The organism is Clostridium puniceum (genome assembly GCF_002006345.1).
In the GTDB taxonomy this organism is placed as follows: Bacteria; Bacillota; Clostridia; order Clostridiales; family Clostridiaceae; genus Clostridium; species Clostridium puniceum.
The window spans coordinates 1-57,671 of sequence record NZ_LZZM01000163.1 but is presented as its reverse complement, the minus strand read 5'-3'; the positions used below and the strand labels follow the sequence as shown (position 1 = coordinate 57,671).

Annotated in this window: 49 protein-coding genes, 1 tRNA gene, 4 pseudogenes and 1 riboswitch (1 of these 55 running past the window's edge); of the genes and pseudogenes, 46 read left to right on the top strand and 8 right to left on the bottom strand. The window is 28.3% G+C overall.

The genetic code is table 11. The annotated features are described in order from the left end of the window. From moaC to mmsB, 11 genes are all read left to right on the top strand, one after another. Positions 1-409, top strand: partial view of a cyclic pyranopterin monophosphate synthase MoaC gene (gene moaC / locus CLPUN_RS12945; RefSeq protein ID WP_077847688.1) — the 3' portion only. 71 nt of this gene lie to the left of the window's left edge; the window shows 409 of its 480 coding nt (coding positions 72-480); the start codon falls outside the window, past its left edge; it ends in the stop codon at positions 407-409. Next, on the top strand, positions 409-840 hold the full coding sequence (locus tag CLPUN_RS12940; protein WP_077847687.1) for an MOSC domain-containing protein: 432 nt from the start codon (positions 409-411) through the stop codon (positions 838-840). The genes moaC and CLPUN_RS12940 overlap by 1 nt, the downstream gene beginning before the upstream one ends. A 123-nt stretch (positions 841-963) precedes the next feature. Then, on the top strand, positions 964-1,353 hold the full coding sequence (locus tag CLPUN_RS12935; protein ID WP_077847686.1) for a bacteriohemerythrin: 390 nt from the start codon (positions 964-966) through the stop codon (positions 1,351-1,353). Positions 1,354-1,708: 355 nt separating this feature from the next. Next, positions 1,709-3,490, top strand: a complete 1,782-nt coding sequence (locus tag CLPUN_RS12930; RefSeq protein WP_077847685.1) for a methyl-accepting chemotaxis protein — start codon at positions 1,709-1,711, stop codon at positions 3,488-3,490. Positions 3,491-3,716: 226 nt separating this feature from the next. Further along, on the top strand, positions 3,717-3,863 hold the full coding sequence (locus CLPUN_RS28065) for a hypothetical protein (RefSeq protein ID WP_198944329.1): 147 nt from the start codon (positions 3,717-3,719) through the stop codon (positions 3,861-3,863). 388 nt (positions 3,864-4,251) lie between these two features. Continuing rightward, positions 4,252-5,499, top strand: a complete 1,248-nt coding sequence (locus tag CLPUN_RS12925; protein WP_077847684.1) for an MFS transporter — start codon at positions 4,252-4,254, stop codon at positions 5,497-5,499. Continuing rightward, complete coding sequence (gene abc-f, locus CLPUN_RS12920) at positions 5,477-7,372, top strand: ribosomal protection-like ABC-F family protein (protein ID WP_077847683.1); 1,896 nt, start codon at positions 5,477-5,479, stop codon at positions 7,370-7,372. Before CLPUN_RS12925 ends, abc-f begins: the two co-directional genes overlap by 23 nt. A 92-nt stretch (positions 7,373-7,464) precedes the next feature. Then, a riboswitch (FMN riboswitch) is annotated at positions 7,465-7,581 on the top strand. Between the two features lie 159 nt (positions 7,582-7,740). Then, a complete protein-coding gene (locus CLPUN_RS12915) occupies positions 7,741-8,325 on the top strand; it encodes an ECF transporter S component (protein ID WP_077847682.1) in 585 nt (194 codons plus the stop codon). A gap of 411 nt (positions 8,326-8,736) precedes the next feature. Then, positions 8,737-9,816 carry a multiple monosaccharide ABC transporter substrate-binding protein gene (chvE, locus tag CLPUN_RS12910; RefSeq protein WP_077847681.1) on the top strand — a complete coding sequence of 360 codons (1,080 nt, stop codon included), beginning with the start codon at positions 8,737-8,739 and terminating at the stop codon, positions 9,814-9,816. A 41-nt stretch (positions 9,817-9,857) separates the two neighbouring features. Then, entirely contained in the window at positions 9,858-11,399 is a 1,542-nt protein-coding gene (gene mmsA / locus CLPUN_RS12905; RefSeq protein WP_077847680.1) for a multiple monosaccharide ABC transporter ATP-binding protein, read from the top strand. Then, positions 11,399-12,568 carry a multiple monosaccharide ABC transporter permease gene (mmsB, locus tag CLPUN_RS12900; RefSeq protein WP_077847679.1) on the top strand — a complete coding sequence of 390 codons (1,170 nt, stop codon included), beginning with the start codon at positions 11,399-11,401 and terminating at the stop codon, positions 12,566-12,568. The genes mmsA and mmsB overlap by 1 nt, the downstream gene beginning before the upstream one ends. A 253-nt stretch (positions 12,569-12,821) precedes the next feature. On the opposite strand, the gene CLPUN_RS12895 is transcribed toward mmsB, so the two are convergent. Continuing rightward, positions 12,822-14,315, bottom strand: a complete 1,494-nt coding sequence (locus CLPUN_RS12895; RefSeq protein WP_077847678.1) for a sugar ABC transporter ATP-binding protein — start codon at positions 14,313-14,315, stop codon at positions 12,822-12,824. A gap of 27 nt (positions 14,316-14,342) precedes the next feature. Further along, positions 14,343-15,137, bottom strand: a complete 795-nt coding sequence (locus CLPUN_RS12890) for a DeoR/GlpR family DNA-binding transcription regulator (RefSeq protein ID WP_077847677.1) — start codon at positions 15,135-15,137, stop codon at positions 14,343-14,345. Positions 15,138-15,477: 340 nt separating this feature from the next. On the opposite strand from CLPUN_RS12890, the gene CLPUN_RS12885 reads away from it, so the two are divergent. Together CLPUN_RS12885 and rd are read left to right on the top strand one after the other, a co-directional pair. Then, positions 15,478-16,665 carry an anaerobic nitric oxide reductase flavorubredoxin gene (locus tag CLPUN_RS12885; RefSeq protein ID WP_077847676.1) on the top strand — a complete coding sequence of 396 codons (1,188 nt, stop codon included), beginning with the start codon at positions 15,478-15,480 and terminating at the stop codon, positions 16,663-16,665. A 93-nt stretch (positions 16,666-16,758) separates the two neighbouring features. Beyond that, positions 16,759-16,917, top strand: a complete 159-nt coding sequence (rd, locus tag CLPUN_RS12880) for a rubredoxin (protein WP_077847675.1) — start codon at positions 16,759-16,761, stop codon at positions 16,915-16,917. Positions 16,918-17,002: 85 nt separating this feature from the next. Here rd and rimI read toward each other — a convergent pair whose 3' ends face one another. From rimI to tsaE, 3 genes are read right to left on the bottom strand one after another with little or no spacing between them, the layout of a single operon-like run. Beyond that, complete coding sequence (gene rimI, locus CLPUN_RS12875) at positions 17,003-17,443, bottom strand: ribosomal protein S18-alanine N-acetyltransferase (RefSeq protein WP_077847674.1); 441 nt, start codon at positions 17,441-17,443, stop codon at positions 17,003-17,005. 1 nt (position 17,444) lies between these two features. Beyond that, complete coding sequence (gene tsaB, locus CLPUN_RS12870) at positions 17,445-18,197, bottom strand: tRNA (adenosine(37)-N6)-threonylcarbamoyltransferase complex dimerization subunit type 1 TsaB (RefSeq protein WP_077847673.1); 753 nt, start codon at positions 18,195-18,197, stop codon at positions 17,445-17,447. Positions 18,198-18,199: 2 nt separating this feature from the next. Further along, positions 18,200-18,655 (bottom strand): tRNA (adenosine(37)-N6)-threonylcarbamoyltransferase complex ATPase subunit type 1 TsaE, encoded by a 456-nt coding sequence (gene tsaE / locus CLPUN_RS12865; protein ID WP_077847672.1) that lies wholly within the window; start codon positions 18,653-18,655, stop codon positions 18,200-18,202. 512 nt (positions 18,656-19,167) lie between these two features. Here tsaE and CLPUN_RS12860 point away from each other — a divergent pair. The 25 genes and pseudogenes from CLPUN_RS12860 to CLPUN_RS12750 all read left to right on the top strand — a co-directional run bounded on the left by CLPUN_RS12860 (position 19,168) and on the right by CLPUN_RS12750 (position 48,897). Continuing rightward, the gene (locus CLPUN_RS12860; RefSeq protein ID WP_077847671.1) at positions 19,168-20,097 is read left to right on the top strand and encodes a metal ABC transporter substrate-binding protein; all 930 of its coding nucleotides are present in this window, start codon (positions 19,168-19,170) and stop codon (positions 20,095-20,097) included. Positions 20,098-20,369: 272 nt separating this feature from the next. Beyond that, a tRNA-Trp gene (locus CLPUN_RS12855) sits at positions 20,370-20,444 on the top strand. A 195-nt stretch (positions 20,445-20,639) separates the two neighbouring features. Beyond that, a complete protein-coding gene (locus CLPUN_RS12850; RefSeq protein ID WP_077847670.1) occupies positions 20,640-21,263 on the top strand; it encodes a flavodoxin family protein in 624 nt (207 codons plus the stop codon). A 169-nt stretch (positions 21,264-21,432) separates the two neighbouring features. Then, positions 21,433-22,689: a UV DNA damage repair endonuclease UvsE gene (gene uvsE / locus CLPUN_RS12845; protein WP_077847669.1), complete on the top strand. Its 1,257-nt coding sequence runs from the start codon at positions 21,433-21,435 to the stop codon at positions 22,687-22,689. Between the two features lie 90 nt (positions 22,690-22,779). Next, positions 22,780-25,308, top strand: coding sequence for an FAD-dependent oxidoreductase (locus CLPUN_RS12840; protein ID WP_077847668.1), 2,529 nt, complete (start codon positions 22,780-22,782; stop codon positions 25,306-25,308). 391 nt (positions 25,309-25,699) lie between these two features. After that, positions 25,700-26,047: a hypothetical protein gene (locus tag CLPUN_RS12835; protein WP_077847667.1), complete on the top strand. Its 348-nt coding sequence runs from the start codon at positions 25,700-25,702 to the stop codon at positions 26,045-26,047. Beyond that, positions 26,028-26,912: a sensor domain-containing diguanylate cyclase gene (locus tag CLPUN_RS12830; protein WP_341425190.1), complete on the top strand. Its 885-nt coding sequence runs from the start codon at positions 26,028-26,030 to the stop codon at positions 26,910-26,912. The genes CLPUN_RS12835 and CLPUN_RS12830 overlap by 20 nt, the downstream gene beginning before the upstream one ends. Positions 26,913-26,915: 3 nt before the next feature. Next, positions 26,916-27,326, top strand: a complete 411-nt coding sequence (locus tag CLPUN_RS12825; RefSeq protein WP_077847665.1) for a hemerythrin domain-containing protein — start codon at positions 26,916-26,918, stop codon at positions 27,324-27,326. Between the two features lie 27 nt (positions 27,327-27,353). Further along, positions 27,354-29,486 (top strand): glycogen debranching protein, encoded by a 2,133-nt coding sequence (locus tag CLPUN_RS12820; RefSeq protein ID WP_077847664.1) that lies wholly within the window; start codon positions 27,354-27,356, stop codon positions 29,484-29,486. A gap of 656 nt (positions 29,487-30,142) precedes the next feature. Next, positions 30,143-31,054, top strand: coding sequence for a sugar phosphate isomerase/epimerase family protein (locus CLPUN_RS12815; RefSeq protein ID WP_077847663.1), 912 nt, complete (start codon positions 30,143-30,145; stop codon positions 31,052-31,054). Between the two features lie 303 nt (positions 31,055-31,357). Continuing rightward, positions 31,358-31,579, top strand: coding sequence for a sugar diacid recognition domain-containing protein (locus CLPUN_RS12810; RefSeq protein WP_077847662.1), 222 nt, complete (start codon positions 31,358-31,360; stop codon positions 31,577-31,579). Then, positions 31,548-31,721 (top strand): UxaA family hydrolase, encoded by a 174-nt coding sequence (locus CLPUN_RS29205; RefSeq protein ID WP_278281650.1) that lies wholly within the window; start codon positions 31,548-31,550, stop codon positions 31,719-31,721. Before CLPUN_RS12810 ends, CLPUN_RS29205 begins: the two co-directional genes overlap by 32 nt. A 181-nt stretch (positions 31,722-31,902) precedes the next feature. Next, a pseudogene (locus tag CLPUN_RS28730) lies at positions 31,903-32,250 on the top strand (hypothetical protein). Between the two features lie 146 nt (positions 32,251-32,396). Further along, positions 32,397-33,359, top strand: coding sequence for an AEC family transporter (locus CLPUN_RS12800; protein WP_077847661.1), 963 nt, complete (start codon positions 32,397-32,399; stop codon positions 33,357-33,359). A 256-nt stretch (positions 33,360-33,615) separates the two neighbouring features. Next, complete coding sequence (locus CLPUN_RS12795; protein WP_077847660.1) at positions 33,616-34,458, top strand: sugar phosphate isomerase/epimerase family protein; 843 nt, start codon at positions 33,616-33,618, stop codon at positions 34,456-34,458. Between the two features lie 1,128 nt (positions 34,459-35,586). Continuing rightward, complete coding sequence (locus CLPUN_RS12790) at positions 35,587-36,732, top strand: glycerate kinase (RefSeq protein WP_077847659.1); 1,146 nt, start codon at positions 35,587-35,589, stop codon at positions 36,730-36,732. A 116-nt stretch (positions 36,733-36,848) separates the two neighbouring features. Beyond that, complete coding sequence (locus CLPUN_RS29390) at positions 36,849-37,295, top strand: dihydrodipicolinate synthase family protein (protein ID WP_341425165.1); 447 nt, start codon at positions 36,849-36,851, stop codon at positions 37,293-37,295. A 27-nt stretch (positions 37,296-37,322) separates the two neighbouring features. Further along, positions 37,323-38,111, top strand: a pseudogene (locus CLPUN_RS12785) (enolase C-terminal domain-like protein). 221 nt (positions 38,112-38,332) lie between these two features. After that, entirely contained in the window at positions 38,333-39,304 is a 972-nt protein-coding gene (locus tag CLPUN_RS12780) for a D-2-hydroxyacid dehydrogenase (RefSeq protein ID WP_077847658.1), read from the top strand. A gap of 121 nt (positions 39,305-39,425) precedes the next feature. Next, entirely contained in the window at positions 39,426-40,316 is an 891-nt protein-coding gene (locus tag CLPUN_RS12775) for an aldo/keto reductase (protein WP_077847657.1), read from the top strand. A gap of 48 nt (positions 40,317-40,364) precedes the next feature. Then, positions 40,365-41,579: pseudogene (locus CLPUN_RS12770) on the top strand (NAD(P)-dependent oxidoreductase). A 207-nt stretch (positions 41,580-41,786) separates the two neighbouring features. Beyond that, complete coding sequence (gene recQ, locus CLPUN_RS12765; protein WP_077847656.1) at positions 41,787-43,571, top strand: DNA helicase RecQ; 1,785 nt, start codon at positions 41,787-41,789, stop codon at positions 43,569-43,571. Positions 43,572-43,941: 370 nt separating this feature from the next. Continuing rightward, complete coding sequence (locus tag CLPUN_RS12760) at positions 43,942-44,931, top strand: glycoside hydrolase family 43 protein (protein WP_077847655.1); 990 nt, start codon at positions 43,942-43,944, stop codon at positions 44,929-44,931. Positions 44,932-45,350: 419 nt separating this feature from the next. Next, positions 45,351-48,125: a calcium-translocating P-type ATPase, PMCA-type gene (locus CLPUN_RS12755; RefSeq protein WP_077847654.1), complete on the top strand. Its 2,775-nt coding sequence runs from the start codon at positions 45,351-45,353 to the stop codon at positions 48,123-48,125. A 175-nt stretch (positions 48,126-48,300) separates the two neighbouring features. Further along, complete coding sequence (locus CLPUN_RS12750) at positions 48,301-48,897, top strand: HD-GYP domain-containing protein (protein WP_077847653.1); 597 nt, start codon at positions 48,301-48,303, stop codon at positions 48,895-48,897. 219 nt (positions 48,898-49,116) lie between these two features. On the opposite strand, the gene CLPUN_RS12745 is transcribed toward CLPUN_RS12750, so the two are convergent. Then, complete coding sequence (locus CLPUN_RS12745; protein WP_077847652.1) at positions 49,117-49,809, bottom strand: PHP domain-containing protein; 693 nt, start codon at positions 49,807-49,809, stop codon at positions 49,117-49,119. 209 nt (positions 49,810-50,018) lie between these two features. Between CLPUN_RS12745 and CLPUN_RS12740 the strand changes: the two genes are divergently transcribed. After that, a complete protein-coding gene (locus CLPUN_RS12740; protein ID WP_077847651.1) occupies positions 50,019-50,885 on the top strand; it encodes a Cof-type HAD-IIB family hydrolase in 867 nt (288 codons plus the stop codon). A 331-nt stretch (positions 50,886-51,216) separates the two neighbouring features. Here CLPUN_RS12740 and CLPUN_RS12735 read toward each other — a convergent pair whose 3' ends face one another. Next, positions 51,217-52,272, bottom strand: coding sequence for an aldose epimerase family protein (locus tag CLPUN_RS12735; RefSeq protein WP_077847650.1), 1,056 nt, complete (start codon positions 52,270-52,272; stop codon positions 51,217-51,219). Positions 52,273-52,484: 212 nt separating this feature from the next. Between CLPUN_RS12735 and CLPUN_RS27670 the strand changes: the two genes are divergently transcribed. The 4 genes from CLPUN_RS27670 (at position 52,485) to CLPUN_RS29195 (ending at position 53,356) form a co-directional block, all read left to right on the top strand. Then, the gene (locus tag CLPUN_RS27670) at positions 52,485-52,631 is read left to right on the top strand and encodes a hypothetical protein (protein ID WP_158078765.1); all 147 of its coding nucleotides are present in this window, start codon (positions 52,485-52,487) and stop codon (positions 52,629-52,631) included. A gap of 7 nt (positions 52,632-52,638) precedes the next feature. Further along, positions 52,639-52,821, top strand: coding sequence for a glycoside hydrolase family protein (locus CLPUN_RS12730; protein WP_077847649.1), 183 nt, complete (start codon positions 52,639-52,641; stop codon positions 52,819-52,821). A 123-nt stretch (positions 52,822-52,944) separates the two neighbouring features. Continuing rightward, a complete protein-coding gene (locus CLPUN_RS12725; RefSeq protein WP_077847648.1) occupies positions 52,945-53,232 on the top strand; it encodes a glycoside hydrolase family protein in 288 nt (95 codons plus the stop codon). Then, positions 53,225-53,356, top strand: coding sequence for a hypothetical protein (locus CLPUN_RS29195; RefSeq protein ID WP_278281648.1), 132 nt, complete (start codon positions 53,225-53,227; stop codon positions 53,354-53,356). Before CLPUN_RS12725 ends, CLPUN_RS29195 begins: the two co-directional genes overlap by 8 nt. A 208-nt stretch (positions 53,357-53,564) precedes the next feature. Here CLPUN_RS29195 and araA read toward each other — a convergent pair whose 3' ends face one another. Then, positions 53,565-55,031, bottom strand: a complete 1,467-nt coding sequence (gene araA / locus CLPUN_RS12720) for an L-arabinose isomerase (protein ID WP_077847647.1) — start codon at positions 55,029-55,031, stop codon at positions 53,565-53,567. 283 nt (positions 55,032-55,314) lie between these two features. On the opposite strand from araA, the gene CLPUN_RS12715 reads away from it, so the two are divergent. From CLPUN_RS12715 to CLPUN_RS27105, 3 genes and pseudogenes are all read left to right on the top strand, one after another. Beyond that, complete coding sequence (locus CLPUN_RS12715; RefSeq protein WP_077847646.1) at positions 55,315-56,388, top strand: GntR family transcriptional regulator; 1,074 nt, start codon at positions 55,315-55,317, stop codon at positions 56,386-56,388. A 177-nt stretch (positions 56,389-56,565) separates the two neighbouring features. After that, positions 56,566-57,252, top strand: coding sequence for an L-ribulose-5-phosphate 4-epimerase (locus CLPUN_RS12710; protein ID WP_077847645.1), 687 nt, complete (start codon positions 56,566-56,568; stop codon positions 57,250-57,252). Positions 57,253-57,595: 343 nt separating this feature from the next. Next, positions 57,596-57,671 (top strand): annotated as a pseudogene (locus tag CLPUN_RS27105) (fructose-6-phosphate aldolase); the annotation flags it as partial.

Sequence of the window (57,671 nt, the reverse complement as noted above, 5' to 3'; positions counted from 1 at the left end):
ACGGGAAGCTGTAGCTGTTGGATATGTCTCTATGAAAAGAGAAACCCTTGAAAAAATAAAAGAAGGCACTATTTCAAAAGGTGATGTACTATCAATAGCACAGGTAGGAGGGATAATGGGAGCTAAAAACACCCCACAAATAATACCAATGTGTCATCCTATAATGATATCTGGCTGTGACATAAACTTTAAAATAGACTTCGAAAATAATAGAGTCGAAATAATTGCAACTACGAAGACTGTAGGAAAGACTGGAATTGAAATGGAATCTATTACCGCAGTATCAACTGCAGCCTTAACTATTTACGATATGTGTAAAGCAATAGATAGGGAAATAGTTATAAATAATATTATGCTTGTAAAAAAAAGCGGAGGAAAATCAGGTATATTTGAAAGGAATGAATTGTAATGAGTAAAGTTATTGCAATAAATATTAGTAAGGAAAAAGGTGTTATAAAAAATCCAATAGAAAAAGGTTTTTTTAAAATTAATCATGGACTTTATGGAGATGCTCATGCAGGAAATTGGCATAGGCAAGTAAGCTTGCTTGGAATTGAGAGTATAAAAAAAATGAAGGCAATTGGAATTGATTTTATAACTACAGGACAATTTGCTGAAAATATCACAACAGAAGGATTAATCTTATATGAACTTTCAGTGGGAACAAAACTTAAAATTGGAGAGGTTCTATTTGAAGTGACACAGATTGGAAAGGAGTGTCATAAAGGTTGTAAAATTAAAGATTTGGTAGGGGAATGCGTAATGCCGAAGGAAGGAATATTTACTAAGGTATTGAAAGAGGGGTATATTAAAACTGGAGATGAGATTGTAGTAGTTTAAATAAGAACTTTTATATATTTATAAAATGGAAAAATAAATCATAGTGACTTTATCTGAAAAAGATGATATATTGAAATTAATTAAGAAGAAATTAAGATTAGAGGCAAGGAGAAGGTATTATTTATGTATGAAATGAAAGAAGAATATAAAATTGGAGTACCTCATATTGATGAACAACACGGGAAGCTTTTTGAATTAACAGATAAAGCATATATGCTGTTAAAAAATGATTTGTCTATTGATAAGTATGATAAAATAGTAGAATTATTAGCAGAATTAAAAGAATATACTATTTTTCATTTTAAATCAGAAGAAGAGTATATGGAAAGTATAAACTATAAACGACTTTTCACTCAAAAGATAGAGCATGAAAATTTTATTAAGGTTCTTGAAAATATGGATTATAATACTGTTGATGCAGAACAAGATGAAAGTTTAGTGAAGATATTAAATTTTTTAAATGATTGGTTAGTAGAACATATATTAAAAACAGACAAGCTTATAGTAGAATAAAAGTTATCTAAGTAGATAGAGGGTAAGACAGCGTCTTACTCTTTTAACTTTTTTAACAATTATAATAAAATGAAATTATGTGTTTTATGTATAAAAATAATGCTCTACTTAAGTCAAAAGTATTTGAGTTGCTAATGGACTTTAAAATTAGAAATATGGAATGGGCAGTGAATGTAAAAAGAATTTTTACATTCGTATTTAATACTTAAGAAAGAAATTCATAATATTACAAATAATACTTAAAATATTGTAAACGTTTCAAAAAAGTAGTATAATTAAATCAAAAAATGTAATAAATTCAAGTAAGGTAAAAGTATATGAGCAGAAAAATAAGAAATTAATGAGGTGGTTTCATATGTTGAATAATTTAAAAGTAAGAACAAAGCTCTTGTTATTAATTTTGCTAATATTTATTGCGATTACAGGAATTGCAGTTGTTAATATTCAGAAACAAAGTGAAGCAAATCGAATTTCATTAGAGGTATTAGAAAAAACTATTCGTGAAGATTATGATGAGTATATTAAAAGCCAAGTAAGCAATGTAATTACATTAATTGATGGTATTAATAAAAAATATAAAGATGGAGAATATACCCTAGAAGAGGCAAAAAAACTTTCATCAGATTTGGTGCGTGGCTTAAGATACAAAGATGGTGGATACTTTTGGATTGACACAACAGATGGACAAAATGTGGTTTTGTTAGGTAATAAAACAGAAGGGACAAACCGTTTAAATTCAAAAGATGTTAATGGATATGAAATGATAAAAGATATTATTAAAAATGGAATGAAAGAAGGTGGTGGATATACAGAGTATTGGTTCCCTAAAGAAGGTGCAACAGAAGCTTCACCCAAGAGAGCATATAGTAAATCTTATGAGCCTTTTGGATGGGTAATTGGAACTGGTAATTACATAGATAACATTGATAAGATTATAGCAGAACAAAGTGCTATAACAACACAAAATTTTAATAAGAACAAAATATTAATGTTTTCTATTTTAACTATAGACCTTATTTTAGCTGTTGCAGCTACATTTGTGGTAGCGCAAGAAATTATGAAAGGCTTAAATATTTCAATAGATCATATGAAGATTATTGCAACAGGAGATTTTTCAATAAAGTTACCTGAAAAATATATTAATAGAAAAGATGATTTTGGTGATCTGGCAAAATCTATGGAAACTATGAAATCATCCATTAAAATTTTAGTCGAAAAAATACAAATTGAATCTCAAGCTTTATACACAATTACTGATGATGTTGATAAAAATATTTTTGGATTAGATAAAGATATTCAGCGTATTTCTGATACAACAGAGGAATTAGCAGCAAGTATGGAGGAGACAGCAGCTTCTTCAGAAGAATTATCAGCAAGTTCTCATGAGATTGAAATGGCAGTTAGGACTATTGCTCAAAAGTCACAAGAAGGATCAGAAACAGCAGCAAAAATAAGTGATAGAGCTATCCTTACTAAAGAAAAAGTTATGGAGGCGAAAGAAAAGACAAATAATATAATTATTGAAGTAGGAAAGCGATTAGAAAAAGCTTTAGAAGATGCAAAAGTAGTTGAGAATATTGGAGTTTTATCAGAGTCAATTATGAATATTACAGGTCAAACCAATTTACTTGCATTAAATGCAGCTATTGAAGCAGCACGTGCAGGAGAAGCGGGCAAAGGATTTTCAGTTGTAGCAGATGAAATTAGAAAACTTGCAGAACAATCTAAAGAGAATATTCTTCAAATACAATCAGTAACTAGTGAAGTTATGACAGCAGTTGAAAATCTTTCAGATAGTTCAAGTAACCTACTAAACTTTGTATCTAAAGAAGTAACTTCAGATTATGAAGTGTTTATGGAGGTAGGAAATAAATACAGTGAAGACTCAGAATATGTAGATGGTTTAATGACTGATTTTAGTGCAACAACCGAGGAACTTTTATCATCTATACACAGTATGACAGAGATAATTTTGGAAGTTGCAAATGCTTCCAGTGAAGGTGCGAGAGATACAGTAGAAAATGCTGAAAGTGCTATAAACATAAAGAATCAATCTATGGAAGTATCAAAATTGATTAAGAAGTCAACAGAAAGCACTATGAATCTAGAAAGAGAAGTTAAAAGATTTATTGTATAAGAAAATATAAAGAAAAGAGAGTGTCACAAAATGATTAAATTTTAATCAGGAGGAGATGGTTCTTTTTGTTAAAACAAAAAAATTGCTTTTTAAATATAATGAATCAAAATTCCTTATATGGATTAGCTTCAGCTAAAAGGGATCACTATTATAAGAGAAAATTATATTGACAATTAGCAATACTTTAGATAAAATCATAGTAATTATTTAAAAAGGAGGGTAGATTATGGCTAATATAGTTGGTACTGTTAGAGTTACTTGCAATAAGATTTTAGAATCTAGTAGTTCTTATGCAAAAAATGGAATGTCAGCTTTTAACGGGAGGAGTGCGTCCATTTTTAGAATAAGTACTGATTATAGTATAAATCCATGATTCTACATCTTTCGGTTAGTTGAATTCAATATATGAATTCATATTACTAATATGTTAAGATTTTTTAGGACTCAAGGTTTTGTGCTTTGAGTCCTTTTATTGTGTACTTATTTAATATGAATGTTTGTTTTGTCTTAATACTAGATGACCTTAAGGTTACATTGTGCCCCTTGAGGTTATAAGTTCAACTAAATTTAGATGGAATATAAAATTTCATTTAAAAAGTTTTACTTGGTGTTATGACTTAAAACTTCAGGAGACACTCTCTTCTATAAGCCTTTTATTGTTAGCTTTATTAATAATTTTGTATTAATAAAGAAGATTAACAAGGGGCTTATTTTTATTTGCAAAAAACTATAATGATTATATTAATTGGAGGCAATAAAACATGAGTATCAATAATAAATTAAAACGAAATATATCAGTCAGTTATATATATAATTTTCTATTACAATTAAATATTACTTCAGCTATATGGGTTTTATATCTAGCCTTTAGAGGTATGTCCTTAGTTGAAATAGGACTTTTAGAATCTATTTATCATATAACAGGAGTTCTTTTTGAATTACCTACAGGTGTTATTGCAGATGTGTATGGAAAAAAGTTTAGTGTAATCACAGGAAGAATTGTAAGTATAGTTTCTTGTATTCTTATGATAATATCAGATAGCTTTTTAGGTTTTGCAATTGCTTTTAGTTTAAGTTCTGCGTCTATGAATTTAAACTCTGGAGCAGCTGAAGCATTAGTTTATGATAGTTTAAAAGAATTGGGTGAAGAGGAAAAGTACAAAAAAATATGGGGAAATTTAGCTTTTGCTATGTCTGTTGCACAAGGTATGGCTGTCTTGCTAGGAGGAATATTAGCAGATATAAAATTTTTATATGCGTATATATTAGGAACTATTATACAAATAGGAGCACTAATAGCAGCTTATAGTTTTAGTGAACCACCTATCCAGAAAGATAAAGAGAAAAATGAAAATCAGGAAAAGCAAAAAGGAAACTTAATAGTGAATCAATTAGTAACAAGTATAAAAGTGCTTAAGGTAAGGAGATTGGTATTGTATTTAATACTTTTTTCTTCTTTGGTAGCAAGTCTTCAAACTACTGTATTTTTCTATAGTCAGCAGTATTTTTCAGATATGAGTTACTCAAAGACTGAAATTGCTATAATATGTGCATTGAGTAGTCTTATCGAAGCAATAAGCTCAAAGTATGCATATAGAATTGAAAAACTATTGAAATTGAATGGAACCTTAATAAGTATAGCAGTAGTAAATATACTTTCTCTAATTGGACTAGCGTTTATCAAGAATTTATCTATAGCATTCTTTCTTGTAACATCAATTACTGGAGGATTGGCATTTACAATATTCAGTGATTATATAAATTCAAGGATACCATCAGAGTATCGGGCAACGATATTGTCCTTTGACAGTTTATGTTTCAGTGCATTTATGATAGGTGTATTCCCTTTGTTTGGTATGCTGGCAGAAAAAATAGGTTTTTCAATAACATTTGGAATTATAGCGTTGTTATATATTCCAGCAATGATGTTCTTGATGTTGAAACTCAAAAAACACAAAAATAAAGAAAATGTTGGAGGAATTAAAAATGATAGAATTAGCTTTAAATAAATTACAAAAGTATTATGGATCAGCTAAGGTCTTAGATGATATTACCTTTGAGGTGCAAACAGGTGAAAAAGTTGGGATTGTAGGGAGTAATGGATGTGGAAAAAGTACACTTCTAAAAATAATTATAGGTAGTGAAAGCTATGAAAGTGGTACTTTGTCTTTTAAAAAAGGAGCAAACTTAGGATATCTTGAACAAATGCCAATTTATGCAGATGATTTAAAAGTCATTGATGTATTAAATTTAGCCTTTGAAAATATTGATAATGTCTATAAGGAATTAGAAATATTAGAAAAACAGCTTTCAAATGTTGATGAAGCGAATATGGATGGGGTATTAAATAAGTATTCAAAGGTACAAGTCCTTTATGAGAGTTTAGGAGGTTATGAAAAAGAGGAGAAGTTAAGTAAAGTTTGTACTGGGCTTAGGATTAATGATAGTTTTAAGGAAAAGTTATTCTCACAATTAAGTGGTGGAGAAAAAACTACAATAATTCTTGGGAAAATACTACTTCAAAATCCAGATATATTATTATTAGATGAGCCTTCTAATCATTTAGATTTAGATGCTATGGAATGGCTTGAAGCATATCTTAAAGATTACAAAGGAGTAGTAATAATAGTATCCCATGATAGATATTTTTTAGATAATGTAGTTAAAAAGATAGTAGAAATAGAGGATATGGTATCAAAAAGTTATTATGGTAACTATACAGCTTTTGTAGACGAGAAGGAAAGACAGCTTAACCTTCAAATGGATGCATTTTTAGATCAACAGAAAAAAATTAAAGAGATGGAAAAGTCTATTGCTCAGCTGAGAGACTGGGGGCAAAGAGGAGATAATGGTAAGTTTTTTAGAAGAGCTGCAAGCATGCAGAAACTTTTAGATAAGATTAAGAGAATAGATAAACCTGTAGAAGAAAGAGATAGTATTATTATAAATTCAGTTACGGGGAATAGATCTGGAGATAATGTAGTTGTAATCAAGGATTTATGTAAAAGTTATGGTGAAAAAGTTCTATTAGATAAAGCTGAATTATTAATAAGAAATGGAGAAAGTGTGGCACTGCTAGGAGCAAATGGATGTGGGAAATCAACCTTGATTAAAATTTTACTTGGAATTAATGAGGCAGATGATGGAACTGCACATTTAGGTAGTTCTATAAAGCTTGGATATTTACCACAAAATATAGTCTTTCAAGACGATAGTGAAACTATATTAGAATGTTTTAGAGAAGACGTCGTAATAACTGATGGAAAGGCAAGAGAATACCTTGCAAGATATATGTTCTTTGGTGAACAGGTATTCAAAGAAGTTGGAACTCTTTCAGGTGGCGAACGAAGCAGATTAAAGCTAGCCATGCTAATGTATAGTGAGGTGAATTTCTTGATTTTAGATGAACCAACAAATCATTTAGATATTGATTCAAGAGAGGAATTAGAGGACTTCTTAAAAGAATTTAAAGGTACGCTTATGTTTGTATCTCATGATAGATATTTTATAAATAATATAGCAAACAGAGTTGTAGAAATGTCAGAAGGATCATTAATTTCTTATGATGGTAATTATGAATATTATAAAGAAAAGTCAGCCAAGATAAAAAGCTCAAAATTAGTTATAGAAGCTAAAACTAAAGATAAGATAGCAAAGCCTCAAAAAGAAAAAACATCTAAAACGACAAAAAGTAGTAACAACGAGTTTAAGAGATTAAAATTAGAAAGACAAATAGAAGAATTTGAGGAAAGGCTGAAGAATATAGAACAGGAAATTATTAAGTTTTCTTCTGATTATGAAAAGCTAAATACTTTATATAATAAAAAACTAGAAATACAAAAAGATCTAGATGTATTAATGGAGGAATATTTCAAATTGTAAAGAATTTTAGAACTTGTTTACTAGAGCTGTTTAGAAAATATTAAAAATATATTGCAAAGTTTAGAATTAAATTATATAATTAAGAAAATATAATATATCTTCAGGGCAGGGCGTAAATCCCTACCGGCGGTATAGCCCGCGAGCTTTAATAGAGTTGATTCGGTGTAATTCCGAAGCCGACAGTATAGTCTGGATGAAAGAAGGTAACCTATTAGGAATTAAGTTTTTCTTTATTCTTATTTATTGGATTATGTGCCCTGATGTTTTTGCATCAGGGCTTTTTGATTTATGTTATTAGATAAATAAGGGAAGAAAAAATTAAATTAACTAATAAGCTACACCAGGAGATAACTTTTGGGAGGCAAAAAATGAATAATAATACTAATAAAATGGTTAAAATTTCTTTATTATCAGCATTAGCACTTATACTTATGTATATTGATTTTCCAATAATACCACTTTTTCCATGGCTTAAGATTGACTTAAGTGATGTTCCAGCATTAATGGCTGCATTTGGATTTGGTCCTCTAGCGGGAGTACTTATAGAATTAATTAAAAATATAGTGATAGTATTAATAAAAGGAACGCAAACAGGTTTAATTGGAGAAGTTGCAAACTTTTTGGTTGGAGTATCACTAATATTACCAGCAGGGCTTGTATATCATAAAAAGAAAAGCAAAAAAACTGCAATTTTAGGAATGATTTTAGGTGCAGTTTGTATGGAAGTAGTAGGTATTATAGCGAATGTTTATTTCTTATTACCAGCTTATGGAATGCAAATGTCACCAGCAGAATCAATCAAATATATAACTTTAGGATTGTTGCCTTTCAATGGAATAAAGGCTTTTATAGTATCAGTAGTAACATATATAGTATATAAAAAAGTATCAGTTTCAATTTTTAAAGCAGAACCAAACTTTGGTAGCCCTGAAAATAGAACAAAAACTATATAATAGGTTAAAATACAGCTGTTTCAAAATGATTTAATTATTTTGAAACAGTCTTTTATTTTGTTCGAAATAAATATTTGAAATAAAAAAACAAAAACGAAAGAAAATATTCAAATTCGCAGCAAGAAAATAAAATTAATTAAGCAGTTAAGTTTATAAAAAGTATATGCATAAACAGTATTGACAGCCAATTTTAAACGTGATAATATTTAAATATGAAAACGAAAACAAAAGAACACAATAAAACAAAAATAAACATTATATGAGAGGGGTTAAGTTAAAATAGAATTAATATGAAAGCAAAAAAATTTGTATGGAATCATTCTAAGTGCCATGTAAACGTTAACTTTGCATATGCTTATATTAAATTATTTAAATGTTATTGATAAAAATGAAAAGGATGTGTGTAATTTTATGAAGATTAAAAAATTGCTATCTGTATCAATACTCGCAGTTACATTATTTACAATGTCTTTCTCTCTTGTTTCCTGCAAAGCTACAAATAATGAAAAGCTTATTGGTGTATCAATGCCTACAAAATCATCACAACGTTGGATTCAAGATGGTGATAACATGAAAAAATTACTTGAGGAAAAGGGGTACACAGTGGATTTACAATATGGAGAAGACATGATTGATAATCAAGTTGCTCAAGTAGAAAATATGCTTTCTAAAGGGGCAAAAGTAATAGTAATAGCATGTATTGATGGTGATTCACTAACTGATGTACTAAAAAAAGCGGGAGATGTTGGAGTAAAAGTTATAGCCTATGATAGATTAATTAAGAATTCAGAAAATGTGAGTTATTATGCGACTTTTGATAATTTTAAAGTTGGAGTTCAACAAGCAACATCAATTGTTGAAGGATTAAATTTAGAACATAAAGACGGTCCTTTTAATATTGAAATATTTGGAGGTTCTCCAGATGATAGTAATTCATATTATTTTTATGATGGGGCAATGTCTATACTGAAGCCATATATAGATAAAGGTAAATTAGTAGTAAATAGTGGACAAGTAACAATGGATAAAGTTGCAACTTTGCGTTGGGATGGAGCTACAGCTCAAGCAAGGATGGATAATATATTAACTGCAAATTATGCTGATAAAAATTTAGATGCTATTTTATCTCCATATGATGGTATTTCAATAGGTGTTATTTCATCAATAAAAGGTGTTGGATATGGAAGCGGAGATAAGAAGATGCCTGTAGTTTCAGGGCAAGATGCTGAACTTTCTTCAATTAAGTCAATAATTGCAGGAGAGCAATATTCAACAATATTTAAAGATACAAGAACCCTTGCAGAAAAATGTGTAAAGATGGTTGATGCTATATTTAAAGGGTCTGAACCGGAAATAAATGATACAAAAACATATGATAATGGTAAAAAAGTTGTGCCATCATATTTATGTACTCCGTTAGTAGTAAACAAAGAAAACTATAAAGAAGTTCTGATTGATTCAAAGTACTATACAGAAAAAGACTTAAAGTAATATATAAGTAATAATAAAAGCATGGAAAGGAGACAATATAAATGTCTAATTTTATACTTGAAATGAAAGATATAGTTAAAACATTTGGAAAAGTTAAAGCTTTAAACGGTATTAACTTAAAGGTAAAAAATGGAGATATTCATGCTATTGTAGGAGAAAATGGAGCAGGAAAATCTACTCTTATGAATGTACTAAGTGGGGTTTATCCTAGTAATACATTCACAGGGACAATTTCATATGAAGGGAATATATGTAATTTCAGTAGTGTTCGAGATAGTGAAAAATTAGGTATAGTAATCATACATCAAGAGTTGGCTTTAATACCTTATTTATCTATAGCTGAAAATATATTTTTGGGAAATGAACAAGCAAATAAAGGGGTAATAAATTGGGATCAAACAATTTTAAAATCTCAACAATTATTAAAAAAGGTTTTTCTTAATGAAAATCCAAATACATTAATCTCAGAAATAGGAGTTGGTAAACAACAACTTGTTGAAATAGCAAAAGCTCTTTCAAAAGATGTTAAATTACTTATATTAGATGAACCTACAGCAGCGTTGAATGAAGAAGACAGTGAGCGTTTACTAGAATTATTACTTGATTTAAAGAAAAATCATGGAGTGACTTCAATTTTAATATCCCATAAACTTAATGAAATATCAAAAGTTTCTGATGAGATAACAGTCATTAGAGATGGTAAAAGTATAGAAACTATGACAAAAGGTATTGATGAAATTACTGAAGATAGGATTATAAAGGGAATGGTTGGACGTGATATGGCAGATAGATTTCCACCAAGAGATGCTAAAATAGGAGATACTTTATTTGATGTATCTAATTGGAATGTATATGATCCATATAATGATTCTAGAAAAGCTGTAGACAATGTAAACTTTCACATTAAAAAAGGTGAGATTGTTGGGTTTGCAGGGCTTATGGGAGCAGGGCGTACAGAAATAGCAATGAGTTTATTTGGAAGAGCTTATGGTAAAAAAATATCTGGTACAGTAAAGATGAATGATAAAGAAGTGAATTTAAGTAATGTTAGTAAAGCTATAGAAAATGGTTTAGCGTATGTTACTGAAGATAGAAAAAATTATGGGCTCATATTAATGGATGAAATATTAAAGAACACTACATTAGCTAATTTAAAGGGTGTTAGTAAAAACGGTATTATTAATAAAAACACAGAAAATGAGATTGCAGAATCTTTTAGAAAGAAATTTAAAATTAAGTCATCAAGTGTGTTGCAGCCAGTTGGAAATTTAAGTGGAGGTAATCAACAAAAAGTAGTACTAAGTAAATGTATTTTTACAGATCCTCAAGTCTTAATTCTTGATGAACCGACAAGAGGTATTGATGTAGGAGCTAAATATGAAATTTATACAATTATAAATGAATTAGCAGCATCAGGACGTGGAGTATTGGTAATTTCATCTGAAATGCCAGAATTACTAGGGCTTTGTGATAGAATATACGTAGTTAATGAAGGCAGAATGGTTGGAGAACTTACAAAAAAAGAAGCAACTCAAGAAAGTATTATGAAATGTATAATGATTAATAAAGAGGTGGATAGATAATGGAAAATATTAAAGCTTTTATTAAAAAAAATATTAGACAATATACTATGGCATTAGCACTTGTTGTTATTATGGTATTTTTTCAAATTCTAACTAATGGTGTACTTTTTAAACCTATGAATGTAACCAATTTAATTCTTCAAAATAGTTACGTTTTAATACTAGCGGTAGGTATGTTAATCGTTATATTAACAGGGAATGTAGATTTATCAGTTGGTTCTGTTGCAGCTTTCATTGGAGCAATATCAGCAATTTTTATGGTAAGAATGAATATGTCAGTGCCATTAGCTGTTATAATTTGTTTAATAATAGGAGCATTAGTAGGTGCGTGGCAAGGCTTCTGGATAGCTTATGTAAGAATACCAGCATTTATAGTAACCTTAGCAGGTATGCTTATTTTTAGAGGATTAACAATGGTTATATTGAAAGGACAAACAATAGCACCATTTCCAGATTCTTTCTCAATTGCAGCAAATGGTTTTTTGCCAGAAACATTAAAAATTGGAGACTTAAATTTAATTGCAGTAGCTGTAGGAATATTATTATCAATTCTATATGTATTTATGACAATAAAGCAAATAAACAATAGAAAGAAATATAATATAGAAGGAGAGCCAATAGGATTTGCAATTTTTATAACATCAGTAGTAGTTATAGCAATAAATCTTTTCACAATGAGTCTAGCTAATTACAAAGGTATTCCAATTGTATTAGTTTTAATCGGAGCATTAATATTAATATATACATTCATAACAGAAAAAACAATTGCAGGACGTCATGTATATGCACTTGGAGGAAATGAAAAAGCTGCAAAGCTTTCAGGTATTAAAACACAAAGAGTAATGTTCTGGGTTTATGTAAATATGGGATTACTTTCTGCAATAGCAGGTCTTATAGTATCAGCTCGTTTGGGAGCTGCAACTCCAAAAGCTGGAACAAACTATGAACTTGATGCGATAGCAGCTTGTTTCATAGGAGGGGCATCAGCTTCAGGTGGAATTGGTACAATAATGGGTGCTATAATAGGTGCACTTGTAATGGGGGTTCTAAACAACGGTATGTCAATAATGGGTCTTGGCATTGACTGGCAACAAGCTATTAAAGGATTAGTTTTGCTAGTAGCAGTAGCAGTTGATGTTTATACAAAATCCAAATCTTCAGCGCAATAATTAAAATAATATATTAACTCAAAATAATTTTAAAGACATAATAGATTACACTTTAAGGACTATGTTAAATCAAAATTATGAATTGATCAGATTTATAATTTTGAAAACATAGTCCTTGTAATTTCATATAGGAATTTGTAATGAGCTTTAGTGGAATTATATTATTAAGAGAGAAGAATACAGTAAATTATAAATATACTGAAAGATTCTACACACTTTTAATTGTCAATCGTACTTTGCGAAACAAATTAACCTAACCATGAATTGCTTTTGAAATTATTTTTTCTTTAGTTGCATAATTTCTATTAAATTCAGAAACGATTTCCCCATGAGCTAGTACTAAGGTACGGTCACACATTCCTAATATTTCATCAATATCTGATGAAATAAGAATAATTGAAGCTCCTTTTCGGACTAAATCATTAATAGAATTATAAACATCTATTTTAGATGCTATATCAATACCTCGTGTTGGTTCGTTTAAAATATATATTTTTGCTCTACTCATCATCCATTTTGCAAGAACAGTCTTTTGTTGATTGCCGCTACTGTAATGAGAAATTTTATCTCTTTGATTTCCAGGTTTAATATTGAGTTTTTTTATATATGAATTAGTAACTTCATATATAATATCTTTATGAAGATATTTATGACTTTCAAATCTTTTTAGAGAAGCAGAAGTTATATTTTTTTCTAAGTTTAAACATTCAAATAATGAATTTAGAGAAGGATAATCAGGAAGCAGTGCAATTCCTGATTTAATGGCATCACTGGGAGAAGTGATTTTTTTTGTAATCCCATTAACCGAGATTTTTCCTTTATATGAATTTACATTTCCAAATAAGCATTGACCTAAAATAGAACGTCCAGAATCAATTAAACCTGTAATTCCTAAAATTTCAGATTTTTTTAATTTAAAGGACACATTGTTAAGCAAATTTTGAAATTGTAAATTCTCAACCAATAAAACGTTTTCTCCAAGCTCAATATTAAGTTTAGGATATGAATTTTTACGTATAGATACTGATAGCAAAGTTATAATATCTTCATCTGTAATATTTAATATATTCTTAGAATATACAATTTTACCCTGAGATATAATGCTTAATTTATCAGAAACCATTTTTATTTCATCAATTATATGTGTAATGTAAATTATAGATACACCTCTAGACTTCAACTTTGAAATAATTGAAAATAAAATATTTTTTTCTACAGAAGTAAAAGATGATGAAACCTCATCTAATATTACTACTTTTGCAGAAGAAACGTAAACTTTAAAAAGTTCTATTAATTGCTGCTGAGGATAATTTAAAGTAGAAATTGGAGCATCTACATTAAGATTAATATTAAATTCATTAAACAGTTCATAACATTGGCAGCGAAGCTTCTCTAAATTAACTGTACTAAAAAGTCTATTACTAGTGACCATTGTATACGAAAAAATATTTTCATAGATTGATAAATTAGGAAATAGAGTAGTATCATGTGAAATACAATAAATTCCTAATTTCCTAGCATCAGAGATTGATTTAAACACAACAGGTTTTTCATCTAAAATCATTTTACCATTATCAAGGGAAAACATACCACTAATTATTTTTATTATTGAGGATTTACCAGAGCCATTCTCCCCAATTATTGAATGAACTTCCCCAGAATAAAAATCTAAATTAATATCGTCTAGTGAAAAATCTTCAGTAAGATATTTACTAACATTGCGTAATGATAACTTAGGAATATTCATAAGTACCTCCATATCAAAAATAGTTTATTATAGATGATCTTCAAAAGCATTAACAGATGTAAATAACTGAATATTATTATTGAAGATTTCTGTTTTAAAATTATCATCTATATTGGGACTCGTGATAATTTTCTCTGTTATTTCTGTTAATTTACCTACTTTATAAAAAGAATTTTTTTTGAAGGCCTCTGATGAACATAAAACAATTCGTTCATTTGAATTTTTAATAGAGGCTTGAATAAGGGAAGCTATATTAATGCTAGATACAGTAACATCTAAATTGCTTGAAATACCATTAACCTCTATAAATAATTTATTTACAAAAAAGAGATTTAAATTATCAATTGTAAGAGTACCAAAGACTGATTTAGTAGAAGAATCAATAACTCCACCTAGCAGAATTACTTTTATTGTTTGATGATTAGCAAGTTCAGCAGCAATTAAAATATCATTAGTTACGATAGTTAAATTTTTTTTTGTAATTAATTTTTTTGCTATAGAAAGATTAATTATTCCATTAGATAGCATTATTACATCGTCATCATTAATCATTTCAATGGCAATATCAGCAATATCATTATAATCAGTACTTTCTTCATAAGCATTATCTGTTAAATTATTTTCAATATAAATATTATCTTCAGAATTTAAAACGGCACCACCATGAGTACGAGTTATAAAACCTTCTTTTTCTAATTTTTCTAAATCACGTCTTATAGTTACTTCTGATACGTTTAACATTTTACTTAAAATATTTACTTCAAGTTGTTTATTTTCAATTAAATAGTTTTTTATAATTTTAATTCGTTCAATTGCAAACACCTAGTTACTTAACAGCTAATCAAAATTTAATAGTGTTACTAAAAATTAAGATGAGCAGTATCTCCTTTCAATTTTTATAATTATTCATGAAAGCTAGCCTATTAGCTATATTTAATATTGATTATATCATAATTTTAATGAACATAGTAAAAAATGAACTATAATAGAGCCTAAGTTAAATTTTTAATAAAATGAAATGTTAATGAGCATACTATATTAGTGGATAAAATAATAAATTAATTAAGAAGAAAAGTATTAGCTAATTAATAATAACTATTGAATAATAATGCCTAATTTGATATTATATTATTATAGATTTTAAGAGAAAAGGAGTTTAGGCATGAGCTTAAAAATAAATGATACTGTAACTTGGGTTGGTAAAATTGATTGGGAGTTAAAGAAATTTCATGGAGATGAATATTCTACACATAAAGGGTCTTCATATAATTCATATTTGATTAGAGATGAAAAAACAGTACTTATAGATACTGTTTGGGAACCATTTAGTCGAGAATTTATTGCTAATTTAAAGAAAGAAATAGATATACAAAAAATTGATTATATAGTTATTAACCATTCAGAAGTTGATCATAGTGGTGCATTAGTGGATCTAATGGAAGAAATACCCAATACTCCAATTTATTGTACAAAAAGTGGTGTCAGAATATTAAAAGGACATTATCATAAAGATTGGAATTTTGTGGAGGTTAAAACGGGAGATACATTAGATATAGGAAAACATAAGCTTACTTTTATAGAAGCTAGCATGCTTCATTGGCCAGATACTATGTTTACATATTTATCAGAAGAAAATATGTTATTTAGTAATGATGGATTTGGTCAACATTATGCTTCAGAATTTATGTATAATGATAAGGTTGATCAAGCAGAGTTATATCAAGAAGCACTTAAATATTATGCAAATATTTTAACTCCATTTAGCAAACAAGTTGTTAAGAAAATTGAAGAAATATTAAGCTTTAATTTACCGATTGATATGATTTGTCCAAGTCATGGTATAATATGGAGAGATAATCCAATTCAAATAGTAAATAAATATTTAGAATGGGCAAATGAATATAAAGAAAATCAAATTACAATAGTTTATGACAGTATGTGGAATGCTACAAGAAGAATGGCAGAAAGCATTGCAGAAGGAATAACAAGTACTAATAAAGAAGTAGAAATAAAGCTTATTAATTCAGCTAAAAGTGATAAAAATGATATTGTTGTAGAATCATTTAAATCAAAGATAGTTCTTATTGGATCATCAACTATAAATAATGGTGTTTTATCATCAACAGCATCAATATTAGAAATGCTTAAAGGATTTAGATTTAGAGGTAAAAAGGCAGCTGCGTTTGGTAGTTATGGATGGAGTGGAGAAGCTACAAAAATAATGACAGAAGAACTAGAAAAAGGCGGCTTTGAAATAATTAATTCAGGAATAAAAGAATTGTGGAATCCAGATGAGGATGCATTAAATAGATGCAGAGAGTTTGGAAAAACAATTGTAGAAGCGCTTTAATTTACATATATGTTTAATTTAATGAGCAATTATTAATATGGCATACATGTAATTAATAAATATGTATTATTAATTTATAGGAGGGTTTTGATTATGGAAAAATACATTTGTACAATATGTGGTTATGTTTATGATGAAGAATTAGGAGATCCAGACAATGGGGTTGCAGCTGGAACAAAATTTGAAGACATTCCTGAAGATTGGGTTTGTCCACTATGTGGGGTTCCTAAATCTGATTTTGAAAAAGAATAAGAAATAGAGTAATTTTAGAAAACTTAAACGAGAGAGCTATCAAAATGTTTTATATATTTTGATAGCTCTCTCGTTTAAGTTTTATTTATTCTTGTAACCACATTATTATTGCATCTTCTTTATTGTCTTCATAGTATCCTTTCCTAATGCCATCTTGCTTAAAATTATGACGTTTATAAAGGGTTTGAGCAGCTTTATTACTGGTTCTCACTTCAAGAGTGAAAGAGGTGCAGCCTAGACTTTTACAATAATTAAGAAATTCTTTAAGAAGTTTAGAGGCAATACCTTGTTTTCTATAATTTGGATGTATAGCTATATTTGTTATATGTGATTCATCAAGGACAATCCAGGTCCCTATAAAACCTACAACTTTGTTATCAATTTTGGCAACTAGATATCTAGCAACAGGATTAGTTAGTTCTTGGGTATAAGAATCTTTGCTCCAGCTAATAGAGAAGCTTAATGAGCTAATATTTAAAATATCATCAATATCTTCTTCTTTCATGAAATCAATAACTAAATTCATTTTACTTCATCCTTTGCTCATATTCTCTTTCAGCTTGAGGTTTTTTTAGATAAAACGGAGCAGAGTTTGGATCATCAAAGACCCCATTTCTTAGAAATAGACTGCCTAACTCACCTAAAGATGAAGCCCTAACTAAATTAAGATGATTAGGTGGAAAATAACAATTAGGGCAATTTTTAATTAAGTAATCTCTATATTTATCTACTCCATCACCTATAAATACAACTTTTTCATTTTTAGCTTTGATTAATTCTATTAATTCATCAACATCTAGTGATGAATGATCTAAAAGTTTTTCTAATGTAATTGGTAACTCATATTTAATATCAGTATCAGTGGATTCATCAGAATTAGTGCAATAAGTTGAATTGCTTTTATATAATGAAGTATAAACACTATTTCTTAAAGCATCCATTATAGGGCATATAAGACCATCAAAATTAGATGCACTAAGTGCTAAGGCATCTAAACTAGATACACTGACATATGGTTTGCCACTTCCAAAACTTAATCCTTTTACAGTTGCCATTCCTATCCGAAGTCCAGTAAAAGAACCAGGGCCTTTAGAAACAACATATCCATCAATATCACCTATTGTTAAATTATTGTTCTTTAATAAATCTTCAATTATATTCATTAATATTACTGAATGTTCTTTTTTATCATTTAAAGTAATTTCACTAAGTAATTTTTCATTCTTCATTAAGGCTATAGTTGCAACCTTTGAAGATGAGTCGACAGCAAGTATAATCATATTTACAACTCCTTTATATAATCATATTTATCTCCATAAGGAGTTAAAATTATTTTTCTATAATCTTCACCCTTGACTAAATCTTTTTCTATTTTTATATGAAGCAAATCTCTTGGAAGAATTTCTTCTATGTAATTTGCCCATTCTATAACAGATACTGCATCAGAAAAAATATAATCGTCAAATCCAATTGCATAAATTTCATCAGGATCGCTTACTCTATAGACATCAAAGTGATTAAGCTTTAATTCATTTCCTTCATATTCATTAACAATTGTAAAGGTTGGACTTGTAATATTGTCACTTATGCCTAAACCTTTTGCAATTCCTTTAGTTATATGAGTTTTACCAGTACCTAAATCTCCAGTTAAACAAACTATATCGCCAGCTTTTAATAGCCTGCCTAGTTTTATTCCTAATTGTGTAGTTTCATCTACGCTATAAACTTCAAATTCCATGAAATATGGTGACCTCCTTAAGTGAGAATTAAAATATTACATCTATAAGCTAAATTTTGATAATTAACCATACTAATGTTGCAAAAAACAATCTTCATTAAATTTAGTTATTGTAACTTAATTTTGCTGAAGAATTAAATTGCAATTATATATATGTTTAAAAAAAGTTTATTCATCTAAATTTATTATATATTTTTGATAATACAAACAAATTAATTTTGCAAACTATGAATTTTATTAATTAGAACTTATAAATCTAATTAAAAATTTAAAAGAATAAATTCTCATTCTTTTATTTTATCTCAAAATTTTATAAAAGCAAATTAATAATCTTATTTCATATTTTTGAATTTATAGTATAATATAATATTTAAAAATATGTAATAAATTTATATATATTTATTTTTAATTAATTGGTATAATAAATCTAAATGTATACTAAACTTAATTAACAGAATAATAAGCAGAGTAATATAGAGTTGTAGATGGTTAAATTTCGGAGGTGGCTTATTTTGAAAAAGATTACCTTTGCAATGGTAGTAATAACTATTGCATTGTCTTTTGGTATGAGTTTATTTTCAAGTCCATTATTAGCAAATACTGAAAATAACAGAGTTGAAAACAGAGAGAAATATTTAAACATAATGACAGTTAATAAACCCCAGTACGATATGGTAAAAAAAATAATAAAAGATAAAAATAGTGTAGACTATATGTTTATTAATGAAAAAGACATTAGTGAATTTAAATATAGTGAAGATGTTTTAAACAATATATCAAATATGGATGTATTTATGTATTCAGGGACTTCATTTGAACCTTGGAGCAGTTCTTTTATTGATGAATTAAAAAAAGGAAATCTTGGTATAATAAACTTAGCTAGAGGTGTAAGACTTTTAAATTATTCACATAGTGGTGATAATAAAGAAAATCCATATTATTTTGAAGGAATAGAAGAATATAAAATAGCATTATATAATGTAAAGTCAGCTATTGAAGATAGAGATCCTCAAAATAGAGATTATTATGAAGAAAATTATAATGAAGCTATTAAAGAATTTGAAGATAAGATAAATAAGTATAAGGACAAAATAAGTTCATTAAGTGAATATAAGTTTATAACTTTAAATAATGACTTTGATTATTTAACTAAAGGGTTAAATTTAAGTACAATTCAGCTTGATAATCATGAAATGGCTGAATTCATTAAGGTAAATAATTTAGATCCTAAAAAAGTTATTATAATAGTTGATGGAGAGCAAAACACAAAATTAGATTTATCATCTTATAATACAATAAAATTATGGAAGTATTATGGTGATATGTCCTTTGATGAGCTGATTTTATATAATGTAAATGAATTAGCAAAATGGGCAAAAATAAAAGAAGATACACCTGTAGCTACTACTTCAACTTCAGAAAATAATACAGCAGCAAAATAAATACGAGAAATTTTTATAGAAAATGAAGAATAAGACACATTAAAAATAATAGATTAAGGATAGTTTTCTATTATTTTTAATGTGTCTATTTATGTGGTTATGGCGTCAAAAAATTGTAATTAATTGATGAGAATTATCTTTATTTTTTATAAATTTAGGCCTAAAATTAATATAATGAATAATATTAATTTTATAAAGAATAAAAAAATAGGGTAGTAAACAAAAAACTTGTTGCTTTATTTAGATTTATGTTATATACTAATTAATGTCTTAGGGGTATGGCTCAACGGTAGAGTAGTGGTCTCCAAAACCATTGGTTCTGGGTTCAAATCCTAGTGCCCCTGCCATCAAGGTCGTAGTGCGTTGCATTACGGCTTTTTTTACGTATTAAAATAGCAAGAAATAAAAATTTGTTAATTTTTATTTCTAACTTTCCTTTTGGATAGTATCGTACTTTTAAGTGCGTGCTATCTTTTGTAACCGCATTGTTGTATATTAATAATATCAATGTATAAAATATACAATTAAAATGAGGTGTAATTATGAAAGTATTACTTATTAATGGTAGTCCTAAAGTAAAGGGGTGTACTTATACAGCTTTAACTGAAATTGCTAAAGAATTAGAAAAGGAAAATATTGAAGCTGAAATATTCCATGTTGGAAATAAGCCTGTTCGTGGCTGCATGGCTTGTGGAGGATGTTATAAAACTAATGGTGTGTGTGTATTTAATGATGATACGGTAAATGAAGCTTTAGAGAAAGCTAAAGAAGCTGATGGATTTATTTTTGGATCACCAGTACATTATGCTGCTGCTTCTGGTGCAATAACGTCTTTTTTAGATAGGTTTTTTTATGCTGGAAACAGTTTTCAATACAAACCTGGTGCAGCAATTGTAAGTTGTCGTCGTGGTGGTTCGACAGCTGCTTTTGAGCAATTAAATAAATATTTTACTATTTCAAATATGCCTGTTGTATCTTCTCAATATTGGAATATGGTTCATGGAAATACTCCAGAAGAAGTTAAACAAGATTTAGAAGGTATGCAAACAATGAGAACTTTAGGAAAAAATATGGCTTGGCTTTTAAAATCTATACAAGCTGGTAAAGAAGCAGGAATCTCATTACCTGAAAAAGAATCTAGAGCTGTTACTAATTTTATACGTTAAAATATTGTTGTATAAAATGTACTAAATAATTAAATATTAATATATAATATGAAAGTCATTTTGCCTAAGTTAGAATTTGTGTAAAATGGCTTTTTATTCATGTACAAATTTTTATCATTATGCAAATAAATATGGTAATATTATTTTAAAATATGAAAGGGGTTAAAAAATGAGTATAGGATATGCATGTTTAACTATTGGAGTACCAAATACGAATTTAAAAAGCTGCACAGCTAAAAATGCAAATGAAGATAAATTATTACAATTAATTTTACATAATTTAAATTCTCTTGAAAATATAATTGATTATAATATTGAAAATAATATAAGGCTTTTTAGGATTAGTTCTGATTTGATTCCATTTGGTTCAAGTCCAATTAATGTTCTTTCATGGGAAAATATTTTTTCTTCAAAATTAAGTGAAATAGGAGAAAAAATAAGGAAAAGTGTTATGAGAGTTTCGATGCATCCTGGCCAATATACTGTGCTTAATTCATCTAATATAGAAGTTGTAAATAGAGCAATTGATGACTTGAATTATCATACTAAGGTTCTAGATAGTCTTGGTGTAGGAAGTGAACATAAAATTGTACTTCATATTGGTGGTGTTTATAATGACAAAGGGCAGGCAATAAAAAGGTTTATAACTAATTATGAGCGTTTGAGTGATGCTGTAAAACATAGACTCGTTATTGAAAATGATGATAAATCCTATAATATAAATGATGTTTTAGAAATAGGCATAAATAATAAGATTCCAGTAATTTTTGATAATCTCCATAATGAGCTTAATCCATATGATAAAGAAAAAGATGATATATATTGGATTAATAAATGCAAAAAAACTTGGAAAGAAAAAGATGGTTATCAAAAGATTCATTATTCTCAGCAGAATCCTTTAAAGAAATTAGGTTCTCATTCAAATACTATAAGAATTAATAAATTTATTGATTTTTATGAAAGCTTAGAAAGAGAAGATGTTGATATAATGCTTGAAGTTAAAGATAAGAATCTTTCAGCAGTTAAATGCATAAATGCTACAACTAAAGAGAATAAAATTAAAAAACTTGAAGATGAATGGAGCAGATATAAATATACCGTATTAGAAAATTCTCCTTCAAATTATTTAGAAATAAGAAAATTATTAAAAGATAAAAACGATTATCCAGTTATTAAATTTTACAATTTCATAGAAGAAGCAATGGAAATGGAAGTTACATTAGGAAATTCAATAAATGCTATAATGCATGTTTGGGGATATTTTAAGAATATTGCAGAAGATAAGGAAAAAAAGAGTTTTTTAAAAAGTATTGATGATTATAAGCAAGGAAAAATATCTATTAGTATAATTAAAAACAAATTATGGAAAATGACTTGTAAATATAATGAAACTTATCTTTTAAATTCATATTATTTTTTTATTTAATAAGAAAATTATATCTATTAGTGACTATAAAGAGGTATAATATTGTCATAATAAACTAATAAGATTGGCATTGAGAAGGAGGATTTTTACATGAAGACACTGGAACTAAAAAAGAATTTTTATTGGACAGGAGTATTGGATCCTGATTTAAAAGTATTTGATATTGTTATGGAAACTGAGTTTGGAACTTCATATAATTCATATCTACTTAAAACAAGTGAAAAAATAGTATTATTTGAAACAGCAAAAGCTAAATTTTTAGATGGATACTTGGAAGCGCTAAATAAGTTAGTAAATATTAGTGATATTGATTATATTGTAGTTAATCACACAGAACCAGATCATGCAGGAAGCATAGAAAAACTTATTGAAATGAATCCTAATATTAAAATTGTAGGAACTGGAGTTGCAATAGGTTTTTTGAAAAATATTGTAAATCGCGATTTTTACAGTATATCAGTAAAAGAAAATGACACTTTAGATTTAGGAGATAAAACTTTACGATTTATGGTTCTTCCTAATTTACATTGGCCTGACACAATGTATACGTATATTGAAGAGGATAAAACTCTACTTACTTGTGATTCCTTTGGATCACATTATAGTTTTGATGAAATTCTGCTAAGTAAGGTTAAAGATAATGAAGGTTATATGAGGGCTAACAAATATTACTTTGATAATATTATCGGACCTTTTAAGAAGCCTTTTATGGTAAAAGCATTAGATAGAATTAAAGATTTAGATATAGATATGATTTGTACAGGGCATGGTCCAGTAATTGATTGTAGAATAGAAGAAATTAAAGCAATTAATGCTAAATGGTGTGAAGTAATTAATCCAAATCCAAGAAAAACAGTAATAATCCCGTATGTAAGCGCTTATGGATACACAAAGCAATTAGCAGGTGAGATAGCTAAAGGAATTAAAGCTAGTGGAGATGTGGATGTAAGAGATTATGATTTATTAGAAACAGAAAAAAGTAAGGTATTAGAAGAATTAGGATTTGCTGATGGTATTCTTTTTGGTACTCCTACAATTGTAGGTGAAGCATTAGAGCCAATTTGGGATTTAACTATATCAATTTTTGCAAGAACTCATGGTGGAAAATTTGCTAGTGCATTTGGAAGTTATGGCTGGAGTGGTGAAGGTGTTCCACATATTATTCAAAGATTAAAACAGCTTAACATGAAGGTTATTGATGGATTACGTATTAAGTTTAAGCCAAGTGACAATGATCTAAGTGAAGCTTATGACTATGGTTATAACTTTGGATGTATAGTGCAAAATAAAGAAAATCCAAAGAAAAAATCAGCAAAGAGAACACTAGTAAAATGTTTAGTTTGCGGTGAAATATTTGATTCTAGCCTTGAAATTTGTCCTGTTTGTGGAGTCGGAAAGGAAAATTTCATTTCTGTTGAAGTCGATGAAAGTGATTATAAGAAAAATACAAATGAGATTTATTTAGTTCTTGGAAATGGTGCAGCGGGAATAAGTGCGGCAACGGCAATAAGAGAACGAAATGAAACTTGTTCTATAGTTTTGGCTTCAAATGAAAAAGTGCTAGGATATAACCGTCCAATGTTAACCAAATCAATGATAGCCAAATTTAATCCAAAACAAATTGCAATTCATGACGAAGCTTGGTACCAAGAAAAGAATATAACAAATGTACTTGATAAAGAAGTTGTTAAGATTGACACAAAAGGAAAGGAAGTTCTTTTCAAGGATGGAATTAAACTTAAATATGATAAATGTATTTATGCTTTAGGCTCTGAAGGTTTTCTTCCTCCAATTAAAGGAATTAATAAAGAATCAGTTATAGCAATTCGTAATATTTCTGATACTGATAAAGTTATGGAATTATTACCAAACGTAAAAAATATTGTTGTAATTGGTGGCGGAGTTCTTGGCCTTGAAGCAGCTTGGGAATTACGTAAGTCACAATGTAAAGTTACTGTATTAGAAATTGCAGATAAATTAATGGGAGCTCAATTAGATTACGAAGGTGGAAAGTTCCTAGAAGATATAATTAAAGGAACTGGAATAAATGTAAAATTAAATGTTAAGATTGACGAAATAGAAGGTAGAAAATCAGTTACAGGTGTAAGAATTAATGGTAATGAAGTTATTGCTGCAGATCTTGTTATTGTATCTTGTGGCATTGTAGCTAATTCCCAAATAGCAAAAGAAGCAGGAATTAATACTAATAGAGCTATAGTTGTAAATGAAAAAATGGAGACTAATATTTCTAATATTTATGCATGTGGAGATTGTGCAGAATATAATGGAGTAAACTATGGTATTTGGCCTCAAGCTTTAGAAATGGGTAAGGTTGCAGGAGCAAATGCAGCTGGAGATTCATTAGCTTATGAAACCGTAGATGCTGCTTTAACGTTCAATGGAATGAATACTTCATTATATTCAATTGGAGATAATGGAAAGAATCCTTATCTTAAATACAAAACAGTAGAATTTAAAGATCCAGTTAAAAACACTTACACAAAATATTATTTTGCAAATAATCGTTTATGTGGAGCTATATTGATTGGGGACACTAAAAATATCGTAAAAGTTACACAAGAGGTAAAAGAAAATAAGCTGTTTACTGAAATTTTTTAAAAACTATTCTAAGGAGACATATATTTTAGATGAGCTTTCAGCATCTTTATCAAATGAACTTTTTAAGTTTAGAATAAAATAATATATATTTTTAAATTTATTATTCAAAAGTGCTTAGTAACATGAAGTAAAAGAATATTTATATAAAATATTCAAATTTTATGTGGCTAAGTGCTTTTTATTTACACTGAAAAGTTTAAAATTTAATTATGTTTTAGAGAAGAAGTAAAGGATAAAATTTGTTTTTGTAGAATAATGTATGTATGAGGAATTATTGTATTTATTTTCAATGAAAGATATTGAAAATAGATGTGAAGATTAAAAGCTAATGATGGATTTTAAATAGACAGCAATATAAAAATTTTATTAGTATGAATGGAGATGCATTAGAGTGAAAGAGCAGCTATTAGAATATTTGTTTAAAAAATCACCAGTAGCTTTGTCATACCATAAAGCTATTTTTGATAAAGATGGTGTTCCATATGATTGTGAATTTTTAGATGTGAACAATATATATGAAAGCATGATAGGATTAAAAGATTATGAAGTTATTGGAAAAAATTATAATGAAATCTTTGAAATAGGTAATGTTATTGGAGACGAGTGGAAAAGGGCATTTCAAGAAGCAATTATTAACAATAAAACTGTAGTCATTGATGTCTATAATAAGGCTGTATATAAATGGATTAGAATAACTATTTTTATATTAGACAAGGAGCATTTTTGCCTGTATATTTAATGATGTTAGTAAAGAATATATAAAAGGAAAAGAAATAGAAGGAATTTTAAAAGTTAATATAGACATGTTATGTGTTATAGATGAAAATCTGAATTTTCTTAAAGTAAATAGAGAATTTGAAAAAGTGTTAGGATATACTGCAGAAGAATTTGAAGAAAAGAATTTTCTTTCTTTAGTTAACAAAGAAGATTTACCTAAAACTATGAATGCAATAAGAAATTTAAATGAATTAGAACCGATATCAGGGTTTGTAAATAGAATAAATTCAAAAGTTGGAGGATATAGGTATTTAGAATGGTATATTCAAATTAATAGTAAATATATATATGCATCCGCAAGAGATGTTACAGAAAAAATTAAGCAAGAAGCTAACTTTAACAAGGTTTCCTATAAGGATGAAGATATAGGTCTATTAAGTATAGATTTTTTCAATAAAAGAATTGCAGAAGAAATTGAAAGAGCAGATAGATATAATGATCCTCTTGCAATGATCATGTTAACATTAGATAATTTAAAAACGCATAAATTAGACTCTTCAGCTAAGGAAGAAATGGTAAAGGAAACTGCTAAAATAGCAAAAAGTGTAATACGTAAATATGATATTTTAGTTAGAATAGATGATGAAAAATTTATATTGTTAATGCCAAAAACAAATAAAAGTGGTGGAATTGTAGTTGCTGAAAAAATTCGTAGAGCTTTAAATGAGACTATACATCCTATTGTAGGCAAATTTATGGCTAGTTTTGGAGTTTCAGAAAGAGTAAAGGCTGAATCTCTTAAACAATGGCAAGAAAGATTAAATAAATTATTAATTAGTTCACAAGAGCAAGGTAAAAATTTTATAATTGCCACTAAGTTTGAATAAGCAATTGAAATTAAGGCAGAAAAACTTCAATGGAATAATGAATGGAACAGTGGAAATGAAGACGTTGATAAAGAGCATCAAGAACTCTTAGCATTATTAAATGATTTAATTAATGTTTCAATTATAGAAATGGATTTTGAAAAGAGTATAGACAAGCTGGATATATTAATAGAAAAAATAGTAAATCACTTTGATACCGAAGAAGAATTTTTAGCTAATATGGAGTATAAAGATTATGATAAACATAGTAAAATTCATAAAAATTTAATCGGAAAGATGTTTCAATTAAAACAGTGTTATCAAAATAGAGAACTTAATCCATCGGCTTTTTTTTCTTTTTTAGCAGATGATGTTATTATTGAACATTTGATAAATGAAGATATACAATTTTTTAATTTATTTAGTAAATCCTAATTTTGAATAGGAATAGGAGTGAGATAAATGAAGGTATCTGGAATTGAAATGAATTTTTGTGATTTAGAAAATGGATATAATAAAAGTTTACGTCCTATAGATGAAGAAAGCGGATTTAAAATTCGTCCAGGATTATATCTTGAAAATGGATCTGTTATTGTTCCAGGAGGAGTTAGCTTTACTATTAGTTCTCAAAATGCTACTTCGGTTAAATTAGTTTTATTTAAAAGAAATGAATATGAACCATTTGCTATAATTCCATTTCCTGAACATTATAAGATAGGAACTGTTTATTCTATGATTGTATTTGGATTAAATATTGAAGAGCTTGAATATGCTTATAGCATTGATGGTCCATACAATTTGGAAAAGGGATTAATTTTTGACAGCAGTAAATATCTTCTAGATCCTTATGCAAAGGCAGTTGTAGGTCAGAGTAAATGGGGATATAAGCCAGAATATGCAAATCAATATAGAGCAAGAGTTGTTATAAACGATTTTGATTGGGGAAATAGTAAACAACTTAGAATTCCTATGAAGGATTTAATTATATATGAATTACATGTTAGAGGATTTACAAACCATATATCATCTGGTGTGAGTTATCCAGGTACTTTTGAAGGTCTATTTGAAAAAATACCCTATTTAAAGGAACTTGGAATTAATGCAGTCGAACTTATGCCAGTATTTGAATTTGACGAACTAAAGGATATGCGTATTGTAAAAGGAAAAAGATTATTAGATTATTGGGGATATAATGCAGTAAGTTTTTTTGCACCGAATACAAGCTATACAGCTGGTATTGAGTATAATAGAGAAGGTGATGAATTAAAATCGTTAATTAAAAAATTTCATGAAAATGGAATAGAAGTAATTCTTGATGTTGTATTTAATCATACTGCTGAAGGTAATGAAAAAGGACCATATATATCATTTAAAGGAGTGGACAATAATATATACTATATGCTTACTCCTGATGGAAAATATTATAATTTCAGTGGATGTGGAAATACAATAAATTGTAATCATCCTAATGTTCAAAATATGATTTTAGATTGTCTCAGATATTGGGTAACTGAATACAGAATAGATGGCTTTAGATTCGATCTTGCATCTATACTGGGACGTAATGAAGATGGCTCTCCAATGAGTCAGCCACCGTTATTAAAAAATCTAGCCTTTGATCATATTCTTTCAAATGTTAAATTAATTGCTGAAGCATGGGATGCAGGTGGATTGTATCAGGTTGGAAGCTTTCCATCTTGGAGCAGATGGTCAGAATGGAATGGTAAGTATAGAGATGATGTTCGTAAATTTTTAAAAGGAGATCCAGGATTAATACATGTTATAGCAGATAGAATATCAGGATCTCATGATTTATATGATCCAATTTATAGAGGGCATAACGCATCGGTTAATTTTATAACCTGCCATGATGGTTTTACATTATATGATTTGTATTCTTATAATAATAAGCATAATGAAGCTAATGGATGGAATAATACTGATGGTGATAATAACAATAATAGTTGGAATTGCGGGATTGAAGGAGATACCGATGTTGATGAGGTATTGAAACTTCGAAAAAAAATGATAAAAAATGCATGTGCAGTTCTTATTGCAAGTAGAGGAACACCTATGCTTTTTGCAGGAGATGAATTTTGTAATACACAATTTGGAAATAACAATCCATATTGCCAGGATAATGAAATATCATGGATTGATTGGAGTTTGCTAGATAAAAATGCAGATATATTTGATTTTTTTAAGAATATGATAAAGTTTAGAAAAGTTCATCCTGTTCTTAAAGGTAGTACTGGTCCAGCAAAATGTGGATTACCTGATATGAGTAAACATGGTAATGAGCCGTGGTATATAGATTCATCGAGGGAAGCATGGGTGCTTGGGATTATGTTTGCAGGATTTAATGAAAAAACTGATGAAGACGATATTGTTTATATTGGAATTAACACGCATTGGGAAAAACAGTGGGTTAGATTGCCTGATTTGCCTGCTAACTTTCAGTGGCTTATGTCGATAAATACTGGTATGCTTAATGATAAAGATTTTATTGAGTCAGTTGAGGAAATGCCTTTAATCACTAATGGGATTGAAATGGAACCAAGATCTGTTATGATTGCAATAGGAATAAACAATTAGACATATGATGTAAAGAACTAATTGTAGCATATATAAACAAAATTCAGAAGGTGTTTCAGTAAGATAAAAATTGAATGTTGAAACATCTTCTGATTTATGTGTAAATGTACAATAAAATAATTAAATATTTGTTCATTTGAATAATGGAATAATTATTGAAAATGATTATACTTTTTCTGTATAATTAATGTTTATATAGTGAAGGAAAATAACAGACTAGAGCACAATTTATATTTTGTATCAGACTGTTATTTTTTATATACTCGATTATATTTTTGAAAATTTATATATTAATTAAATTACAAAAGGTATGAAGCCTTTTAAACGCACAATATAATTTACAAATACTTCTTGTTTACACCTATATATTGTGTAATTAAGAATTTGTTTGATCTTTTTGTTGGACAATTATATATTAAAAATTAAGTAAAGATTGTGAAAATAATCTAATAGTTATATAATTAAAATATTTTATAATATTTAATTAAAGTATATATGTTATAAAAACAATCTACATGAAAATGTGAAATAGTATTCCTATTGTACTAAGGAGTTAAAATTGTAACATATATAGTTATATTTTGTTAGTTTATATTACAACATTTTGTGGATATTAAAAAAATAATGTGGATATAATTTAGAAAAGAGGAATTAAGATGAATGAATCAATTTATAAATATTTAAGAGTAGGATTAATACATTTTATGGCTTATCCAGAAACTACAAAATTTAATGAACAAAAAAGTCTTGTAGAATCAATAAAAAAAGTTTTAGCAGACGATTATTTTAATGCAATAGAGATTACCCATATAGAAGATGAAGCACAAAGAGAAGAAATTAAGAAATTATTAGAACAAAGTCATATGACAATTGCATATGGAGTTCAACCAAGATTATTGAGTGCTGGATTGAATCCAAATCATTTAGATGAAACTGAAAGAAAAAAAGCAGAAAAGATAATTCTTGAGTCAATAGATGAGGCATATTATTTAGGGGCTGAAAGTATAGCTTTTTTAGCAGGAAAATATGATGAAAATAAAAAGGAGGAAGCTTATGAACAATTATTAAAAACAACAAAAAATGTATGTCAATATGCAAAGAGAAAGGATATGTCAATCGCTCTTGAAGTTTTTGATTATGATGTTGATAAAAGAGCATTAATTGGACCAGCTACTTATGCAGCACAATTTGCAAAGGACATAAGAGAACAATCAGATAATTTTGGGTTATTAGTAGATCTATCACATTTACCTCAAACATATGAATCTTCAAAATTTGCTATTCAAACTATGAAGCCATATATAACACATTTTCATATTGGAAATTGTGTTATGAAAGAAGGCGCAATAGCATATGGAGATACGCATCCACGTTTTGGATTTCCAAATGGAGTTAATGATGTAAATGAGGTTAAAGAATTCCTTCAAGTTATGAAGGAAGAAGGTTTTTTTGATGAAGAAAATCCTTATATAATTTCATTTGAAGTTAAACCTTGGGAAAATGAAAATTCGGAAATTATAGTAGCAAATGCTAAAAGGACATTAAATAGAGCGTGGTCATTACTTTAAATTAAATGGTTATATTATAATAAGTATAATTAAGCACATTAAAAAAGTAACGAAATACATTGGTATAGTTGAGTTATTTTATTTTATGTGCTTTAAATATACACCTATAAAAAGAGCAGCTATGCTGCAATATGGGACTTTCCTGAAATACAGAACTTTTTTACAAATAAGAACTTATTAAGTTATTCTGGAGGAATATCATCCTCAATCATTCACCATTTATCATTGATTAAACTTGGTACCGCCACTTTTTAGATATGTCATGAAAATATTTACATCTATTTCGAAAAGGAGAGATAATTGATGGATTTTTTGAGTAAAGAATTAGCTAAAAGTATTGTTGAAAAAACTATGAATGTAGTTGATTATAATATTAATATTATGAATGAAAATTGTGTAATAATAGCATCTGGAAATAAGGAGAGAATTGGAACGATTCATGAAGGTTCAATAATTGTATTGCAAAGAAAATCAGAATTTAATGTTGACGAAAATGAAAGAAGAACTGCTTCCAAAGTATCCTAATGTAGATGATATAGTTCCAATTAATCATGCTTATGGATGTGGAGTTGCGATTAATGCGCCTGAGGCAAAAATTCCAATTCGAGCTTTAAGAAATCTTTCAAAACATCCTAACTTTGGAGGAGAGTTAATGGTAGTGCGTTAGGCTGTGAAAAATTAACGGTAGAAATGCTATTAGATGAAGCTGACATAAATCCTGAAAATGTAATTATTCTTCAAGAGCAAAAAGGTATGGAGGCTATGATAGATGCATTAATGAATATGACTGATAAGAAATTAGCTAAATTAAATGAACGTAGAAGAGAAACTCTTCCATTGTCAGATCTTTGCATTGGTATGCAGCTACTCCTGCTAGTGATATTGTATGTGGTCTATGCCAGCTTGCATCTGGTATTACACTTCAAGTATTTATGACCGGGCGGGGGACACCTTATGGGTTGGCAATTGCACCAGTAATTAAAGTATGATCTAGAAATGATATGAAAGATATGTGGCAGGATTTAATTTATATAAATTCTGGTTCTATAGCAACAGGGGAAGCTACTATTTCAGAGATTGGAACAAAAGTATTTAACAAAATAATAGATATTGCTAGCGGAAAAGAACAAGCTTGTGCTGAAAAATACGAATTGCATAACGATTTATGTATTTTTAATCCTGCTCTAATTACTTAAAAAAGTTATTAGGATGTAAAAGAGCATTATTATTGTTTTATTAACTAAAATAAGTTAATAGGATTTCAAAATATAAATCATTAATAAACTGTGATATAATTTATTAATGATTTATATTAGAATAAATATTTTGGGGGACAAAAGTAATGGTAATTTTTTTACATATATTAGGGAATAACATTATACCTATTTTTACAATAATTGCTCTTGGGTACATAATAAGCAGAAAATTTGATTTAAGCATATCTACTCTTAGCAAATTGAATTTTTACTTATTTGTGCCTGGTTTTATATTTTATAACCTATATACTACTAATTTATCTTTTGATATGTTTAAAATATTATTTTTTTGTATTTTATATTTAATAGTCAATGACTTAATAGCAAGAATTGTTGCTAAAATTCGTAAGTATGATATAGGCATGACAAGTGCATTTAAAAATTCTATAATGTTTAATAATACAGGTAACATAGGAGTATCTCTTGTTACACTTATTTTTGGAAATGCACCTTACATAATAGGTGGTAAGACACCATATCTAAATGAAGCACTTACATCACAAATCATGATTTTGGTGTTTATGAATGTCACAATGAATACGATTGGATTTTATAATGCAGGAAGAGCAAAAATGAATATTAAAGCTTCAATGCACCAAATTTTTACTATGCCATCTATATATGCAATACCTCTTGCACTATTACTTAAATATTTTAGGATTGATATAACATCAACTCCTATATGGCCTACTTTAGAGTATGTAAAGAATGGACTTGTACCTATAGCTTTAATATCACTTGGAGTTCAACTTTCAAAAACTGAGTTTGATTTTAGAGATATTAATGTAAATATAGCAGTTTTCACAAGACTAATTATAGGACCTATGATTGCATTATTATTAATACATATACTAGGATTCAATGGAATTATTGCACAGGTACTTTTAATTTCTTATTCAGTGCCAACAGCTGTAAATACAGCTTTAATTGCTGTTGAATGTGGTAATAATCAAGATTTTGCATCACAAGAAGTAATGATATCAACGATTTTAAGTGGTGTTACACTTACAACAGCCATATATATAGCAAGAAACATATTTCCAGTCTAAAAAGATAAATTGCTATAATAACATATATATAAGTGAATTAAGAATAGAAAATTTAGAATCAAGGATGAAAATAAATTTAATGATAGTTCAAAGGAAGATCATCCTAAATTCTAAATTAAAGTGTGTGTAGTAACTTTAATTTAAAGTATATATTTATACTTAATGCTTGTAAATCTTTTTATAGTGATGTAAAATTAATAAAGAAATTGAACACGTGTGCAAATATAAATTTATTAAAAAGATAAGGAGAGTAATTATGAGATTTGGAATGAGATGTCATGATGTAATTCATAATAATCTTGAAGATTTAGCTGAAAGTATTCAAGAAAAAAAATTTAAAAGCGTTCATTTAGCGCTTACAAAGGTAAAAACAGATTTTGATTTTAAGAAAAGTAACATTACTCCAGGGATGGCAAAGCATGTTAGAGATATTTTTGGAAAACATGGAATAAGCATAGATATATTAGGATGTTATGTAAATTTAGCTCATCCAGATGATGCTGAACTTAAGATTCTTTTAGATAGATTTAAAGAGCATATAAGATTTGCAAGAGATTTTGGATGCAGCCTTGTTGGAACAGAAACTGGTGCATTAAATAAAGAATACGTATATGGTCCAGAAAATAATACAGAAGAAGCTTTTCTAAGAACTTTAAATTCAGTTAAGGAACTTGTTAAAGAAGCAGAAAAATTTGGAGTGATTGTTGCAATAGAAGGTGTTGCAAAGCATGTTATTAATACTCCAGAAAGAATGAAAAGAGTATTAGATAATATTGATTCTAATAATTTACAAGTGATTTTTGATCCAACTAATTATATAACTCCAGAAAATTATAAAAATCAAGATCAGTTAATTAAAAAAGCTTTTGAATTGTTTGGAGATAGAATAGTTGCAGTTCATGCAAAAGATTTTATTTGTGAAAATAATGAAATTAAGCTAGCTCCAATTGGAAAAGGATTATTAAATTATGAATTGCTATTATCTGTACTAAAAGAAAAAAATCAATACATAGATATATTCTTTGAAAGTACAAAACCAGAGCATGTAGATGATAGCATTGATTATATAACTAAAATGTATACATCAGTTAACAGTTAACAATTCACAGTTGACAGTTGAAGATGAAACGCCTAATGGCTTTTCTAAAATAAATTTAAAGTGGACAGATTCCTTTGTATAAAAAAATAAATCCCAAAACTAATAAGTTTAAAATTTATAATAAAATATAATTATTCCTTGAATTTGCTTTATAAAATTATAGGAAAATTGAAAGTTGCCTAGAAATGTTGCGAAAATGCATTTCTAGTTTTTTTATAGATTAGAACTCATTTTGTTAAGGAGATTTTTTTATACTAATTACTAAATGATTGATTTGAATACAATGTTTACATAAAAAATGTGCGTATGAACAAAAAAACAAATTAAAAACGATTAATAAATGTGTAAATAAATATTGAGAAAGCAATTGAAAGATATCATAATTAACATATAATTCAAATTTGATTAATTATAATGATATTAAGAGTTCTAGCGAGCATAGTGTATGTGGCTAGAACTCTCAATTGTTTGCCAATACACAAGGAAACAAAAAAAATTTTTGTGAATTAATAGTAAGTGGAGGGATGAGGATGGAAGTCACCAATGTAAATATAAAAGAAGATAAGCTTATACTTAATGTTAAAATAATTCCATTAATTATATCAATAATTGATATTGAAAATTTAGGTTTTAAGAGTAGAGTAAAATAAAACTCTGAAATTGCAACTATTCCAACTTTTTATGCACCACGAGGTAAATATGAATGGTTAAATTATGGTGTGCGTGCTTAAAGCCTTCAATAGAAAGGCAGCAAAGAGTTTGGATAAAGATTTATAATATGCTATAAAAATAGTATATTAACTCTTAGTGACATTTTAATAGTATATTTGTAACTATTAAAATAGTTATAAGTGTTAATAATTCAAAGCTTAAACAGTATATAAATAATATAATTTTTTTATAATTTTGAACAAAAAAATAAGAAAAAAGTAATATTAATTGTGTTGGATGCACATTGTTTGATAGTTTTATTTTAAGTATAATTAACTCGTGTAAAAGTTATCAATACTAATCTTGGCATATTAATTGTTAGATTAAAAAATGGTAGAAAGTTATTGATAATAAAATCTACAAAATATAAAAAAGAGTTGTAATTTATACTTGATTACTTTAACAGGAGGTGAATTGATGAAAATAGTTATAGCTCCGGATTCATTTAAAGGGAGTTTAACAGCCCTTCAGGTAGCAAGTGCTATAGAAGAGGGGCTTAATAAATATGATAAAGATTTTATAATTGAAAAAGTACCTATGGGAGATGGTGGGGAAGGAACAGTTGAATCCTTAGTTTCACTTAGAAATGGAGAAATAATAACTGTAGAAGTAAAAGATCCGCTTATGAGAGAAATAAAAGGATTCTATGGTTTGTTAGGTGATAAAAAGACAGCTGTAATAGAGATGGCAGCTGCGTCAGGGTTACCCCTTTTAAAACAAAATGAAAGAAATCCACTTATAGCATCTACATATGGAACAGGTCAATTAATAAAAGATGCATTAGAGAGAGGTTGTAAAAAGTTCATAATTGGAATAGGTGGAAGTGCTACAAATGATGGTGGTACAGGAATGTTAAAGGCTTTAGGAATTAAATTCCTAAGTAAAGATAATAAAGAACTTAAGGATGGAGCAATAGAGCTAGATCAATTAGATAAAATTGATATGACAAATTTTGATAAGAGAATCTTTGAATGTGAAATAAAGGTTGCCTGTGATGTCGAAAATACACTTTGTGGAGAAAATGGAGCCTCATTTATATTTGGTCCACAGAAGGGTGCTGATAAGCAAATGATGAAAGTTTTAGATGAAAACTTACATCACTATGGAGAAATTTTAGAAAATACTTTTAATATGAATGTAATTAATGTTCCAGGTGCTGGTGCAGCAGGGGGCATGGGTGCTGCATTTATTGCAGTAATTAAAGCTAAGTTAGAACGTGGAATAGATATTGTAGTTCAAGAAAGTAAGCTTAGTGAAAAATTAGAAGATTGTGATTTGGTCTTTACTGGTGAAGGCAGAATAGATTATCAAACTAAATTTGGGAAAACGCCTTTTGGTGTAGCAAATGAAGCGAAAAAGAAGAACATTCCAGTAATTGCGATTGCAGGATCGATAGGTGAAGGAACAGAAACTTTATATGAAGTTGGATTTGATGGAATATTTAGCATAATAGATAAACCTATGACATTAGATGATTCAATTAAGAATGGTTCAGAACTTGTGAAAGAAGCTGCGTATAGAATAATAAATTTATATATGACGCATGAAAGAAAATCAAAATAATAGATAGGAATAATTAGTATGTTTGAACCTAGTGCAATTATCCCTGCTTTAGTAACACCTTTAGATGAGCAAGGAAATTTAATAGAGATTTCATTAAAAAAATTATTGATTATACTTTGGAAGCTGGAGTTCATGGAGTATTTGTTTTAGGAAGTACTGGTGAAATTTATGGATTAACAGATAAACAAAAACAAAGAGTTATGGAAGTTACTGTTGAACACGTAAATGGGAGAGTACCAGTTTATGCAGGAGCTGGTGAAATTACAACTAATAATTCTATAAAAACTGCACAAATGTCAGAAAAAGTTGGACTAATTTTAGCTTTTTTAGTAATAACTCTATATTTTGTATCACCAACACAAGATGAATTAATAGAACATTATACAGCTATAGAAGCAGCTTTACTTGATCTACTTGGAAAATACTTAGATGTTCCAGTTGCTGCATTATTTGGAGACGGACAACAAAGAGATAAAGTAAAAATGTTAGGATACCTTTTCTATATTGCAGATAGAAAAAAGACAAATTTACCTTATGTTAGTGAAGAAGATAGTTCAGATTAATGGTATAGAATTCGTCATGAAGAGGCAATGACGCCAGAAGCTATTGTAAAATTAGCTGAAGCTATACATGCTAAATATGGATTCACTGATTTCAAATTAAAAGGTGGAGTATTAGAAGGTAAAGAAGAAATTAAAGCAATAAAAGCTTTAAAAGAACATTTCCCAGATGCTAGAATTACACTAGATCCAAATGGAGCTTGGTCATTAAAAGAAGCAGTTGAACTTTGTAAAGATATGCATGGAATTTTAACTTATTGTGAAGATCCATGTGGAGCTGAAGATGGATATTCAGGTCGTGAAATTATGGCTGAATTCAAAAAAGCAACAGGACTTCCAACAGCTACTAATATGATTAATACTGATTGGAGAGAAATGGGACACTCTGTAGTATTAAATTCAGTAGATATTCCACTTGCAGATTGCCATTTTTGGACTATGGAAGGAACTGTACGTGTATCACAATTATGTAATGAATGAGGATTAACTTGGGGATCACACTCAAATAATCACTTTGATATATCTTTAGCTATGATTACTCACACAGCAGCAGCGCCAGGAAATATAACAGCAATAGATACTCATTGGATTTGGCAAGAAGGATACGACAGATTAACTAAGGAACCATTACAAATTAAAGATGGATTTGTAGAAGTACCTAAGAAACCAGGTCTTGGAGTTGAAATTGATAGAGAACAAATTATGAAAGCACATAAATTATATATTGATAATAATCTAGGAGCTAGAGATGCGGAAGGAATGCAATTCTTAATTCCAGATTGGAAATTTAATAACAAGAAACCTTGTTTAGTTAGATAATAAATAAAATATTAAATCTTTACTTAAATACAGCATGTATGCAATAATATAACCATAAGCTAAAAAAATTTCATTTTAACTAAGTTAAGATACTTTTTGAAATGAGTAATATAAAATATTAACCAACCAATATTATTAATCCTTTAATAAAACATGAAATTATTATATAAAGATAAGTTCATGTTTTTATTATACAAAAAAAATTGATTGAAGGTGAATTTATGAATGCTAATAATATACTTATATTATTACCTATAGACGAAAGACAAAAAAAAATAATAGAAGGCGTATCACCTAACTCTAAGTACATTTATAAAACATATACAAATATAGACAAATCAACTGTGCAAGAAGCAGATATAATAATTGGAAACCCGCCTGCAGATATGCTTATAGATTCTCCAAATTTAAAATGGTTACAATTAAATAGTGCTGGAAGCGATGCATATATAAAGGAAGGAATATTAACAGATGAAGTCTTATTAACAAATGCTACAGGTGCATATGGTCTTGCAATATCTGAACATACCATAGGAATCCTTCTTCAGCTGTTTAAAAAACTTCATATTTATAGAAAGAATCAAAAGTTACATCTTTGGAAAGATGAAGGTCAAGTCAAATCTATATATAACTCTAAAATTTTAATTATAGGACTTGGGAATATTGGTGAAGAATTTGCGAAAAGAATAAAAGCCTTTGGTGCTTATACAATAGGTGTAAGAAGGACTAATACTGAGAAACCAGATTTTATTGATGAATTGCATTTAATGGATAAAATAGATAAGTTACTTCCAACCGTTGATGTTGTAGTACTTACTGTACCTGGTACAAAAGAAACCTATAAAATGTTTTCTAAAGAAAAACTTAAGCTTATGAAAAACGGAGCTGTTCTGATAAATGTTGGAAGAGGAAATGTAGTTGATACAGATGCATTATGTGATTTTGTAGAAAGTGGACATCTTTTGGGGGCGGGACTAGATGTAGTAGATTCAGAACCACTTCCAGAAAATCATAGAATATGGGATATTGATAATATAATAATTACGCCCCATATTTCTGGTGGATTCCACATTCCAGAAACATTAGAGAAAATAGTTCAAATTAGTGCGAAAAATTTGGAAAATTTCATTAACGGAGAAAAACTCATGAATATTGTTGATTTTACTACAGGTTATAGAACTTTAAATAAATAAAAATCCTAAAATTAAAATAGATATTAATGAGGGCGATTTAATATTTGGCTAAAATATTGTGAAAGTAATGTTCTAATAAATATTTGCTGAATATTTTATATTGGATGAAAGGATAAGTTTTATGATACATAATGAATTAATAAAAATTAGAGAATTTGTAGAGAAAAGAAAAGTGACTTTATCAGATGGAACTAAAGTATCAGCTTTAGGACAAGGAACTTGGTATATGGGAGAAAGCTTTGGAAAAAGAAATCAAGAAATAGAATCGCTAAAGCTTGGTTTAAAACTTGGAATGAATTTAATTGATACAGCTGAAATGTATGGAGATGGTTTATCAGAAGAACTAGTAAGCAAAGTTATTGAGGATTGTAGAAAGGATGTATTTTTAGTTTCAAAAGTTTATCCTCATAATTCAGGAATGAAGTCAATATCAAGAGCTTGTGAAAATAGTTTAAAAAGATTAAAAACAGATCATTTAGATTTATATTTATTGCATTGGAGAGGTGGAGTACCTTTAGAAGAAACCATAGAAGGAATGGAGAGATTAAAAAAAGAAGGAAAAATTTTGAGATGGGGAGTATCTAATTTTGATACAGATGATATGGAAGCTTTACTTGATAAATCAAAGGGGGAAAATTGCACAATAAATGAAGTATTATATCATTTAGGTTCAAGAGGAATAGAATTTGATTTATTACCTTGGCAAAGAAAAAGGAATATACCAACTATAGCATATTGTCCTTTAGCGCAAGGTGGACGCTTAAAAAGAGATTTGCTAAAAAATGAAGAATTGAATGAAATTGCAAAAGAACATAATGTAAAGCCATTACAAATAGCACTTTCATGGACAATTCGTGAAAATGATGTTATATCAATTCCAAAAGCATCGAGTGTTGATCATGTTATAGAAAATGCTAAGGCAGCGTCAATTATATTATCTTCAGAAGATATTGAAAGACTAGATAAAGCATTAGGAAAACCACATAAAAAGATGCCATTAGATATAGTATAAGAGAAAACTACTTATGAAAAAATTATGTTTATAGAGAGGTTAGATAATATGTTTTTCTTAGACGAAGCAAAGGGATGTTTATTATGCAAAAATCCAAGGTGTAAAGCCAATTGTCCTATAGATACTCCAATTCCTGAAATAATTACTCTTTATAAAGAAGGAAAAGTAAAAGAAGCAGGTGAAATTCTATTTAATAATAATCCACTTTCAGTAATATGTTCAATTGTTTGCCCTCATGAGAATCAATGTGCAGGAAATTGTATAAGAGGAATAAAACAAGAACCTGTTAAATTTTATGATATTGAGAAGGAAATATCAGAAAGATATTTAGGTGAAATAAAATTTGAAAATCTTCCTAAAAATAAAGATAGAATCGCTATTATAGGAGGAGGTCCAGCTGGAGTAACAATTGCATTTATATTGGCGAAAAAAGGGTATAAAATAACAATCTTTGATTCGAAAAATAAGATTGGAGGAGTGTTACGATATGGAATACCTGAATATAGATTATCCAATTATCTGATAGATAAATTAGAAGATAAACTTATTTAACTTGGGGTTAAGATTAGGCCTAATGCTCTTCTAGGTCCAGTCATAAGCATTGATAGATTATTTGAAGAAGGTTATAAAGCTATATTTATTGGAACAGGTGTATGGAATCCCGTGACTTTAAATATTAAGGGAGAAACACTGGGAAATGCACATTTTTCTATAGATTATCTTAGATCACCAGAAACATATAGATTAGGTGATAAAGTTGCAATAATAGGTGCTAGAAATGTTGCTATGGATGCAGCACGAACAGCAAAAAGAAGTGGTTGTAGTGAAGTCACAGTTCTTTATAGAGGTAATTTTGATGACATGAGTGCTACCAAAAAAGAAATAGAAGAGGCCAAAGAAGATGGAATCCTCTTTAAGTTATATAGAACTCCAGTTGAAATATTAGATGATGGAGTAAAGTTAATTAATAAAGAGGATCATAACAATGAAAAGGAAGAATTATTTAAGTGTGATACTACTATTATCACAATAAGTCAAAAACCTAAGAATAATATAGTTTCTAATACTACAAAACTTGAAACTAATAGATCAGGGCTTATTATTGCAGATGAAAAAGGGAATACTACAAGACCGGGAGTGTTTGGTTCGGGGGATGTAGTTACAGGAGCAAAAACGGTTGTTGAAGCAGTAGCACATGCAAAGATTGTGGCAGAAGCTATAGAAGAATATTGCAAAAACAATGCATGGGCGATGAAAGCTTAATATATATACAAAATAATATTTAATAAAAATATATTTAAAGTCAGCATTTTTAATGGATTAATTAAAAAAACTAAAAATGCTGATTTGTTTATGGTAGATAATTATAATATAACTCCAAGATTAATTTTTTGTTTTATAATCAAAATGTGTAGTATATACTATTAATAAGATATATTATTTTATTTAAATAAAGAAGGTAATTTGAAGTTGGATATTAGAGAAAAAATTTTTTATGTTCTAAAAAAATATTATGGTTTTGATACTTTAAGAAGAGGTCAATTTGAAATAATAAATAATGTCCTAAATGGCAGAGATACATTTTGTCTCATGCCGACAGGTGCTGGAAAATCTATTTGTTATCAGATACCAGCAATAATATTTCAAGGGATAACTATAGTAATATCGCCACTAATTTCGCTTATGAAAGATCAAGTAGATAATTTAGTAGGGGTTGGAATTAAGGCAGCATACATTAATAGTACTCAAAGCATGGATGAAATAAAAAATATATTAATTGAAGCTTCTATTGGAGAATATAAGATAATTTATATTTCACCTGAGAGGCTTGAATCTAAAATGTTTATTGATATGATCAAAGATTTTCATATATCTCAAATTGCAATAGATGAAGCGCATTGTGTATCCCAATGGGGCCATGATTTTAGAAAAAGTTATTTAGAAATTTCAAAGTTTTATAGTGTTCTTAAAAATAAACCTATTATTTCTGCTTTTACAGCCACAGCTACAGAAGAAGTTAGGAAAGATTCAGTGAAGCTGCTTGGATTAAATAATCCATATATATATAAGGGCGATATTAACAGGGAAAATTTAAATCTTAATATACTAAAAGAAGTAGATAAACTTGAAACGCTTAAAGATATAATAAGAGAGAATTATGAGCAGGCAGGAATAATTTATTGTGCATCAAGAAAAGAAGTTGATGAACTTCATTATTATCTAAATGATTTAGGTTATAATGTAGGAAAATATCATGGTGGGCTTAAAGATGAAGAAAAAGAAAAATTTCAAGAAGATTTTTTATATGAAAATTTAGATATAATTGTTGCAACAAGTGCATTTGGAATGGGAATAGATAAATCTAATATAAGGTTTGTAGTTCACTTCACACTGCCACAAAATATAGAATCTTATTATCAAGAAATAGGCAGAGGTGGTAGAGATGGTGCAAAGTGTTGTTGTTACTTATTTTACTCAGAAAGTGATATAAGAAGAGTTGAGTACATAATAAATAACAGTAATTCAATGAATAGAAGAGAAATGCAGCTTAGAAAATTTCAAGCAATCATTGATTATTGCAATTTAAAAGAGTGTTTTAGGAAATATATATTAAATTATTTTGGAAATGAACGTAAATTAAATTATTGTAATAATTGTAGTAATTGTTTAAATGATGACGAATTAAAAGATTTTACGAGAGAGAGTCAAATGATTTTATCTACAGTTTTTAGAACAAAGGAGCAATATGGTGTATCAGTTCTTGTGGATATTTTAAAGGGCTTTAAGGGACCTAAAATAATACAAAATAATTTAGATAAAATAACTACATATGGAATAATGAAAGAATATGGTAGCACATTTATAAAAGATTTGATTAAGAGTTTGTTAAATGAAGGATATGTTGACTTAAAAGAGGGGACATATTCAATGTTAAAGCTTAATAGCAGGTCAATGAACATTTTAAAAAGTAAAGAAATTGTGGTATTCAAGATTCTAGATAAAGAAGAACCAATTTTAAATAATGAGTTATTTGAATCGTTAAAGAAATGGAGAAAAGAAAAAGCTTATAAAGAAAGAATAAAACCTTATATAATATTCTCAGATACTAGTTTAATAGCTATATCAAATAGTAAGCCTAAAAATTTAGATGAATTATTAGAAATTAGAGGTGTTGGTATTAAGAAAATCGAAGCTTATGGAAAAGAGCTATTAAATATAATAGAAGTTTTTGATGAAAAAGAAGTCATAAAATAACAAATTATGGCTTCTTTTTCATGAGTATTTTTGATAAATAGAAGTTTGTTTTATATATAAATAAATTAATATAGGGTTTTATTTTAAAAAAGCATAAAAGAATTAATTTGAATTTAAAATAAACTGTTGCGAAAAAACTATAGTAAGTATATAATTAAATTATAAAATATACGTATATAAAGGATTTGAAAAGATTAGAAAGTTAAAAAATATATTTTTAGAATTGTTTATCTAAATACTGAAGAATACTTTTATTTAAATAATATTAAAAGATAATAACGATTTTAATTTTATAAAAAAATATTTGGAGAATTATATAGAAAAATATTTGAAATATATTAAATAAATTCATGATTAAGGAGTAAGTTGTATGTTAGAAAAAGGTTATAAGAATCCAATAGTTATTCAAAGGGCAGATCCATTAATTTATAAACATACTGATGGGTATTATTATTTTACAGCTTCAGTTCCAGAATATGACCGTATTGAAATTAGAAGGTCAAAAACATTACAAGGGTTAGGTGATGCAGAAGCTTTTACAGTTTGGACAAAACATGACAAAGGTGAAATGAGCAATTTAATATGGGCACCAGAAATTCACTTTATCCAAGGAAAATGGTATATTTATTTTGCTGCTGCATCAAATGGTGAAGTAACAGGAATTACATTTAATCATCGTATGTATGTAATTGAAAATGTTAATGAAGATCCATTAACAAACAATTGGGTAGAAAAAGGACAAGTTAAAACTGGATGGGAAACTTTTGCCCTTGATGCGACAACATTTGAGCATAAGGATAAGCTTTATTATGTATGGGCACAAGAAGAACAAGAAGTTGAACCGGAATCTCATTCTAATTTATATATTGCAGAGATGGAAAATCCATGGACATTAAAAACAAAGCCTGTACTTTTGACCAAACCAGAATTAGGCTGGGAAATAGTAAGATTTTGGGTTAATGAAGGTCCAGCAATATTAAAGAAAAATGGTAAGATATTCTTAACATATTCAGCGAGTGCAACTGATGAAAATTATTGTATGGGAATGCTTACAGCAGATGAAAATAGCGACTTATTAAATCCAGCTTCATGGGTAAAATCACAAGAGCCAGTATTTAAAACATCATGGGAAAATGGTCAATATGGGCCAGGACATAACAGCTTTACTATATCAGAAGATGGAGAAGAAGATATTTTAGTTTATCATGGTAGAAATTATACTGAAATTGTTGGTGATCCATTATACGACCCTAATAGACATACAAGAGTAGAGGTAATCAAGTGGAATGAAGATGGAACCCCAAACTTTGGAGTACCATCACCTGATGAAAACATTGAAGAACTAAAAAAAATAAAATAATTAAACTATATTAAGGTTGGAATATTTAGTTATAATTCCAGCCTTTAATTTTTTATAAATTTTTAGAAGTCAATAAATCTATTATTAAGGAAGAAATAAACCATGGAAATTTAAAAGATATAAGAAAAATATTGGAAATATTTTTGAAAGATGTAATGAAAGTAGTTCGTTTCAATTATTAATTATAAATAGTATGATTACAAAGTGGATAAACTATTACATATTATATTAATAACAGAGTAGATATATATTCTTAAAGTACAAATAAAATGGAAAATGTGTTAAAATAAATACTGTTATATTAAAAATAGTTTATAATATGAGGGGTAATAGTCAATAATTAAGTTATGTTGGCTATATATTTTATGTTTATAAATATATTAGTATATTTATAACTTTTATAATGAGGAGCTTAATAAATGAAATATTTTAATGAAAGTATTGAACAGGTTTTAAAAAATTTAAATGTTAATCAAGAAGAGGGATTAAAAGAATCTAAAATAAAAGAATTAAACGAAAAGCATGGAAAAAATGAATTTACTCATAAGGAAGAAGGAAGCATATTTAAGGATATAAAGAATGCTTTATTAGAACCAATGATGTTAATTTTGTTATTTGCGGCCTTAGTTAGTGGAATTATTGGAGAATATTATGATTCAATTGGTATTGTGTGTGCAGTAGCTATAGGAATAACAATTGGTATAATTACCGAAGGAAAGTCTAAGAAAGCAGCGGAAGCTCTGGCTAAAATGACAGAAGATATTATTGTAAAGGTACTTAGAAATGGTCATATAACACAAGTAAGCAAAAGCGAGTTAGTACCAGGAGACATTGTTTATGTTGAAACAGGTGATATGATACCAGCAGATGGAAGATTCATTGAAACAATAGATTTAAAGGTTAGAGAAGATATGTTGACAGGTGAATCTGATGATGTAAAAAAAGATGCAAAAGTTATAATTAGTATGGAAACAATAAAAGGACATGGAACGAGAAAGATTCAGGACCCAATTCCAGCTAAACAAATTAATATGGGCTTTGGAGGAACATTAATTGCTTATGGAAAAGCAATTATGGTTGTAACTGGTATTGGTGATAATACTGAAATGGGGAGAATAGCTCAAACACTTCAAATTGAAGAAGAAGAAACTCCACTTCAAAGAAAATTAGGTGATCTAGGAAAAACAATTACTAAAATATCAAGCATTATAGCAGCTCTACTATTTATATTTATGGTAGTTAAGATGGTATTAGCTAATTCATTAAATGTAAATACATCAGGAATAATAGAATTTCTAGATTCAATAGATCCTATAAAGACTGCTTTTGTTGTATGCATTGCGTTAATAGTTGCAGCTGTTCCAGAAGGTTTGCCAACTATGATTAATATGACACTAGCAATTACAATGCAGAAAATGGCTAAAATCAATGCATTGGTAACTAAGAAAGAAGCTTGTGAAACTATAGGATCTGTTAGTGTAATTTGTTCAGATAAAACTGGCACTTTAACACAAAATAGAATGACTGTAGAAAATCTTTATCTTAATGGGAAGTTTTTTGATGATAAGGAAGAGATAGATGATTATTTTGTGAAAAATTGTCTTGTAAATTCTACAGCCGATATTACATTTGAAGATGATAAATTAAATTATTTGGGAAATTCAACAGAATGTGCATTACTGGCATATTTAGAAGATTATGATTACAAAAAAGAACGAAAAGAAAGTGACGTTATTCATCAGATTCCTTTTAATTCTAAAAATAAGTTTATGGCAACAATTATGAAGATTAAAGGAAAGTCAGTAGTACTCACAAAGGGAGCTCCAGAAATTCTATTAGAATATTCAGTTCATGAGATTTTAGATGGGAAATTTATTAAACTAACTGAAGAAAGAAAAAACGAAATAATCAAAGAAATACACAAATTGCAAGCAAAATCTATGAGAATTTTAGGTTTTGGTTTCAGAATTATAGAAGAAAATGAAGCAGAGGCAGCAGTTACAAGTGAAATGAGAATTTTAAGCCCAAAATACAATGATAATAATAATGAATTAGTGTTTAGTGGATTTGTGGCTATAAAAGATCCATTAAGACCTGATGTGACTAATGCAATTGCAACAGCTAAAAAGGCTGGTATTGAGACCAAGATGTTAACTGGGGATAATATAAATACAGCAATTGCAATAGGTGATGAGCTTGGAATGCTTAAAGGAAATAAAAAAGCTGTAGAAGCAACTTATATTGACACATTAACTGATGAAGAATTGAAACATGAAATTAAAAATATATCTATTGTAGCGAGAAGTAAACCGGAAACAAAGATGAGAATTGTAGCAGCCCTTCAAGAAAACGGAGAAGTGGTTGGAGTAACTGGTGATGGAATAAATGATGCACCGGCTTTAACAAAAGCTGATGTTGGTATAGCTATGGGAATTTCAGGCTCAGAAGTTTCAAAAAATGCTGCAGATATTATTTTAACAGATGATAATTTTACTACAATTATTCATGGAATTAAGTGGGGAAGAGGAGTATACCAAAATTTCCAAAGATTTATACAATTTCAGCTTACGGTAAATATAATCGCATTTTTGATTGCAATAATATCACAAATCTTAAATTTTGAAATGCCATTTACTACAATTCAATTGTTGTGGATTAACATAATAATGGATGGACCACCAGCATTAGTTTTAGGCTTGGAGCCTATTAGAAATAATGTGTTTAATAAAAAGCCTGTAGATAGAAATTCAAGTATAATTACGAAAACCATGATTACTTCAATAGTTTTAAATGCTATATATGTAACAACAATTTTACTTATACAAATGAAATATAATATCTTAGGTGCATCAGTGGAAAAAGTTGGATTTGCTAGTGAGATGGAAACTGTTTTATTTGGATTATTTGCATTTAGTGCTTTATTTAATGCATTTAACTGTAGAGAATTTGGAAAAGATAGTATAGTACCAAATTTCTTTAAAAATACTGTAGCAATTAAAGTAATATTTATTACAGGAATAGTACAAATTATATTTACACAAGTATTTACCAGCTTTTTTAGCTCAGTAGCATTATCAGCATTAATGTGGATTAAAGTTTTAGGATTAGCATTTATTATAGTAATAGTAAATGAAGTGGTAAAATTTATTTTAAGAACTATAAAAAACAAAAAAATGAAAAACAAAAAACTATAATGTAATTAGAAATCTACATGGAACTATTAAAGAATTTTTAGGTTTTATGTAGAATTTTATTTATAAGATAAAGCTAAATCTTTAAATAAATTTTAAATTTTATATTGTTATTTAAACAAGTTAAGAAATATGATAGTATATGAATGAATAATTAAAGTTTTAAGGAGATGGAAAGATGATAGAAGAATATAGTGATGATATTTACCATGATATTATAAAAAGTATGGTTGCCGCACTAGAAGCGAAGGATATTTATACTTCTGGTCATTCAACTAGAGTTGCAGAAATGGCATATAGCTTAGGTGAAGTTTTAGGGATGACAAAGAAAGAATTGAAATTAATGCATATTGCAGGAGACTTACATGATATAGGAAAAATAGGTGTTCCTGATAGTGTTTTAAATAAACCAGATACACTAGAAACTGAAGAATGGGAGTTAATGAAAAAGCATTGCGATATTGGATATAATATATTGAATAAAGCAAATAGATTTAAAGATATTTCAGAAATAGTTTTATATCATCATGAAAGATGGGATGGAAATGGGTATCCCGAAGGATTAAAGGCAGAAGAAATACCATTTGCATCAAGAATATTAGCTGTTTGTGATTCTATAGATGCAATGAAAAGTGACAGACCGTATAGAAAATCAATAAGTGACGAGATTTGTAAAAATGAAATAAGAAAGAACCAAGGAATAATGTATGATTGTAAAATAGCAGAATGTATGCTTGAAAATTGGGATGAGATAATAAATAAGCTTTATAATTAAAAATGTAACTATGCATAGAAATTTCTATAGTATAGTTACATTTTTTTATTAATAACAGTAATGTTGAAAAGCTCTTATTTTTATTTAATTATTATGTTGCAAAAAATAATCTGAAGAAAATATTTAATAATAAATCATTCCACTAAGAATTTAAAATTGCAGCTAATATAATAAGTTATAATTATTGTAGTCTGAAATCTCAAATATATATTTATAAAATCAGAAACAAATTAAATTACTATGAGTTAAAAATTTATATAGTTCCTGCTCATTGAGATATACATCGCCTATCATTCCATGAGATTTGTAAAGTTTGTTGAAATCATGAAAATCTGAACCTGCTGTATAAAGTAAATTATTATTTTTAGCCACATTCAAAAAATATTGAGTATCTTCATCAGTATTTTTGTAATACTTAGCTTCAAGTCCGTCAAAATTCATTGTTATAATTGATTTAAAGTCATTCTTATTTAAAAGTACAGGATGTGCTAAAATAACTGTGGCTTTAAAGAATTTTAGAATTTCAATTCCAGTTCTTATATCCAATTTATCTTTTTTATCATAGAAATTTATGTGATTTTGCATTAGGCGTTTAATAGCAGATATTTTATGTGATCTCACTTTTTTTAATATTTCAACTAAAAGATCATCTTTATAAGTATCGTCTTTAAAGTAGCCTAAAATGTGTACTCTGGAATTATTATATCTAGTAGAAAGTTCAAGACCAGGAATTACTTTAATTCCAAGTTCTTTTCCGGTTAAAATTGCTTCATTTATTCCTTCAGTATTATTATGGTCTGTTATGGAAATAATATCTATATTTTTCTCTTTAGAAATTATAACAATTTCTTCTGGACTACATTTTCCATCTGAGTAAATAGAGTGAATATGAAAATCACCTTTTTTATACATTATCTCTCCAATTTTATCAATGTTATCTACTTTTAAATATATGATTTACATTTAAATAATTACCAATACAGTTATAGAATTTATCATTAAGGTTCTTACAATTCAAGAATAACATAGGGCTATGATTTAAATATTTTTATAATTCTAAAAACTTTGTTATAATAAATTGTATTGAAAAGATAAATAAAAAGTTAAGGAGATGGTTTCAAATGATAAAACTTATAGCATCAGATATGGATGGGACTTTATTAAATGAAAAACATAATATAGATAAAGAAACTGTAGCTGCTATAAAAAAAGCAGAAGATGCGGGAATTGTATTTGCAATTTCAACAGGAAGAGAATATGATACAGTTGAACCAATTTTGCAGGAAAATAATATAAGATGTCAATGTGTTCTTATGAATGGTGCAGAATACAGAGATGAAGATGGAAAGATATTAGAAGAAATTAATATAGAACAAAAAACTGCAACTCAAATTATAGATATACTTCAAAAAGAAAAGGTATCTGCAAGAATATTTACTAATAAAGGGATTTATACAACGGATAGTAAAGAAGAAGCATTAAAAGAAATGGTGTTTAGAACTTTATCATTTAATCCAGAATTTACACAAGAGGAAGCACTAGCTTTTGCTAAGGTTCAACCATACTTTGTTAATCTTAACTATATTTCAAATTTAGATGAATTTTTAAATAGTGATATGGAAATTAGAAAGTTTGTAGCATTTCATAATAATATAGAACTTATAAATAAAATGAAAAGAATTATAGGTGAAATAAAAGGAATTGCTGTTTCATCTTCGTTTAGAGATAATATAGAAGTTACACATATAACAGCACAAAAGGGAATTATACTTGCTAAGGTAGCTGAAAAAATGGGATTTAAGAGAGAAGAAGTTATGGTTCTTGGAGATAGTTTTAATGATTATTCTATGTTTACAGAATTTACAGAAACAGTTGCAATGGGAAATGCCATTCCAGAAATAAAAGAAATAGCCAAATACATAACAGATACTAATAGTAACTTGGGGGTAGCAAAGGCTATATATAGAGTTGTAGAAGAACAAAAATAATAATTTTATAACCTTTTTACTATTAAATTTAGTTTAGAGAAAAAATATATAAATTCTAATTAATTTGTTATATTAAAGCAATGTAATGTATAGTAAGTTTATGCAGCTTATTTATTAGAAGAATAATAGGTTATAATTTCAATTATTCCAAAGAATTAAGTTACTATAACTAAATTTAATGGACATTATTTGTTACAACAATGTAATAATTTAATACATACATAATAATATGAAGCATACAATTTGTCTAATTTATAGTGAAACATCTATAAATTAGAATAAATGTATGCTATTTTTCAATTATGAAATATGCAAAGCAGATCTTACAGAATTAAAGTGTAGAGAATTTATATATTGTTTTATGTTTATATTCATCTCTAGCCTTAAGTATTGGTGAAGAAAAACTGTTGCAATTTATAGAATTTGGGAAATATTGAGTTTCTAAGCAGAAGCCATTTCTGATTCTATAAATAAAATTTTCTTTTCCAGTATCAGTTCCATCAATGAAATTTCCACTATAAAATTGAACTCCTGGAGTTGTTGTGTAAACGTCCATTATGATACCAGTATCTTCAGCAACAGCTTGAGCTGCTTTTAAGGAATCAGAACCGTTAGTATTTAAGACCCAATTATGGTCAAATCCTTTTCCAAAAACAATTTGTTCATAATCACTATCTATATTTTGTCCAATGAAAGTTAAGGTTCTAAAATCCATAGGAGTACCAGCTACTTCTTTGATTTCTCCAGTAGGAATAGAAGTTTTATCATTTACAGTAAATTTGTCCGCATTAATCATTAATTTATGATTAAGAACATCACCAGAAGAATGGCCTGATAAATTAAAATAAGCATGATTTGTAAGATTTACAATTGTATCTTCATCAGTAGTTGCATAGTAATTTATTTCTAAAGCATTATCTTCAGTAAGAACATAATTAACCTTAACCGTAAGATTTCCAGGATATCCTTCTTCTCCGTTAGTACTAAAATAAGTAAGTTCTAACGTATTAGATTCACTTTCAATTATTTTTGAGTCCCATATTACTTTATCAAAGCCCTTTGGTCCTCCATGAAGATGATTTTCTCCATCATTTTGTGCTAATTGATATCCCTTTCCATTAAGAGTGAATTTTCCATATTGTATTCTGTTTCCAAAACGTCCTATTAATGCACCAAAAAATTTGTCACCTTTTAAATATCCATCTAAATTGTCATATCCTAGCATTACATCGTGAAATTTACCATTTTTATCAGGAACCTTTGTAGAAACAATTGTAGCACCATATGTACAGATTTCTGCTGTCATACCTTTAGAATTTTTTAAAGTATAAATATAGACCTCTTCTCCATTAGCCATTGTTCCAAAAAGTTTTTTTTCTATTGCCATTATGAGCACCTCCAAAGTTAATAAGTTTTTTTAGTATACATTTACATAAAGTATATATTATTATAGATGTATGCACAAGTATATTATAATACAAGCAAATAATACATACAATTATTTTTTGTGGATCGTTTACAAAAAATAAGGAATTAAATGGCGGTAATCCTATTCTTACTTCAGCACTAGGAGAAAAAGGGGTAAGAGATCCATTTATTATGCGCTCTGCAGAAGGAGATAAATTTTATATAATTGCTACAGATCTTTCAATTTACAATAGAAATGGTGATTGGGGAGGGGCTCAAACGGCTGGAAGTCAGTATATTATGGTTTGGGAATCAACAGATTTAGTGCATTGGTCTTAATGAGAGAATGGTAAAAATAGCACCCAATAATGCTGGATGTACATGGGCACCAGAAGCTTTTTATGATAAAAACAGTGGTGAATATATTGTGTTTTGGGCATCTAAAGTAGGTACAGATAATTATGCAAAACAAAGGGCTTATTATTGTAAAACAAGAGATTTCTATATATTTACAGAGCCACAAATTTAGTTAGAAGAAAATTATAGTGTAATTGATTGTACTATAATAAAGGATGAAGTAACAGGATATTACTATCGTTTTACTAAAAATGAATCTAGTACATACATTTATTTAGAACGTTCAACTTTACTAATGTTACCTTTCAAAAAAGTAAAATCATGGCAAAATATTATTGGAGTAGAAGGGCCTACTTCCTATAAGTTGAATGGTAAAGATGAATGGATTTTATTAGTTGATTACTTTGGTGCAGGTGGATACTCTCCATATAGCATTAAGGATTTTAGTAATCCTGAGTATACTAAACTAGCAGTTGGTACTTATAGTTTACCAAGTAAGCCTAGACATGGTACTGTTATGAATATTACAGCGGAAGAGTATAAGAGTATTATATCAGCTTATGGTGAGCTTACAGGTGATTAAGTCTTTATTAAATAAAACTATTAGCAAACAAGTTTTAATGATTTGTAAAAAATATAGAATGGAATATAAGAGTGTCTATGGAGAAGGAACAATAGTACAATTTAGGCATCCTATAGTTGAATAAAAATAATATAAAAGACAAAGTCTGGGGAGCAGGCTTTGTCTTTTATAAAATAGTAAATGATAGAAATTTTATAGAGTTATATTTATATCATCGGTATGATTATAAAAAATGAAAATCAATTTTTCATTGTCAAAATAACTAAAATTTACTGTTAGCATATATATTGATTAGATTATGAGATTTAATATAATTAATATTAATTTTTTAATTATTTCCAAGCAGTACTAGAAAATTTCAATTCATTCTTAAAAGTCGAAAGTTTAGTATCATTGTTAATTAACACACATTCAATACCAACCATATCAGCCCAGTCCACTAATTGCTCTTCATCAACTGCAAATGAGAAACTAGTATGATGAGCACCACCAGCTATAATCCATGCCTTAGCACCTTCTTTTAATGATGGTTGTGGTTTCCAAAGAACGCTTGCCACTGGTAAGTTAGGCATATCTTCAGTAACTTCAACACAATCAACACTGTTAACAATCAAACGGAATCTGTTACCCATATCTATTAATGAAGCAGCAACTGCAGGACCAGAAGCACCTTTAAATACTAAACGAGCAGGATCTTCTTTATCACCAATTCCAAGTGGATGTACTTCAATAACTGGTTTAGTTGCAGCAAGTGTTGGGCAAATTTCAAGCATATGTGCACCAAGAATCAGTCCATTTTCAGAATCAAGATTATAAGTATAATCTTCCATTAAGCCTGTACCTTTTCCGCCAGCCATAATTTTCATAGCTCTAAGAAGTGCAGCTGTTTTCCAATCTCCTTCAGCACCAAAGCCATAACCTTCAGCCATTAAATGCTGTGCAGCAAGACCTGGAAGTTGTTTCATTCCATGAAGTGCTTGGAAGTTAGTTGTGAAAGCTGTATATCCTCTAGCATCTAAGAAAGTTCTTAAACCAATTTCGATCTTAGCTTGTTCACGAATAGAATTTATAGGAGCTTTAGGATCTATATCATATAATCTAGAGTATTCAGCCATTAATTCATCAATTTGATCTTCAGTAACTTTATCCATTGATTTAACTAAATCACCAACACCATAGTAATCTATAGTCCAGCCAAATTTGATTTCAGCTTCGATTCTGTCACCATCAGTAACAGCAACATCTCTCATGTTGTCACCAAAACGAGCAACCTTAATTGTTCTACCTTCAGTAACAGCAACAGCAGGAGCCATCCATTTAGCTATGTCTGCTGCAACAGAAGCATCTGTCCAATGACCAACTACTATTTTACGAGCTATATCAAGTCTAGCACCAATATATCCAAATTCTCTATCGCCATGAGCAGCTTGATTTAAGTTCATGAAATCCATATCAATTGTTCCCCATGGAATTTCTTTATTAAACTGAGTGTGAAGGTGAAGTAATGGCTTTCTAAGTTCAGTTAAACCATGAATCCACATTTTGGCTGGTGAAAATGTATGCATCCAAGTGATTATACCAGCACAGTTTTCATCCATATTAGCATCATTACATACTTTTCTAATAGAATCAGAATTAGTAGCAACTGTTTTAAATACAATTTTATAAGGTAAATTTTTAGTGTTTAAACCATCAACAATAACTTTAGAGTTATCAGATACTTGATCTATTACTTCAGGACCATAAAGAGGTTGACTTCCTGTAACAAACCAAAATTCATAATTTTTTAACTTTAACATTTTAACATTCCTCCTAAAATAGTAAAATACGTGATTTTGTATACATTTCCATAAGTACAAACATTAATTGGTTGTATGTACAAGAATATTATAGTACAATAATGTTGTACATACAAGATAAAAACGAAAAAATATTAACTCATAAAAAACTATTGATATAATAAGAAAATAAATATATAATCTAAAGTATCAAGTGCGTACAACTACTAAAGCCATTATGTGTAAGAATAATAGTAGATAATAGTGTATAGCATATTTATTTGATGGAAGTAGTTGAAAATAAATGAAAGAAGCTGAAACAAAGCATGAGATTATTGAAAAATATTATATAAGCCTTATAGAAGACAAGATGGTTTCAGCAGGAGACCAATTACCCTCTGAAAATGAGATAGCCAATCAATTTAAAGTAAGTAGACATACTGTACGTCAAGCACTAACTTATTTAGTGCAAGAAGGTTGGATTTATAAAGAAAGAGGAAAAGGAAGTTTTTATTCTAATAAGAGAAGCAGTGAAATCAAGAAGAATGTTGCAGTTCTTACTACATATATATCCGATTATATTTTTCCTAAAATTATATCTGGTATAGAAGAAGAACTTAGAAAAAAGGGATATAATTTATTGTTGTTTAATAGTAATAACGATATTGAAAATGAGAGAATTTGTTTTGAAAACATTATAAATCAAGATATTGCTGGATTAATTGTTGAACCAGCTCAAAGTACTATAAATAATCTTCATCATGACAGCATAAAAAAATTAGAAAAGAAAAATACAAAATATATTGCAATAAATGCTAATTGTGATGAAGAAAATTCTGCATACATTGTAGTAGATGACGAACAAGGTGGATATAAACTGACAAATTACTTGTTGGAACTTGGACATAAGAGTATTGCTGCATTATTTAAGGCCGATGATTTACAAGGTGAAAAGAGAAGAAAAGGTTATATAAAAGCACTTAATGAATATGATTTGAGTTTTGACAAGACTATAGTAGGGGAATATATAACAGATAATCAAGAAATGTATATAGACCAATTTACTAAAAAGATATTGAGTCTTAAAGAAAAACCAACAGCAATTGTTTGTTATAATGACAAAGTTGCTTTAAAAGTAATAGATAATTGTAGAAAAGAAGGGATAAAAGTTCCCAAGGATTTATCAATTGTAAGTTTTGACGATTCTAGTTTAGCAGTTTCATCAGATGTTAAACTTACAACAATAAAACATCCAAAAGAAGATATGGGAATAAGAGCAGCAAAGTGTATTATTGATATGATAGAGGGCAGAATAGATAAACCTCAATATACATATAATGCTGAACTTATAGTTAGAGAATCCTGTTCCAGAGTTTAAATTTTATATTTGCTTCACAAAGGGATTAAATCCCTGAAGCAATATAAATTTTAATATATACGCTATTAATAGAAAAATAATATAATATTATGTTACACACTCTTGTACGTACATACATACAACAAGAAAGGCGTAGGAAAATAATTAAGTATGAAAAATTAACGGGGGAGGATTTAAATGTTAGAAAAATTAAAAGAAAAAGTTTATGAAGCTAATATGGAACTTCAAAGAAAAGGAATGGTAATTTACACCTGGGGAAATGTTAGTGAAATTGATAGAGAAAGTGGACTAGTAGTAATAAAACCAAGTGGTGTTGATTACGATACTATGAAACCAGAAGATATGGTAGTTGTAGACTTAGAAGGAAATGTCGTAGAAGGAAAATATAAGCCTTCAACTGATACACCAACTCATTTAGTTATGTATAAGACTTATCCCAATGTTGGTGGCGTAGTTCATACTCATTCAGATTGGGCAACAACTTTTGCTCAAGCAGGAATGTCTATACCAGCCTTTGGAACAACTCATGCAGATTATTTCTATGGAGACATTCCTTGTACTCGTGACTTAACTGATGAAGAAATCAGTGGAGAATATGAAAAAGAAACTGGAAATGTAATAGTAGAAACAATAGGGGATAAAAATCCATTAGAAATTCCTGCTATTGTAGTTAAAAATCATGGACCATTTGCTTGGGGAAAAGATGCTGATTCAGCAGTTTATAATGCAGTAGTATTAGATAAAGTGGCTGAAATGGCATATAAGACAATGACTTTAAATAACCGAGTAAAAGGGGTTAAACAACATCTTTTAGATAAACATTATCTAAGAAAACATGGTGCAAATGCATATTATGGACAATAAAAATGTGTAATAAAGGTGATTCTTAAATTTTGATTGGAACTCCGAATTTAAGATAAACTTTTTATATATTAAAAATTAATAGTAACAGTTAACAATGAAAAGTGATACTTAGGGAGAAGAGCTTATAATTTCTTCAAAATATAAATTAATAAATTGTGCTAGAGAAAAATTATGATCCAAAAATGAGAAGGAAAAAGCTAATGTCCAAATTTTATATTTCGTTCTCTGAACTTTCCCCTTGGGCATTTTGTATTTGGTTATCAGAACTTTCTCTGTGAGTTTAATCTAAAAATTTCAACTATCACTGTTAACTGTAAATTGAATTAAGGGAGATGTTAAGGAAATGAGATTTTTTTTAGACACAGCAAATGTAGAACATATTAAAGAAGCAAATGAAATGGGAGTAATATGTGGTGTAA

Bases quoted from the DNA above. Each gene is read 5' to 3' on its own strand.
- CLPUN_RS12730 (WP_077847649.1), top strand. From the start codon at position 52,639: ATGGTAAAAATAGCACCCAATAATGCTGGATGTACATGGGCACCAGAA.
- CLPUN_RS12775 (WP_077847657.1), top strand. From the start codon at position 39,426: ATGATACATAATGAATTAATAAAAATTAGAGAATTTGTAGAGAAAAGA.
- rimI (WP_077847674.1), bottom strand. From the start codon at position 17,443: ATGAATTTAGTTATTGATTTCATGAAAGAAGAAGATATTGATGATATT.
- CLPUN_RS12760 (WP_077847655.1), top strand. From the start codon at position 43,942: ATGTTAGAAAAAGGTTATAAGAATCCAATAGTTATTCAAAGGGCAGAT.
- CLPUN_RS12935 (WP_077847686.1), top strand. From the start codon at position 964: ATGTATGAAATGAAAGAAGAATATAAAATTGGAGTACCTCATATTGAT.
- rd (WP_077847675.1), top strand. From the start codon at position 16,759: ATGGAAAAATACATTTGTACAATATGTGGTTATGTTTATGATGAAGAA.
- CLPUN_RS12735 (WP_077847650.1), bottom strand. From the start codon at position 52,272: ATGGCAATAGAAAAAAAACTTTTTGGAACAATGGCTAATGGAGAAGAG.
- CLPUN_RS12885 (WP_077847676.1), top strand. From the start codon at position 15,478: ATGAGCTTAAAAATAAATGATACTGTAACTTGGGTTGGTAAAATTGAT.
- araA (WP_077847647.1), bottom strand. From the start codon at position 55,031: ATGTTAAAGTTAAAAAATTATGAATTTTGGTTTGTTACAGGAAGTCAA.
- CLPUN_RS27670 (WP_158078765.1), top strand. From the start codon at position 52,485: ATGCGCTCTGCAGAAGGAGATAAATTTTATATAATTGCTACAGATCTT.
- mmsB (WP_077847679.1), top strand. From the start codon at position 11,399: ATGGAAAATATTAAAGCTTTTATTAAAAAAAATATTAGACAATATACT.
- CLPUN_RS12810 (WP_077847662.1), top strand. From the start codon at position 31,358: ATGGATTTTTTGAGTAAAGAATTAGCTAAAAGTATTGTTGAAAAAACT.
- mmsA (WP_077847680.1), top strand. From the start codon at position 9,858: ATGTCTAATTTTATACTTGAAATGAAAGATATAGTTAAAACATTTGGA.
- CLPUN_RS12745 (WP_077847652.1), bottom strand. From the start codon at position 49,809: ATGTATAAAAAAGGTGATTTTCATATTCACTCTATTTACTCAGATGGA.
- CLPUN_RS12930 (WP_077847685.1), top strand. From the start codon at position 1,709: ATGTTGAATAATTTAAAAGTAAGAACAAAGCTCTTGTTATTAATTTTG.
- CLPUN_RS12790 (WP_077847659.1), top strand. From the start codon at position 35,587: ATGAAAATAGTTATAGCTCCGGATTCATTTAAAGGGAGTTTAACAGCC.
- CLPUN_RS12740 (WP_077847651.1), top strand. From the start codon at position 50,019: ATGATAAAACTTATAGCATCAGATATGGATGGGACTTTATTAAATGAA.
- abc-f (WP_077847683.1), top strand. From the start codon at position 5,477: ATGATAGAATTAGCTTTAAATAAATTACAAAAGTATTATGGATCAGCT.
- CLPUN_RS12795 (WP_077847660.1), top strand. From the start codon at position 33,616: ATGAGATTTGGAATGAGATGTCATGATGTAATTCATAATAATCTTGAA.
- CLPUN_RS12925 (WP_077847684.1), top strand. From the start codon at position 4,252: ATGAGTATCAATAATAAATTAAAACGAAATATATCAGTCAGTTATATA.
- CLPUN_RS12725 (WP_077847648.1), top strand. From the start codon at position 52,945: ATGTTACCTTTCAAAAAAGTAAAATCATGGCAAAATATTATTGGAGTA.
- CLPUN_RS12820 (WP_077847664.1), top strand. From the start codon at position 27,354: ATGAAGGTATCTGGAATTGAAATGAATTTTTGTGATTTAGAAAATGGA.
- chvE (WP_077847681.1), top strand. From the start codon at position 8,737: ATGAAGATTAAAAAATTGCTATCTGTATCAATACTCGCAGTTACATTA.
- CLPUN_RS12915 (WP_077847682.1), top strand. From the start codon at position 7,741: ATGAATAATAATACTAATAAAATGGTTAAAATTTCTTTATTATCAGCA.
- CLPUN_RS12750 (WP_077847653.1), top strand. From the start codon at position 48,301: ATGATAGAAGAATATAGTGATGATATTTACCATGATATTATAAAAAGT.
- CLPUN_RS28065 (WP_198944329.1), top strand. From the start codon at position 3,717: ATGGCTAATATAGTTGGTACTGTTAGAGTTACTTGCAATAAGATTTTA.
- CLPUN_RS12895 (WP_077847678.1), bottom strand. From the start codon at position 14,315: ATGAATATTCCTAAGTTATCATTACGCAATGTTAGTAAATATCTTACT.
- CLPUN_RS12815 (WP_077847663.1), top strand. From the start codon at position 30,143: ATGAATGAATCAATTTATAAATATTTAAGAGTAGGATTAATACATTTT.
- tsaB (WP_077847673.1), bottom strand. From the start codon at position 18,197: ATGATTATACTTGCTGTCGACTCATCTTCAAAGGTTGCAACTATAGCC.
- CLPUN_RS12755 (WP_077847654.1), top strand. From the start codon at position 45,351: ATGAAATATTTTAATGAAAGTATTGAACAGGTTTTAAAAAATTTAAAT.
- CLPUN_RS12800 (WP_077847661.1), top strand. From the start codon at position 32,397: ATGGTAATTTTTTTACATATATTAGGGAATAACATTATACCTATTTTT.
- tsaE (WP_077847672.1), bottom strand. From the start codon at position 18,655: ATGGAATTTGAAGTTTATAGCGTAGATGAAACTACACAATTAGGAATA.
- CLPUN_RS12840 (WP_077847668.1), top strand. From the start codon at position 22,780: ATGAAGACACTGGAACTAAAAAAGAATTTTTATTGGACAGGAGTATTG.
- CLPUN_RS12710 (WP_077847645.1), top strand. From the start codon at position 56,566: ATGTTAGAAAAATTAAAAGAAAAAGTTTATGAAGCTAATATGGAACTT.
- CLPUN_RS12940 (WP_077847687.1), top strand. From the start codon at position 409: ATGAGTAAAGTTATTGCAATAAATATTAGTAAGGAAAAAGGTGTTATA.
- CLPUN_RS29205 (WP_278281650.1), top strand. From the start codon at position 31,548: ATGAAAGAAGAACTGCTTCCAAAGTATCCTAATGTAGATGATATAGTT.
- CLPUN_RS12850 (WP_077847670.1), top strand. From the start codon at position 20,640: ATGAAAGTATTACTTATTAATGGTAGTCCTAAAGTAAAGGGGTGTACT.
- CLPUN_RS12715 (WP_077847646.1), top strand. From the start codon at position 55,315: ATGAAAGAAGCTGAAACAAAGCATGAGATTATTGAAAAATATTATATA.
- uvsE (WP_077847669.1), top strand. From the start codon at position 21,433: ATGAGTATAGGATATGCATGTTTAACTATTGGAGTACCAAATACGAAT.
- CLPUN_RS12780 (WP_077847658.1), top strand. From the start codon at position 38,333: ATGAATGCTAATAATATACTTATATTATTACCTATAGACGAAAGACAA.